Here is a 49,719-nt window from a genome sequence, read left to right as displayed (position 1 = left end):
TCAGGAACTTGTTCGCACCTTCCTTAGCTTGCGATGTAAGCAATACTTATTTTGCGGCGTAATCCACGGCACATAAAAACAAAAAAAGAAGAAACAACTGCCCTTTCATTAAGCGAAGATTAGTCATGTTATGACTTGCATTAACACATATAGAAATAGGTATTGCATTGGTGAATGTATTTTTTCATTTTATTCACATTGTTTATTTGTGCTGAGTGTATGTAATGAAATGTTTTAGAACTCGTCTAAATAAAGGCTAAGTGATACATTAATTCCGTACAGTAAATATTAGATAAGAAAGTTTATCATTCCCTACTCTGTCTCAGGCATTCGAACCATGGCGAGAAAAACGAAAGCTGATGCCCTCAAAACGCGCCAGCACCTGATTGAAACGGCGATTGTACAGTTTGCGGCACGGGGTGTCGGCAATACAACGCTTAATGACATAGCGGATGCCGCTAACGTGACGCGAGGTGCAATCTATTGGCATTTCGACAATAAGAGTCAACTGTTTAATGAGCTTTGGCTGCAGCAACCTCCCTTGCGCGATCTTATTCAGGACCAACTCATCGGACGTTGGGGTGACAATCCGCTACAGAGGCTACGGGAGAAATTAGTCGTGGGTTTGCAATATATTGCAAAAATCCCCCGCCAGCAGGCATTAATGCAAATTTTATATCATAAATGTGAATTCCATAACGATATGATATCGGAACAGGATATTCGCGATAAAATAGGCCTTTGCCATCAAAGAATACGTGATTCATTACAGAAATGTATGGATGAAAATCTTATCGCCACCAGTCTGGATTTAGACGTTATCCTGATTATTTTACACGGAAGCTTTAGTGGGATAATAAAAAACTGGTTAATGAATCCAGTCAGTTATGATCTTTATGAACAGGCGCCAGTATTAGTCGATAACGTATTAAAAATGCTAAGTCCCGATGGCTGTGTGATGCAATTTGTTGAGCGTGAAAATCAGGTAGGGTAGATTCGGCTGATCGCAGTCAGCCGCCATGGCATGACGGCTGGAAACGCGCGTTAGCGGATGGGTTATTCAAGGTCGATGCAGTTGACCAGCTTGAGGGGATTCACCGAGTTCATATTCCGGCACTTATCATGCTCTGTTGTCATTAACTCAATCCACTGTATGAGTAGGGCATCAAAAAGAAAAACAAAGACAGCAAAAACAACCAGCCACCAATACTTGCGAATCATTACCAAATCCTGTGTATTCATACCCAAGCGTGCAGGGAATATACACGAAATCTCTATGCTGAAAAGCAGACTTACAATGCTTTTACTTTGTTGAAATTAGTTGTTCTTTTCAGCTAATCGGCTCTTTTTAGACAGGTTTTTTGTCTTTCGCTTTTTGACCTTTGCAAGGTCATTTTCTGAAAAGTGGGAGCTAATGCTCAGTCTTCTAATCCCCATTTTTACGTATTCATCATTGACTTCGATACCGATAAATCTGCGATTCAACGCCACTGCCGTCGCGCCCGTGGTGAAGCTTCCTGCGAACGGATCTAACACAATCTCACCCGGGTTGGAGGACGCGAGAATAATGCGTTCTAACAGCGCCTGAGGTTTTTGGGTCGGGTGGTTTTCGTACTCATCCATCAGATAGCGTACGCGGGGAAAATCCCAGACGTTACCGGGCACCTTTTGATGATTGTACGGCTGAGGTGGGTTCTTTCGGTAATCGATTAGCGCGCGCTTGGCGCCCGTTTTAGCCTCAACCAGAACGTCATCACGATTAAAGGTATAGCTTTTCGAGTCTTTGACCATCATCAAGATAGGCTCATACATTGAGCCAAAGAAGTTTTTGGCCTGGACTCCCGAGCTATCATAGGACCACACGATGCGGCTTTTGATGGTGAAAAGCTGGCGACATTTGAGGTCGATATACGGCATGTTCTCCGTACTGTTCATGATGTACATGGTACCCTGCGGCGTGAGTATTCGATGGCATTCATCAATACACTCAAACAACCATGCCAGAAAGGTCTCTTCGTCCCAGGATTCTACGAGCCCGTCAAAATCTTTGCCGATGTTATAAGGTGGGTCAGCAAAAATGAGGTCGACGCTTGTAGACGGCAGTTTTTTCAGTTCGGTCAGCGCATCACCGTGGATTATCTTTTTCGATTCATCGCCAAAATAGACGGGTTCACATCCTGCGTTCATCGTCAAAGCCTCCTTATGATGCTTATAAAAAAGGCGCTTCCCCATGCCGAGTAGCGCCTTTTAAAACAAACATTTAACTGATTAGTATCAGTTCATGCCGTATTTTTTCAGTTTTTTACGCAGCGTACCACGGTTGATGCCCATCATCAGGGCAGCACGGGTCTGGTTACCGCGGGTGTATTGCATCACCATGTCCAACAGGGGCTGTTCTACTTCAGCCAGTACCAGCTCATAGAGATCATTAACATCCTGACCATTCAGTTGAGCAAAATAGTTCTTCAGTGCCTGTTTAACCGAGTCACGCAGGGGTTTTTGAGTTACCTGATCCTGAGAGTTAACGGTAGAAACGGTCAGTACGTCAGAATTTACGCGTTGTTCGAACATAGTTCTGTCAGCTCTTTATTTCTGTTTACGCAAAATTTTCGAAGTATGCCTCCAACGCCGCCAGCTGTTCGCTGGAATCTTCAATGGCGTTGAATGTGCGCCGAAACTGGTCATTTGGAGCGTGTTCCTGGAGATACCAGGATACGTGTTTACGCGCAATTCGGTACCCTTTTGCCTGACCATAAAAGTCGTGCAGTTCCCGAACGTGCGCACAAAGCAAGCGCTTCACCTCTGCCAGAGGCAGGGGGGGTAGCAGCTCCCCAGTGTCCAGATAATGCTGGATTTCCCGAAAGATCCAGGGTCTTCCCTGAGCTGCACGGCCTATCATCAGGGCATCAGCCCCCGTATAGTCGAACACAGCTCTGGCTTTATGCGGGTCAGTAATGTCGCCATTCGCGATAATCGGAATGGAAACTTTCTGCTTAACTGCCCGAATACTGTCGTACTCAGCATCTCCATTGAACAAACAGGCGCGGGTGCGTCCATGAATGGTCAGAGCCTGAATGCCACAGTCTTCAGCCAGTTGGGCAATCTCTACGCAGTTACGGTGTTCCGGAGCCCAGCCGGTGCGAATCTTGAGAGTGACAGGAACGTCCACTGCATTGACGACCTCGGTTAGTATCGATTTCACTAAATCCGGGTACTGCAAGAGGGCTGAACCTGCAAGCTTGCGATTCACTTTTTTAGCCGGACACCCCATATTGATGTCAATAATTTGGGCGCCGCTTTCCACGTTAATACGTGCGGCATCGGCCATTTCAACAGGGTCGCTACCGGCAATTTGCACCGTGCGAATTCCTGGTTCATCAACGTGCACCATCCGTAAACGAGACTTATCACTTTCCCAAACCTGCGGGTTAGAAGACATCATCTCGGATACCGTCAATCCTGCTCCCATCTCATAGCACAGCGTCCTGAATGGTCTGTCAGTGATGCCAGCCATAGGTGCTGCGATCAGGCGATTTCTGAGCTGATATTGTCCGATACGCATGAGTTAAGAAATGACCATACTGTGACTGCAAGGCGGCGTATATTACGCATTTTTTGCACGAGATGAAAGGCCAAACTTTGACCAATCCACTGAGGTGGATCAATGAATTGCCGTAAATGTGAACGGATGAAAATAATTAATTATATAAATCATTGGATTATAAAAATGTGTCTGTTTTATATACGCATATAATTTTGCGTAACTTCTCATTTTTTCTTCATCGCCTGGAGATACTGGCAAGATAATCTGCTGAATTAATCAGCAAATTATCGGGACATTGTGTGATCGTCACCTCATTTTAGTACAGGATCTCGGTGTTGCCTGATTGGCTGTCCTCAACCTCGCGACCATTCAGTGGTTGCAGTGGACGGTTGTTCATATGTCCTACGATGTACCTGAAATTTTCAAGCTGTTCGGTTGAGAGGGATATTGGCGTTTTCAGGACAATCCAGGTAACGTTTTCACTACATGGCGGAATCGTCAATGAGCCGCTGTAGCGCCAGTAGACTTTATTGTCGGGCAAAAGTTGGTTGATGTTGACCGGTGAGAAGATGGGCATGTTGCTACCTTCCATGGTTGGAAAGGATTCCCACAAGTTTTGAATGGCTTGATTCGGCTCGTCAACATCAAACATGACAGCCACAATAACGGTGTCACCTTGCTGATTTTTGTGGAGCAGCTGGAGCTCCATCGCGTAGTTTTTCCCCTCGATGGTGTGTTCACTCGGTGCGTGAAAATCCAATTGCTTTAAATAGTAAAGCTGATTGTCAATGTTGAGGGTATCAGGGGTATAGCTGTTCATCGTCGCCTGAAGCGTATGATTGATGCTCTGGAACCTTACTGGGCTATCGGTGTACTGCATGGTGAGTATAGGGAGCCCAAGTTTGCTGGTATCGCTGGGCTGAATATTGATAGGGGATTGATTTACCCCGGTCTGGCAACTTTTATACTCGTTGTTGATTTCCCCCCAATGTTCAGGGGAGGTATCTCCGATGCTATATCCCCATGACGATGCCTGCACTGAAAAGGACATGAGGCATGCCAACAGCAGCGTTGTTCTAACACGGATTAGATACATATATTCACCCAGTAAATGCCTGTGTTTAAAAATAAATAAAATCAAATGACTATGTTGAGTATTTTAGCGTTGGGGTGGGGGATTACTGGCTGGTGTATTGTCTGAAAATGGCGCAGCCAGAGAACCACGCCGTAAAGATTTTTTTGACCGGTAATGCGGCACCACTCTTCTTTTTCGAGCACCAGATCGAGTGTAAAGAGATCGGCGTAGTCTTCGCAGACGCCTTCTGAGCTGGTTCTGAAGATTACTCCACGATCACGCGGCCATTGAGCGGTTGTTCTGGCCGGTTGTTGTTGTGATGCATAGTCTGAGTGAATTTTTTAAGCTGTACTTCTGAAAGCGTCATCGGGTGTTTCAGGATAATCCAGGTTACGCCTTCGGTGCAGGGAGGGGTTGTCAGAGAACCGCTAAAGCGCCAGTAAGTCTTATCGATGGGCAGCAGTGCATTAAGATCCATCTGCGTGGTTACTCTGACGTCCTGCTCAGCTTGTTCGGGCATTGTTGCCCACAGTTTATTTAGCTCTGCGTTTTCTGTCCCGATATCAAACATGACTGCGACGACGGCAACATCACCTTTTGCATCTTTGTGCACCAGATGTGCCTCCATGGCGTAATGTTTGCCATGAACGGTATTTTCGCTGGGGGCGTGAAAATGGAACTGTTGGAGGATGAATGGTATTCCATCAATGGTAACGCTATCTTTGGTCGAGGCCTTTAGACCCGCCTGAATGGTATGGCCATTGTTGATGAGCGTGGCCGGTCCATCGGTATAGTGAATGGTAAGCGGTGGGAGATGAGCTGTAAGCGTTGTGTCAATGTTGATGGGGGATTGGTTCATTCCGGCCTGGCAAGTTTTGTACTCCTCGCTGAGCGCGCCCCAGTGTTCAGGAGAGCCTTCTCCTTCATAGCTCCAGTGAGATGCAAAAACCGTTGCGGGCATGATGCTTAGCGCCAACAGCGCCGCCTTACCAAAAGTTGTTTTCATACAATTCGTCCAGTGAATGGTTAGTATTTATTTGTTTTTAACTTCAATGAGTTAAGCAAATATTCTAGCGCAGGGACGTTGTGCGGGATGTACAAAAAACCGAAGAGGCCACGAGGGGAGTTTATTTTTTCCTGCCAGTAATGCGGCACCACTCTTCTTTCTCGATCACCGGATCGAGCGTAAAGAGATTGGCGTAGGCTTCGCAGACGCTGTCCGCCTGGCTGGCAAGAATACCGGAAAGGCCCAGTAAGCCGCCCTCAACCGGCAACACGCTGATTAACGGTGCCAGTTTACGCAATGGGCCAGCAAGGATGTTGGCAACCACCACGTCGGCTTTCATGGCTTCTGGCTGATCCTGTGGCAGGTACAGTTCCAGGCGGTCAGAAACGCCATTACGCTGCGCATTATCGCGACTTGCCTGAATGGCTTGCGGATCGATGTCTACACCAATGGCTTTTGCTGCACCCAATTTGAGCGCTGCAATAGCCAGAATGCCGGAACCGCAACCAAAGTCGATCACCGTCTTTCCGTTCAGGTCGAGGCCATCCAGCCATTGCAGACACAAAGAGGTGGTTGGGTGGGTGCCGGTACCAAACGCCAGACCTGGATCCAGCATCACGTTGACGGCGTTCTCATCCGGCACATCGCGCCAGCTTGGGCAAATCCACAGACGTTCGCCAAAGCGCATTGGGTGGAAGTTATCCATCCATTCGCGCTCCCAGTCTTTATCTTCCAGTTGTTCAATTTTATGCACAAACCCCGCACCGAGCAGCGGATGCTGTTCCAGAAGGGCAACCACTTCTTTCATGTCGGTTTCTGCATCGAACAGACCCGTTACATCGGTGTCACCCCAAAGACGGGTTTCGCCCGGCAGTGGTTCAAACACCGGCGTATCATGCGTGTCCTGGAAGGTGATAGAAACGGCACCCGCTTCCATCAGCGCATCGCTCAACTCTTCTGCATTAGCACCGGTGGTGTTCAGTTTCAGTTGGATCCATGGCATGGCAAAACTCTTTATTTATCAGTAGTCAATATGGCGGCTTGCGGGGCGGCAGAACCAAAACGGTTTCCGACCAGGAAAGCCAGCAAACTTAGCAGCAACGAGGGCACAATTGGATGGAAGCCCAGGTACTGAATGTTAAAGGTAGCGAGTATGGCATACAGCACACCGCCGACAATCATGGCGCTCAGTGCGCCCGCTGCGTTCGCTCGCTCCCAGTACAGGCCCAGCACTAGCGGCCACAGGAATACCGCTTCCAGCCCGCCAAACGCCAGCAGGTTGAGCCAGATGATCATCTCTGGTGGTTTCCACGCGGCCAGCAACAACAACGCCCCCAATAACAGGGTGATCACCGCCGACATGCGCTTCAGGCGGGTTTCATTTTTCAGCTGTTCCGGGCGCAGATTCAGGTAGAGATCTTTAATGATCGTAGCGGAACTTTGCAGCAATTGGGCGTTGATCGTCGACATGATCGCCGCCATCGGTGCGGCAAGGAAGATCCCCGCAGCAATCGGTGGTAGGACTTTTACCATCAAGGTGGGGATAACCAGATCAGGTACTGTCAGGTCAGGGAGCACCGCGCGTCCTAATGCACCCGCCAGGTGCATACCAAACATCAGGATTGCCACCACAATCGTGCCGATAATCATCCCACGATGGACCGCTTTACTGTCCTTATAAGAGATACAGCGCACGGCGGTATGCGGCAGGCCAATCACGCCAAAGCACACCAGAACCCAGAACGAAGTCATAAAGGTTGGGGACAGAATGTCATCAGCGCCTTGTGGGGTCACCAGTTTCGGATCGATCGTTTGCAGCGTCTCCACCGCGTTGCTGAGGCCGCCCGCTGCGTGGACCACACCCACAAGCAGGACAATGGTCCCAACTAGCATCACCATGCCCTGCATGGTGTCATTGAGCACGCTGGCACGAAATCCGCCGAATGCGGTGTATAACGCAATACTGATACCAAAGATCAGCAGACCTGTTTCGTATGGAATACCCGCCGCGGTTTCCAGCAAACGTGCGCCGCCGATGAATTGCACTGTCATCGCGCCAACGAAAGCTACCAACAGGCTGAGGCTCGCCAGCCAGACCAGCAAACGGCTCTGATAGCGGGCAAACAGCATATCGTTAAGGGTGACGGCGTTGTAGCGTCGCGCCAGAATCGCAAATTTCTTGCCAAGAATACCCAGCGACAACCAGACGGCCGGCAGTTGGATCATCGCCAACAGCACCCATCCCAGCCCGTATTTATACGCGGCCCCCGGGCCACCAATAAACGAGCTTGCGCTGATGTATGTTGCGGTCAGCGTCATGGCTAAAACGACCCCGCCCATTGAGCGGCTGCCGAGGAAATACTCATTCAGGAACGTGCCGGTTGTTCTCTTTCTCATCGCGTACACAGAGAGACCAAACACCACTACCAGATAGGCGACAAGCGGCAAAATCACTTCAAGCTGCATCGTCATCCTCCAGAGGAATATCGCGATAGATAAATTTCACCATCGCCCAGCACAGAACAATGAAAACCAGCGGGGTTAGCAAGCAGGCCATTTCGAACCAGTGTGGTAAGCCAGTAAAGCCCAGCGTGGAGTCTGGTAAGTAAGCGGCTACTAACCATGTAGCAAGATAGAAAAGGGTCAGCCACAGCGCCCAGCGCGCCTCTTTATGGGCCTGAACAAAACGAGCGTCCATTTTTTGTCCCTTGTGGATAAAGAAAGCGGGGATTGTACCTTATGGGACGTGCCGGAGGGGAGAAAAACAAAAGGCCGGAGGATCCGGCCTTTGCAGTTAATGCGTACTTACTTTTCCTGAAGTCCGAGTTTCTTCTCCAGGTAGTGGATATTGGAACCACCACGCTGGAAGTGCTCGTCATTCATGATGCGGATCTGCAGATCGACGTTGGTTTTGATCCCGTCGATGATCAGTTCCTGCAAGGCGTTTTTCATGCGGGCAATCGCCACATCACGGTTTTCGCCGTAGCAGATAAGCTTACCGATCATTGAGTCATAGTACGGAGGCACGGTGTAACCTGCGTAGATATGAGACTCCCAACGTACGCCAAAACCGCCCGGCGCGTGGAAACGCGTGATTTTACCCGGGCTTGGCAGGAAGGTGTTCGGGTCTTCGGCGTTGATACGGCATTCTACCGCATGGCCTTTAACCACAACTTCATCCTGCGTAATGGACAGCGGCTGACCCGCAGCGATACGCAGCTGCTCTTTGATCAGATCAACGCCGGTGATCATTTCGGTAACTGGATGCTCTACCTGGATACGGGTGTTCATTTCAATGAAATAGAACTCGCCGTTTTCGAACAGGAACTCGAAAGTACCCGCTCCACGGTAGCCGATATCCACACAGGCTTTGGAGCAACGTTCGCCGATGTAACGACGCAGTTCCGGGGTAATGCCCGGTGCTGGTGCTTCTTCGACCACTTTCTGGTGACGGCGCTGCATGGAGCAGTCACGTTCTGCCAGATAGATTGCGTTACCCTGACCGTCAGCCAACACCTGAATTTCGATGTGGCGTGGGTTCTCCAGGTATTTTTCCATGTAAACCATGTCATTGTTGAAAGCGGCTTTCGCTTCAGCTTTGGTCATGGAAATGGATTGAGCCAGTTCAGCGTCGCCGCGTACAACACGCATACCGCGACCGCCGCCACCGCCGGAGGCTTTGATGATGACCGGATAGCCGATGCGCTTGGCATGGGCGCGGTTTGCGTCCATATCGTCGCCCAGTGGGCCGTCAGAACCTGGAACGGTCGGTACACCTGCTTTCTTCATGGCAGTAATTGCAGACACTTTGTCGCCCATCAGGCGGATGGTGTCGGCTTTCGGGCCGATGAAGATAAAGCCAGAGCGTTCTACCTGCTCAGCAAAGTTGGCGTTTTCAGACAGGAAGCCGTAACCCGGGTGAATAGCGACCGCGCCAGTGATTTCAGCGGCGCTGATGATTGCCGGGATATTCAGATAGCTTTTAACAGACGGAGCCGGGCCAATACAGACCGTTTCATCTGCCAGTAATACGTGTTTTAGATCGCGATCCGCGCTTGAGTGTACAGCGACGGTCTTGATGCCCAGTTCTTTACAGGCACGAAGAATACGCAGGGCAATCTCGCCACGGTTGGCGATAACGATTTTATCCAACATGTTCGCCTCGTTACTCGATGACGACCAGCGGCTCGTCAAATTCTACCGGTTGACCACTTTCTACCAGAATCGCTTTTACCACGCCGGATTTATCGGCTTCGATCTGGTTCATCATTTTCATGGCTTCAACGATGCAAAGGGTATCGCCCGCATTCACTTTCTGGCCCACTTCGATAAACGGTTTAGCGTCAGGGCCCGGGGTGCGGTAGAAAGTACCAACCATCGGGGAACGTACGATGTGACCACTGATTTCCGCTGCAGCAGGGGCTTCCATGCTTGGCGCTGCAGTTTGCGCGACAGCGTTATACGGAGCAGGTTGTTGCATCATTGGTGCAGCATAAGCCTGTTGCATCATCGGGAAACCTGCATTTGGCGCTGCGCGGCTGATGCGTACAGACTCTTCGCCTTCAGAAATTTCCAGTTCGGAGATGCCTGATTCTTCAACCAGCTCGATCAGTTTTTTAATCTTACGAATATCCATGAGTGGGTTCCGTACTCTTTGTTTAGTGAAATTGTGACAGGCGTTTTATCGCCGTCTGTATAGCATTTGAATAACTGTTGGTGACAAGATGTCACCCCTCTCTGGCGTTGCACTGCGTGCTGCAGCCATTAAACGAGATATCAAAACTTACCAGTCATTGTGTGGCTATCTTCTGCCATTTTCGGGTAAAAGACAAAATATACCTTCAATACCCGATTGTCACCCTTTCCGCGCTGTAAAAACGCCTCCAGGGAAAGCAAGGTCGCACATTATAACCATTTCGTAGCAATTGGCAGCTAAATACTGGTCTTATCAGGGAAGATAATCAACCGCCTGCATGTAAAGAACGTGGGTTCGTCTGTGTTTTGCAACGCACTGCACATATCCCGAAACTACCGCCACCACTGGCGGAACTTCTTATAACGGCAGGCTAAAAGCACGACGGCGAGCGCGGTGTAAATGATTGGTTGCGGGGATAAAATCTTCACCGACCACAGGTAATGCACGGGGGCCAGGATCGCCACAAGATAGACGAAGTTGTGTAAAAGTTGCCAGCGTTTTCCCAGTTTCCGCTGCGCAGCCTGGGTGGAGGTGAGTGTGAGGGCAAATAACAGAGTCCAACTGATAATTCCCAGCATCAGATAAGGCCGTGTCGTTAGCTCTCGACCCAACAGACTCAGGTTGTTAATGCCCAGCTCCAGCAGCGCATAACTGGTTAAATGCAAGGTGGCCCAGGCAAAACACCAGAGTCCTAACAGGCGGCGAGTGCGTATTAAGAGTGGCTGCTTAGCGTAGCGCGCCAGCGGCGAGATCAGCAAGGTTGCCAACAAGAATTTCAGAGCCGTCCTACCGGTAAAGTGTTGAATATCCTTGACCGGATCGGCGCTTAATTCGCCATTATTAATGGCCCAAAAGAGCCAGACAAAAGGTAAAAAGCCGGCAAGATGCAGGCAAACTTTCAGCCAGGTGATGTGTTTTGCCGTCAGACGCACTTAAAAATTCTCCCTCAAGTTAAGGCCGTGATACAGCGAAGCGACCTCATCGGCATAGCCGTTAAACAGCAGCGTAGGTTGACGCTGTACGTCGAGGATACCGCCTGCGCCAATAAAACGTTCTGTGGCTTGTGACCAGCGGGGGTGATCGACGCCGGGGTTAACATTGGCATAAAACCCATATTCATTAGGCGCCGCCATATTCCAGGTGGTGGGCGGGCGATCGCGCGTCAGCTTAATGCTGACTATCGACTTAATTCCTTTAAAACCGTATTTCCACGGTACGGTTAATCGAATAGGGGCGCCATTCTGCGGGGGAAGCGCTTTGCCATAAACGCCCACGGTGAGCAGCGTGAGCGGGTGCATGGCTTCATCAAGGCGTAAACCTTCAACGTAGGGGTATTTCAGCCCTCCGCCAATAAAGCGATCTTTCTGTCCCGGCATATCATCCGGTGCGTAGAGCGTTTCGAACGCCACATATTTCGCATTGCTGGTGGGTTCAACCAGTGCCAGCAGCTTGTGTAAAGGAAAGCCAATCCACGGCACGACCATGGACCAGGCTTCTACACAGCGCATGCGATAAATGCGTTCCTCCAGCGGGAAGCGGGTGGTCAACGCATCGTGATCGAGGGTTAATGGCTTTGCCACTTCGCCACTAATTTTCAGCGTCCACGGATCGGTTTTTAAACTGCCCGCGTTGGCCGCCGGGTCTGCTTTATCGAGACCGAACTCATAGAAGTTGTTGTAGCCGGTGACTTTATCTTCCGGCGTTAACGGTAATGTATTTTGCCAGGCGGCAGGTTTCGTGAAATCAAGCGGTTTTCCGGCGGGTGCGGGCGGTCGGTCATTGCCTTTAAACCAACTTAGCAGATCGGCCTGGGCGTTGGGAGAGAGGGAAAGGGCTGTCGCACTGATGCCCAGCGCTTTCAATACCTGGCGACGTTGCAGCATAAAAACAGATTCTGCCGTTACGTCGGTTTCCGTCAGTTTTTTGGATTTCATATCATCCTCCGTCATGCGTTTTGCTAAGCATGACGGAGGCAAAGGCTTATCGCGAATTTATCACGAAAAATTGCAGATTAGGCGATTTTCACCAGCGTGCGGCCCTGCACCTGATTATTAATGATGGCGTCAGCAAGCTTCGGCGCGTCGGCGAGCGTAATTTCAGTTGCGGCCTGAGCGTAGAAAGATTCCGGCAGGTCAGTGACCAGACGTTGCCAGGCCTGAGCACGACGCGCTGCTGGCGTCATAACGGAATCAACACCTTGTAGGCGCACATTACGCAAAATGAATGGCATCACCGTGGTGGGCAGTGCAAAACCACCTGCCAGACCACAGGCAGCAACGCAGCCACCATAGTTCATCTGCGCGAGGACTTTTGCCAGTACTTTGTCGCCAACGGTATCAATGGCGCCAGCCCACAGCTGTTTTTCCAGCGGGCGAGTTTCAGCAAATTCATCACGACCGAGGATTCGGTTGGCACCCAGACTACGCAGATAGTCGTGCGTGCTTTCGCGACCCGATACCGCTGCAACCTGATACCCCAGCTTGTGCAGTAACGCAACGGCAGTGCTACCCACGCCGCCGCTGGCACCGGTGACAACAATCTCACCGTCTTGCGGGCGAATACCGGCATCTTCAAGCGCCATCACACACAGCATGGCGGTAAAACCGGCAGTGCCGATGATCATCGCGTTGCGGCTACTCAGTCCATTTGGTAGCGCAACCAGCCAGTCACCTTTTACACGAGCCCGTTCGGACAGTCCGCCCCAATGGTTTTCGCCCACGCCCCAACCGGTCAGCAACACCTCCTGACCAGCGTGAAAACGGGGATCTTCACTGTGGCGAACGGTACCGGCGAAATCGATACCAGGAATCATCGGAAAATTACGGATAATTTTTCCCTTGCCGGTGATGGCCAGGGCATCTTTATAGTTCAGGCTCGACCAGTGAACATCCACCGTCACATCGCCTTCAGGTAGCTGATTTTCGTCGAGGGGTTGAACGGATGCGAGGGTTTTACCGTCCTGCTGTTCTAAGATCAAAGCCTGCATAACCTGTCCTCAATTCATATAGTGGATTGGAAAATGAATGATGAAGACTATACTCGTTAATCAAAACATGATGCCGATTCTGCGCAATAAATTGCCAGATATACCTGATTTGGTAGTATGCCCACACTATTTATGTAAATTGACGGATTTCGCGTTCATTTTTGCATTTTCGTGTCGCTTTTCCATTTTCATGCCTAATTCATAACTGTCGGAGTTAACACAAGGATGCGATTAACGACGAAATTTTCAGCTTTTGTGACTTTGCTCACAGGGTTAACGATCTTCGTGACGCTGATCGGCTGCTCGCTGAGTTTCTACAATGCGATCCAATATAAGTTCACTAGTCGTGTCCATGCCGTCGCGACGGCGATCGACACGCACCTGGTCTCTAAAGATTTTGTCACCTTAACGCCGCAAATAGACGAGCTGATGGTGTCGGTTGATATCGTTCGCGTTGAGCTGCTGCAGGGGGAAAGCAAGGTTTATAGCCATTCCCGCACCAGCAGTTATCGCCCGGCGGGAACAAACAATCTGTACCGTGAGATCACCGTCCCTTTGCTCAAGCATCCGGGGATGTCGCTGCGCCTGGTGTATCAGGATCCGATGGGCAATTATTTCCATTCGCTGATGACCACCGCACCGCTCACGCTATCGATTGGTTTTATTATCCTGATGTTATTTTTGTCGGTGCGCTGGCTACAGCGCCAGCTTTCCGGGCAGGAACTGTTGGAGATTCGTTCCACGCGGATCCTTAACGGTGAACGTGGGCCGAACGTGCGGGGAACCGTGTATGAATGGCCAGCGCGCACCAGCAGTGCGCTCGATATGCTGCTCACCGAAATTCAAAGCGCTCGCGAGCAGCGCAGTAGGCTGGATACGCTTATCCGATCGTATGTGGCGCAGGATACAAAAACCGGGCTCAGCAATCGTCTGTTTTTTGACAATCAACTGGCGACGCTGCTGGAAGATCAGGAGAAAGTGGGCGCCCACGGCGTGGTAATGATGGTGCGTTTGCCGGACTTTACGCTTTTGCGCGACAGTTGGGGGGGGGATCTTGCGGAAGAACAAATCTCGGCGCTGGTCAATTTATTATCGACCTTTATTGCGCGTTATCCTGGGGCGCTGTTGGCGCGCTACCACCGTAGCGATTTTGCCATCCTGCTGCCGCACCGCACCTTGAAAGAGGCGGAAAGCATCGCAGGGCAGTTGTTAAAAGCGGTCGATGCCCTTCCGACTAATAAAAAAATTGATCGTGCCGATATGATTCATATTGGCATTTGCGTCTGTCGCAGCGGCCAGTCCGCTGAACAGGTGATGGAGCACGCTGAAGCGGCAACCCGGAACTCGGTATTACAGGGTGGGAACAGTTGGTCAGTTTATGATGACTCGCTGCCGGAAAAAGGTCGGGGTAATGTACGCTGGCGCACGCTCATTGAGCAGATGCTCAGTCGGGGCGGTCCAAGGCTCTATCAGAAACCCGCGGTCACCCATGAAGGACGAGTACACCATCGGGAATTAATGTGCCGCATTTTTGATGGCAGTGAAGAGGTTATCTCGGCGGAATATATGCCGATGGTGCTGCAATTTGGCCTGGCGGAAGAATATGACCGTTTGCAGATTAGCCGTCTGATCTTGTTATTGGGATATTGGCCGCAGGAAAGTTTGGCGATCCAGACGACGGTTGAGTCACTTATTCGACCGCGTTTTCAGCGTTGGCTGCGTGATACCTTGATGCAGTGCGAAAAATCGCTGCGAAAACGCATAATTATTGAACTTGCTGAGGCAGATGTTTGTCAACACATCTGCCGGTTACAGCCCGTTATTCGTTTGATGGATGCGCTGGGTGTTCGCATTGCCGTGACGCAGGCGGGGTTGACGCTGGTGAGTACCAGTTGGATTAAAGAACTCAATGTCGAGCTCTTGAAGCTTCATCCAAGTCTGGTGAGAAACATTGATAAACGTACGGAGAACCAGCTGTTGGTTCAGAGCCTGGTGGAGGCCTGCTCAGGCACGCCAACGCAGGTGTATGCCACTGGCGTTCGTTCGCGTAGTGAGTGGCGTACGCTGACAGAACGTGGAGTCGCGGGTGGGCAAGGGGATTTTTTTGCCGCATCACAGCCACTTGACACAAACGTGAAAAAATATTCGCAAAGATACTCGGTTTAACCTGCCGTTTAATTTGTTTTCACGTAGAATAACGCGCGTTGTGCCTTCTGGGGGTGTGCTTGTCTGCTCGCCAGAATGTAACAGCAAACATGCAGGTGAATGACCTTTGACAGGTTGCAAACAAAAGCGAGGAGTGCTGCTGATTTTTTCAGCCCTGATGGACTCAGGCCGGTTTTGTAACAAAGGAAACGAACTGCACTAATTTTCACCGTAGCAGATGATTTTTCCGCCTTGTCGCTGCTGCGTGTGGTTGGTAAAGTAAGCGGATTTTGTTTTCCGCCCCAGCTTTCAGGATTATCCCTTAGTATGTTGAAAAAATTTCGTGGCATGTTTTCCAATGACCTGTCCATTGACCTGGGTACCGCGAATACCCTTATTTATGTAAAAGGACAAGGCATCGTATTGAATGAGCCTTCTGTTGTGGCCATTCGACAGGATCGTGCCGGTTCGCCGAAAAGCGTGGCAGCAGTAGGTCATGATGCGAAGCAGATGCTGGGTCGTACGCCGGGCAACATTGCTGCAATTCGCCCAATGAAAGACGGCGTTATCGCTGACTTCTTCGTGACTGAAAAAATGCTTCAGCACTTTATCAAACAAGTGCACAGCAATAGCTTTATGCGCCCAAGCCCGCGCGTGCTGGTGTGTGTTCCGGTTGGCGCAACTCAGGTTGAACGTCGTGCTATTCGTGAGTCTGCTCAGGGTGCCGGTGCGCGTGAAGTATTCCTGATTGAAGAGCCGATGGCGGCAGCGATCGGTGCAGGTCTGCCTGTTTCCGAAGCAACCGGTTCTATGGTTGTGGATATCGGTGGTGGTACCACTGAAGTTGCTGTTATCTCCCTGAACGGCGTCGTTTACTCCTCCTCCGTACGTATTGGTGGTGACCGTTTCGATGAAGCCATCATTAATTATGTGCGTCGTAACTATGGTTCCCTGATCGGCGAAGCGACCGCTGAACGTATCAAACACGAAATCGGATCGGCTTACCCGGGCGACGAAGTGCTTGAGATCGAAGTGCGCGGCCGTAACCTGGCTGAAGGCGTTCCACGTGGCTTTACCCTGAACTCTAACGAGATTCTGGAAGCGCTGCAGGAACCGCTGACCGGTATCGTCAGCGCGGTCATGGTTGCCCTGGAACAATGTCCGCCAGAACTGGCGTCTGACATCTCCGAGCGCGGTATGGTGTTAACCGGCGGTGGTGCACTGCTGCGTAACCTTGACCGTCTGTTAATGGAAGAGACCGGTATTCCAGTCGTTGTTGCTGAAGATCCGCTGACCTGTGTGGCGCGCGGCGGCGGCAAGGCGCTGGAAATGATCGATATGCACGGCGGCGACCTGTTCAGCGAAGAGTAATCGGATACCGGCAGGGTTAACATCCGATTGCCCTGCCGAATCTGATACGAGAATACGCAAACTTATGAAGCCAATTTTTAGCCGTGGCCCGTCGCTACAGATTCGCCTTATTCTGGCGGTGCTGGTGGCGCTCGGCGTTATTATTGCCGACAGCCGCTTGGGTATGTTTAGTCAAATCCGAACATACATGGATACCGCCGTCAGTCCTTTCTACTTTATTTCTAATGGTCCCCGTGAATTACTCGATGGCGTGTCGCAAACGCTGGCCTCGCGTGACCAACTTGAACTTGAAAACCGGGCGCTGCGTCAGGAACTGCTGCTGAAAAACAGTGAACTGCTGATGCTGGGGCAATATAAACAGGAGAACGCGCGCTTGCGCGAGCTGCTGGGATCGCCGCTGCGCCAGGATGAACAAAAGATGGTGACTCAGGTCATCTCAACGGTTAATGACCCTTACAGCGATCAGGTAGTTATCGACAAGGGTAGCGTGAACGGTGTCTATGAAGGGCAGCCGGTCATCAGCGACAAAGGCGTTGTGGGCCAGGTTGTTGCCGTGGCGAAACTGACCAGTCGCGTGCTGCTGATTTGTGATGCCACCCATGCGCTGCCAATCCAGGTATTGCGTAACGATATCCGCGTGATTGCTGCCGGTAACGGTTGTACGGACGATCTGCAGCTCGAGCATCTGCCGGCTAATACCGACATTCGCGTTGGCGACGTGCTGGTAACCTCCGGTCTGGGCGGCCGCTTCCCTGAAGGCTATCCGGTTGCCGTGGTCTCTTCCGTTAAACTGGACACTCAGCGTGCTTACACCGTGATTCAGGCGCGTCCGACGGCAGGGTTACAGCGTCTGCGTTACCTGCTGCTGTTGTGGGGGGCGGATCGTAATGGCGCCAATCCGATGACGCCGGAAGAAGTGCATCGCGTAGCCAATGAGCGTCTGATGCAAATGATGCCGCAGGTTCTGCCTGCACCGGACGCGATGGGCCCGCCTGCGCCTGTTCCTGCACCAGCGACTGGCGTGACGCCGACGCCAGCAACGACAACGCCGCCAGCACCTTCTCCGCGTAAGCCGGGAGGGCAGTAAGTGGCAAGCTATCGTAGTCAGGGGCGTTGGGTTATTTGGCTCTCGTTCCTTATCGCACTTTTACTGCAAGTCATGCCCTGGCCGGACGACATTCTTGTTTACCGGCCAAACTGGGTGCTGCTCATCTTGTTGTATTGGATCCTGGCACTGCCGCATCGCGTAAATGTGGGCACAGGATTTGTGGTGGGTGCCATACTGGATCTCATTAGCGGCTCCACACTTGGCGTGCGGGCTTTGTCGATGAGTATCATTGCCTACCTGGTTGCGCTGAAATTCCAGCTATTCCGTAACCTGGCGCTCTGGCAACAGGCGCTGGTGGTTATGTTGTTATCACTGGTCGTGGACATTATTGTTTTCTGGGCCGAGTTTTTAGTGATCAACGTCTCTTTCAGACCTGAAGTGTTCTGGAGTAGTGTAGTAAATGGTGTGCTTTGGCCATGGCTATTTTTACTGATGCGTAAAGTCCGCCAGCAGTTTGCGGTGCAATAAGGTTGATATGAATACTCTGTATCTGGCTTCAGGTTCCCCACGCCGTCAGGAATTATTGACCCAACTTGGCGTCACCTTTGAACGGCTGGTTCCAGGGATTGAGGAACAGCGTCATCCGCAAGAGAGCGCGCAGCAGTATGTTGTTCGCCTGGCGCGTGAGAAGGCTCAGGCTGGTGTTGCGCTGGCTGCGCGAGATTTACCGGTGCTGGGGGCTGATACCATTGTCATCCTGAATGGCGAAGTGCTGGAAAAACCGCACGACGCCGCGCATGCGGCCGCAATGCTGCATAAGCTGTCAGGCAAAACACATCAGGTGATGACGGCGGTGGCATTAGCCGATCGTCAGCACAGTCTGGATTGCCTGGTGGTTACGGACGTCACGTTCAGAGCACTAACAGATGAGGACATCGCGGGCTATGTTGCCAGCGGTGAACCGATGGATAAAGCAGGTGCATACGGTATTCAAGGGTTGGGTGGTTGTTTTGTCAGGAAGATAAATGGCAGCTATCACGCCGTGGTCGGCTTACCGCTGGTAGAAACGTATGAGTTGCTGAGCAATTTTAACGCACTGCGTGAAAAAAGGGATAAACATGACGGCTGAATTGTTGGTAAACGTAACGCCCTCGGAAACACGCGTGGCGTACATTGATGGCGGTATTCTGCAGGAAATTCATATTGAACGTGAGGCGCGACGCGGAATCGTAGGCAATATCTACAAAGGTCGTGTAAGTCGTGTACTTCCGGGTATGCAGGCGGCTTTTGTAGATATTGGGCTGGATAAAGCCGCTTTTCTTCACGCTTCAGACATCATGCCGCACACCGAATGCGTGGCGGGTGAAGAACAGAAGCAGTTCACCGTGCGCGACATTTCCGAACTGGTTCGTCAGGGCCAGGACCTGATGGTACAGGTGGTCAAAGATCCGCTGGGCACCAAGGGCGCTCGCCTGACGACAGACATCACGCTGCCTTCCCGTTACCTGGTCTTTATGCCTGGTGCTTCGCACGTTGGGGTTTCCCAGCGTATCGAAAGCGAAACCGAGCGTGAACGCCTGAAAAAAGTGGTGGCGGATTACTGCGATGAGCAGGGTGGATTTATTATTCGCACGGCTGCAGAAGGCGTGTGCGAGGACGATCTGGCCTCAGATGCGGCGTATCTCAAGCGTGTCTGGACCAAAGTCATGGAGCGCAAAAAGCGCCCGCAAACCCGTTACCAGATGTACGGCGAGCTGGCGCTGGCGCAGCGCGTGTTGCGTGATTTTGCTGATGCTCAGCTCGACAGGATCCGCGTGGACTCCCGTCTGACCTACGAAGCGTTACTGGAGTTTACAGCAGAATACATCCCTGAGATGACCAGCAAGCTGGAACATTACAGTGGACGACAGCCCATTTTCGACCTCTTTGATGTGGAAAATGAAATTCAGCGTGCGCTGGAACGCAAGGTTGAGCTGAAATCCGGTGGCTATTTGATTATCGATCAAACCGAAGCCATGACCACCGTGGATATCAATACCGGTGCGTTCGTTGGGCATCGTAATCTCGATGACACCATCTTTAATACCAATATTGAAGCTACGCAGGCGATTGCGCGTCAGCTGCGTCTGCGTAACCTGGGCGGCATTATCATTATCGATTTTATCGACATGAGTAATGAAGATCACCGCCGCCGGGTGCTGCACTCTCTGGAGCAGGCGCTGAGTAAAGATCGCGTTAAAACCAGCATTAACGGCTTTTCACAGCTGGGGCTGGTGGAGATGACGCGTAAGCGCACGCGTGAAAGCGTGGAGCATGTGCTGTGCAACGAATGCCCGACCTGCCACGGACGCGGTACGGTCAAAACGGTCGAAACCGTATGCTATGAAATTATGCGGGAGATCGTGCGTGTCCATCATGCTTACGACTCCGATCGTTTCCTGGTCTATGCTTCTCCGGCCGTGGCGGAAGCCCTGAAAGGTGAAGAGTCACACGCGCTGGCGGAAGTGGAAATTTTTGTCGGTAAGCAGGTTAAAGTACAAATCGAACCGCTCTATAACCAGGAGCAGTTCGACGTCGTTATGATGTAGTTAACCACCTGATGGCGATACCTTGTAGGCCGGATAAGGCGTTCACGCCGCCATCCGGCAAAACGATTTTGTGAGTCACATTTTTTGGCAGACAAGGAGAGATGCGTGAGGCGATTGCCGGGGATTTTACTGCTCACTGGAGCCGCGCTCGTCGTCATCGCAGCGCTACTGGTCAGTGGCCTGCGCCTTGCGTTGCCGCATCTCGATAGCTGGCGGCCTGCGATCCTCAGTAAAATTGAGTCGGCCACCGGTATGACCGTTTCTGCCAGCCAGCTCTCCGCCAACTGGCAGAATTTTGGCCCCACCCTTGAAGCCCGCGATATCCACACTCAGCTTAGCGACGGCGGCGAATTCTCGGTCAAACGCGTCACGCTGGCGCTGGATGTCTGGCAAAGCTTGCTGCACATGCGCTGGCAGTTTCGCGATCTCACCTTCTGGCAACTGCATTTACGCACTAATACGCCTATCCAGCGCAGCAACAATGACGATGGAGTCGAACCCGGCCGCGTTAGCGATCTGTTTTTACGCCAGTTCGATCACTTCGATCTCCGCGACAGCCAAATCAGTTTCTTGACCCTCTCTGGTCAGCGTGCAGAACTGGCGATCCCGCAGCTTACCTGGCTGAACGGAAAAAACAGACACCGCGCCGAAGGCCAGGTCAGCCTCTCCAGCCTGACCGGGCAGCACGGTATCATGCAGGTACGGATGGATCTGCGTGATGACGAAGGGCTGCTGAACAATGGCCGGGTCTGGCTACAGGCCGATGACATCGACGTCAAACCGTGGCTGGGGAAATGGATGCAGGATAACGTCGCGCTGCAAACGGCACGCTTTAGCCTGGAAGGGTGGATGACGCTCAGCAAAGGCGAAATTTCCAGTGGCGATGTCTGGCTGAAGAAAGGCGGGGCAAGCTGGAAAGGTGACAACAACACGCACACGCTGTCCGTTGATAACCTGACCGCGCATATTAGCCGCGAGCAGCCCGGCTGGGTGTTCGCGATCCCGGATACGCGCATTACGATGGATAACAAGCCCTGGCCGAGTGGCGCGCTCACCCTGGCCTGGATCCCCGAGCAAGAAGTGGGGGGCGAGAATAACAAACGCAGCGATGAGCTGCGCATTCGAGCCAGTAACCTCGAGCTGGCGGGCCTGGATGGACTGCGCCCCATGGCGGCAAAGCTCTCTCCGGCGTTAGGTGACATCTGGCGCGCCACGCAGCCGAGCGGCAAGATAGATACGCTGGCGCTGGATATCCCGTTACAGGCGACAGAAAAAACGCGCTTCCAGTCCTCGTGGACCGATCTGGCCTGGAAGCAGTGGAAGCTGTTACCGGGCGCCGAGCATTTCTCCGGTACGCTTGCCGGTAGCGTAGAAAATGGTGCGCTCACCGTTTCGATGAAGCAGGCGAAAATGCCGTATGAAACCGTCTTCCGCGCGCCGCTGGAAATCGAAGACGGGGTGGCGACGCTAAGTTGGCTGAAGAATGACAAAGGTTTTCAGCTGGATGGGCGAAATATTGATGTTAAAGCGAAAGCCGTCCATGCGCGCGGCGGCTTTCGCTATCTGCAGCCGACAGGTGATGAGCCGTGGCTGGGCATTCTGGCGGGTATCAGCACCGACGATGGTTCTCAGGCCTGGCGTTATTTCCCGGAAAACCTGATGGGTAAAGACCTGGTCGACTACCTGAGCGGTGCGATTCAGGGCGGTGAGGCGGATAACGCCACGTTGGTGTACGGCGGTAACCCGCGCCTGTTCCCGTATCCACATAACGAAGGTCAGTTCCAGGTACTGGTGCCGCTGCGCAATGCTAAGTTTGCTTTCCAGCCTGACTGGCCAGCGCTTACCAATCTCAACATTGAGCTGAACTTCATGAATAACGGTCTGTGGATGAAGACCGACGGCGTCAATTTAGGTGGGGTGAGAGCCAGCAACCTGACAGCTGATATTCCCGACTACGCGAAAGAAAAGCTGCTAATTGATGCCGACATTAATGGTCCGGGCAAGGCAGTTGGACCGTATTTTGATGAGACGCCGTTGAAGGATTCACTGGGCGCCACGCTGGAGCAGCTCCAGATTGACGGCGATGTGAATGCTCGCTTACATCTGGATATCCCCTTTGATGGCTCGCTGGTGACGGCCAAAGGTGATGTTAACCTGCGTAATAACAGCCTGTTTATTAAGCCACTCGACAGTACATTAAAGAACCTGAACGGCAAATTTAGCTTTATCAACGGCTCACTTCAAAGCGAGCCGATGACGGCCAACTGGTTTAATCAGCCGCTGAACGTCGACTTTTCCACCACCGAGGGTGCTAAAGCCTATCAGGTTGCGGTAAACCTGAACGGGGACTGGCAGCCAACCCGCATGGGTATCCTGCCAACGCAGGTGAACGAGGCCTTAGGCGGCAGCGTAGCGTGGAATGGCAAAGTGGGTATCGATCTTCCGTACCATGCCGGGGCGACCTACAGCATTGAGCTTAAAGGCGACCTGAAGAATGTAAGCAGTCACTTACCTGCGCCGCTGAATAAAGCGGCCGGCGAGTCTCTGCCATTAAACGTGAAGGCCGACGGCAACCTGCGCAGCTTCGATTTAACGGGCAACGCGGGGCCTAAAAATCACTTTAACAGCCACTGGCTGTTGAATCAGAAACTGACCCTTGATCGTGCTATCTGGGCTTCTGAAAGCCGCACTGTGCCTGACCTGCCCGAGCAGCAAGGTATTGAGCTCAATTTGCCGCCAATGGATGGTGCGCAATGGTTGGCACTGTTTAACAAAGGCGCGGCGGACAGCGTGGGCACCAATGCGGACTTCCCGCAGCGTATAACGGTGCGCACGCCGTCGCTATCGTTGGGCGGTCAGCAGTGGAATAATCTCAGTATTGTATCTGAGCCTTCACTGAACGGCAGTAAAGTGCAGGCGCAGGGGCGTGAGATCAACGCGACGTTGGCGATGCGCAATAACGCACCGTGGCTGGCAAACGTGAAGTATCTCTATTACAACCCGAGCGCCGCAAAACCCGCACCGAACGCCACTCCGGCCTCACCGTTTTCCGCGATCAATAACGTCAGCTTCCGTGGCTGGCCGGACGTTCAACTGCGCTGCGAAGAGTGCTGGATGTGGGGGCAGAAATACGGGCGCATTGATGCTGACGTCGCGATTAAGGGTGATACGTTGACCCTGGATAACGGACTGCTGGATACGGGCTTTGCCAGACTGACCCTCGACGGTGAATGGGTTAACGCGCCGGGTAATGTGCGTACGTCGCTTAAAGGAAAACTGAACGGTAATAAAATTGATTCAGCGGCCGGTTTCTTTGGTGTATCGACCCCGATCCGCAACTCCTCATTCAACGTCGAGTACGATTTGCACTGGCGTAACCCGCCCTGGGATCCGGATGAAGCGTCGCTGAATGGTATTTTGCGGACCCGTCTGGGCAAAGGTGAGATTACTGAACTCAGCACCGGGCATGCGGGGCAGTTGCTGCGCCTACTGAGCTTTGATGCGTTGCTGCGTAAACTGCGTTTCGATTTTAGCGATACGTTTAACGAAGGCTTTTATTTTGACTCTATTCGCAGTACGGCGTGGATAAAAGATGGCGTGATGCATACCGACGATACGCTGGTGGATGGTCTGGAAGCCGATATCGCCATGAAAGGCTCGGTCAATCTGGTGCGCCGTGAGCTGAATATGGAAGCCGTGGTCGCGCCGGAAATTTCTGCCACCGTGGGGGTTGCCGCCGCATTTGCCGTTAATCCGATTGTCGGCGCGGCGGTGTTTGCCGCCAGTAAAGTCTTGGGGCCGCTGTGGAGCAAAGTCTCGATTCTGCGCTATCGCATCACTGGTCCGGTCGATAAACCGCAGATTAACGAAGTTCTGCGCCAGCCGCGTAAAGAAAGCCAGCAATGATTTGACGGGGGCGAGTAATTGCCCCAATCTCAGTAAATATGATCTTCTTACCGCTGTTTTACGGCGGCAACTAATGAGTAGCAAAACGATGAGTCTGAACCTGGTAAGTGAACAATTGCTAGCGGCGAATGGCCTGAAACATCAGGACCTGTTTGCCATTCTGGGCCAACTGGCCGAACGCCGTCTTGATTACGGCGATCTCTATTTTCAGTCGAGCTATCACGAATCCTGGGTTTTAGAAGACCGCATCATTAAAGATGGTTCTTACAATATCGATCAGGGCGTTGGTGTGCGTGCCATCAGCGGCGAAAAAACCGGGTTTGCCTATGCGGACCAGATAAGTCTGCTGGCGCTGGAGCAAAGTGCTCTTGCTGCCCGTACTATTGTGCGCGACAACGGTGATGGCAAAGTGAAAACGCTGGGTGCAGTAGAGCATCAGGCGCTTTATACCTCACTTGATCCGTTGCAGAGCATGAGCCGTGAAGAGAAGCTGGATATTCTGCGTCGCGTTGATAAGGTCGCGCGTGCCGCCGACAAACGTGTGCAGGAAGTGACCGCTAGCTTGACCGGCGTTTATGAGCTGATTCTGGTTGCGGCGACTGACGGTACGTTGGCGGCTGATGTTCGTCCTCTGGTGCGCCTGTCCGTTAGCGTGCAGGTTGAAGATGACGGTAAGCGTGAACGTGGCGCTAGCGGCGGTGGTGGTCGTTTTGGCTATGACTATTTCCTCGCCCCCCTTGACGGCGAAGTCCGTGCCGATGCATGGGCGAAAGAAGCCGTGCGCATGGCGCTGGTGAATCTCTCCGCGGTAGCCGCGCCAGCAGGCGCACTGCCGGTCGTGCTGGGTGCAGGCTGGCCGGGCGTGCTGCTGCACGAAGCGGTCGGTCATGGCCTTGAAGGTGACTTCAATCGTCGTGGGACATCAGTCTTTAGCGGCCACATGGGTGAGCTGGTGGCATCTGAGCTGTGCACCATCGTGGATGACGGCACGATGGCGGATCGCCGTGGTTCAGTGGCTATTGATGATGAAGGTACGCCTGGCCAGTACAATGTCCTGATTGAAAACGGTATTCTGAAAGGCTATATGCAGGACAAGCTGAACGCGCGTCTGATGGGTGTAGCGCCGACCGGTAACGGACGTCGTGAATCTTACGCACATTTGCCAATGCCGCGCATGACCAATACCTATATGCTGCCGGGTAAATCTACGCCGCAGGAAATTATTGAGTCCGTTGAATACGGTATTTATGCTCCGAACTTCGGCGGCGGTCAGGTGGACATCACGTCCGGGAAGTTTGTGTTCTCAACGTCTGAAGCGTATCTGATTGAAAACGGTAAAGTGACCAAGCCGGTGAAAGGTGCGACGCTGATCGGCTCCGGCATTGAAGCGATGCAGCAGGTTTCGATGGTGGGTAATGACCTGAAACTGGATAACGGCGTCGGCGTTTGCGGTAAAGAAGGGCAGAGTCTGCCAGTGGGCGTGGGTCAGCCGACGTTGAAGGTAGATAGCCTTACCGTAGGCGGTACCGCGTAACTGTACATGCCGGATGGCAACGCTTCGCGTTTTATCCGGCCTACATATCTGCACCGACCGTAGGCCCGGTAAGCGAAGCGCCACCGGGCATTTTTATTTATCTTTACCCCTGCCGTACATCCCCTGAAACAACTGCGCCACATCGACAAAATAATCTGTGAGAGAGTTAATCACGACCTGCACCTTGAGCGGCAGCTTGTCTTTTTCCGTATATAGCGCGTAAACCGGACGCGGATCTGACTGGTAGCGGGGCAGCAGGATCTCCAATTCACCACGATTGATCTCATTGATCACCCACATCAGTGGGACATAGGCAATCCCCGCGCCTGCGGCCAGCCAACGCACCAGCGTCATGGGATCGTTGGTTACGAAGCGTCCCTGCGGGATCAGTCGGGTTGAAATCCCTTCCGGGGCAATAAGCTCAAATTCATTATCTGGACGCACGCTGTATTCCAGCCATGAATGGTTGCTGAGATCGGCGGGCTTTTCCGGGATGCCAAACTGGGCGAGATAGCTTTTAGCGGCACAGACCACCATTGGCATCGTCCCCAGACGACGTGAAAAAAGACTGGAGTCCTGGAGAGCGCCCACACGGATAACCACGTCCAGACCGTCAGCAATTAAGTCCGGGGCCGGGATGCCGGTGACCAGATTGACCGCCAGTCCGGGGTACTCTTTCAGCATTTTCGCGGTCAGTCCGGCGAGGACATTTTGTGCCATGGTTGAAGAACAGCCGATCCGCAGTGTACCGATCGGCGTGTTGTTAAACGCATAGAGCTGCTCATGAACGTCCTGCACTTCGTGCAGCATGCGACGGCAGCCCTGATAATAAATTTTTCCGGCCTCGGTCAACCCAATGCTGCGTGTACTGCGGTTTAGCAGCTTAACCTGCAGTTCATCTTCCAGTTTTGATACCGTCTGGCTTATCGATGAAACGCTCATTTGCAGTTGTCTGGCAGCGGCGGTGAAGGAGCCAAACTCGACGACTTTGGCGAACACCGACATACGTTTTAATCGTTCCATTGTTCACTCTGGCTTAAAAGTGATTTAGATCACATAATATAGATAACAGCATAACAGTTACGTTAATATATTATTATTCAAATAACAGCTATGTCGCTCTCGCCTGGCTCATCCTTGCCCTTCTCTGCGGTGACATACGCTCAATAAACGATCGCCTGCACTCTCTTAAGCAACCAAGGTCAACATGAGTCTGTTTCCCGTTATCGTGGTGTTTGGTCTTTCCTTCCCACCGATTTTTTTCGAGTTACTTTTGTCACTGGCGATTTTCTGGCTGGTGCGCCGGGTGCTGGTTCCAACTGGCATCTATGATTTTGTCTGGCATCCGGCCCTGTTTAACACCGCGCTGTATTGCTGTCTGTTCTATCTAATAACGCGCCTGTTCGTTTGAGGTTGAAGTGAAAACACTAACAAGAAAACTCTCCCGTACGGCCATGACTCTCGTACTGGTCATTCTGGCTTTTATCGCTATTTTCCGCGCATGGGTCTATTACACCGAGTCGCCGTGGACGCGTGATGCGCGTTTTAGTGCCGAGGTTGTTGCTATCGCCCCGGACGTCGCGGGCCTGATTACTCACGTTAACGTGTATGATAACCAGCTGGTGAAAAAGGATCAGGTCCTGTTCACCATCGACCAACCGCGCTATAAAAAAGCCCTCGAACAAGCCGAAGCGGACGTCGCCTATTATCAAGTCCTGGCGCAGGAAAAACGCCAGGAAGCGGGGCGTCGTAACCGTCTTGGCGTTCAGGCCATGTCCCGCGAAGAGATTGACCAGTCGAATAACGTGCTGCAAACCGTATTACATCAGCTGGCGAAGGCGCAGGCGACCCGCGATCTGGCAAAACTCGATCTTGAACGTACGGTTATCCGTGCGCCAGCCGACGGCTGGGTGACGAACCTTAACGTCTATTCCGGTGAGTTTATTACCCGTGGTTCGACGGCGGTGGCGCTGGTCAAACAGCACTCTTTCTACGTGCTGGCGTATATGGAAGAGACCAAGCTGGAAGGTGTGCGTCCGGGTTACCGCGCTGAAATTACGCCGCTTGGCAGCAACAAGGTTTTGAAAGGTACCGTTGATAGCGTTGCGGCGGGCGTGACGAATGCCAGCAGTACGCAGGATGCGAAAGGCATGGCGACCATTGACTCCAACCTTGAATGGGTGCGACTGGCTCAGCGTGTGCCAGTGCGCGTCCGTCTTGATGACCAGCAGGGAACGCTGTGGCCAGCCGGGACCACGGCGACTGTGGTCATTACCGGGAAGCAGGATCGCGATGCCAGCCAGGAGTCCTTCTTCCGTAAAATGGCGCACCGTCTGCGCGAGTTTGGTTAATTGCGATGGGCATTTTATCCATTGCCAATCAGCATATCCGCTTTGCGTTAAAACTGGCATGCGCCATTGTGCTGGCGCTGTTCGTTGGCTTTCATTTTCAGCTTGAGACCCCGCGCTGGGCGGTGTTGACCGCAGCGATTGTGGCAGCAGGCCCCGCTTTTTCGGCGGGCGGAGAACCTTATTCGGGTGCGATCCGCTATCGTGGGATGCTGCGTATTATCGGGACGTTTATCGGCTGTATTGCGGCACTGGTGATTATCATCAGCATGATCCGTGCGCCGCTGCTGATGATCCTCGTGTGCTGTGTCTGGGCCGGTTTTTGTACCTGGATCTCTTCGCTGGTGAAGATTGAGAACTCCTATGCCTGGGGGCTTTCGGGTTATACGGCGCTGATTATCGTCATTACTATCCAGGCTGAGCCTCTGCTGACACCGCAATTTGCCCTCGAGCGCTGCAGCGAGATTGTGATCGGTATTGTCTGCGCAATTGTTGCTGATCTGCTCTTTTCTCCCCGCTCGGTGAAACAAGAAATTGACGTTGAACTGGACAGCCTTCTGGTGGCGCAGTATCGACTTATGCAACTGTGTATTAAGCATGGTGACAGCGAAGAAGTGGACAAAGCCTGGGGCGATTTAGTTCGTCGGACTGCGGCGCTGGAAGGCATGCGCAGTAACCTGAATATGGAGTCCTCACGCTGGGGGCGCGCCAACCGCAGGCTCAAAGCGCTGAACACGCTGTCACTGACGTTGATTACCCAATCCTGTGAAACCTATCTTATCCAGAACACGCGGCCGGAACTGATTACGGATACCTTCCGTGAACTGTTCGATACGCCGGTAGAAACCGTGCAGGATGTGCATAAACAACTGAAGCGCATGCGCCGGGTGATGGTCTGGACCGGCGAGCGCGAAACGCCGGTGACCCTTTATAGTTGGGCCAGTGCGGCAACCCGTTACTTGCTGCTGAAACGTGGGGTGGTTAGCAACACGAAAATCAGCGCTACGGAAGAAGAGATCCTGCAGGGCGAGCCGGTGGTGAAAGTGGAATCCGCCGAACGCCACCATGCGATGGTCAACTTCTGGCGCACCACGCTGTCCTGCGTGCTGGGCACCTTGTTCTGGCTGTGGACTGGCTGGACGTCAGGTAGCGGCGCAATGGTGATGATTGCGGTGGTGACCTCACTGGCGATGCGTTTACCCAACCCGCGGATGGTGGCAATCGACTTTATTTACGGCACGCTGGCGGCGTTACCGCTGGGTGCGCTCTACTTTCTGGTTATCATCCCCAATACGCAGCAAAGTATGTTGTTACTGTGCCTGAGCCTGGCAGTGCTGGGGTTCTTTCTGGGCATCGAGGTTCAGAAGCGACGTCTGGGCTCAATGGGCGCGCTGGCCAGTACCATTAACATCATCGTGCTGGATAACCCGATGACCTTCCACTTTAGTCAGTTCCTCGACAGTGCGCTTGGGCAGATTGTCGGATGCGTGTTGGCGTTTCTGGTGATCTTACTGGTGCGTGATAACTCGCGTGACAGAACCGGTCGCGTGCTGCTTAATCAGTTCGTGTCGGCGGCGGTTTCAGCGATGACCACCAATGTGGTTCGCCGCAAAGAAAACCATCTCCCGGCGCTTTACCAGCAGCTCTTTTTGCTGATGAACAAATTCCCCGGTGACCTGGCGAAGTTTCGTCTGGCGCTGACGATGATCATCGCACACCAGCGTCTGCGCGATGCACCAGTACCGGTAAACGAGGATTTATCCGCCTTTCACCGTCAACTGCGACGTACTGCCGATCACATCATATCCGCAGGGAACGACGACAAACGCCGACGCTACTTTAGCCAATTGCTGGAGGAGCTTGATGTCTATCAGGAGAAGTTAACCCTCTGGCAAGCGCCGCCTCAGGTGACGGAGCCGGTGAAGCGACTCACCGGCATGCTCCACAAGTATCAGCATGCCTTGACCAGCAGTTGAAAGTGAGAAACCGGCGCTAAAAACGTCGGTTTTTTTATGGCTATACTTACCTGATGTGTGGGAATCCCTGCATAGAGAGAGCCTGTAGAGCGACTGGCGTTGGGATGGTAGCTATAGATGAACATCTATACATTTGATTTTGACGAGATTGAAGAACAGGGTGATTTCTACCGCGAGTTTACGCGGGCATTCGGCCTTGCTCGGGAAAAGGTAAGCGATCTCGATTCGCTGTGGGAGGTGGTGATGGGCGACGTTCTACCTCTGCCGCTGGAGATTGAGTTTGTCCATTTACCGGACAAACAACGCCGACGCTACGGAGCGCTGATTTTGCTGTTTGATGAAGCAGAAGAAGAGCTGGAAGGGCAATTACGCTTTAACGTCCGTCATTCAATGTAAGGCATAAAAAAGCCCCCGACAGGCGGGGGCAAGTCGTCTCGGACCAGACGACGAGGGTTTATTTGTACAGTTCAGCGGTTGCGTGCCAATGCGCGCCTTCACGCAGTTCGGTCACGCGGTAGCTGCTGGCGCCTGCTTTTTCAGCTTTGGCGACGATTTCCTGACGCATATCCATCGGTGAGCTGCCAATCTGAGAAACAGAGATGGTACCCATGGATTGCAAATTCTGTGCTTCTTGTGTGTTCACCTGATTAACCGCCGCACTGGCGCCAAAAGAGAGAACGGAAAGAAGGCTTAAGGTTGCAACAGTCGTTTTGATTTTCATGATATTTACCTCGTCGAATTCTTTTATTGGGGTCTTCGTTTCGTGACCCTTATCACAAAATCAAGTATACACTAATCACTCGATAAATTAATACCACGCTAATGGTTTCTGCTGTAATTAAGTGTTAAGAAATGTGGTTTTAATAACTTATTGGAATTAAAAACGCATAATTGAACCCATTATTTTAAAAAAATACAGTAAATTCATGGTGATAGTTAATTTCGCAATTTGTGCGTTTATAATTCGAGGTATTCACTGTGTGAATGTTTTTGGATAGTGAAACGCACTATTTGTTAAATGGCAGGCAGAGGAAAAGAGTGGTCAGGAGTCAGAAAGAAAGGTTTTTCCCCGCCACGCGATGCGACGGGGAGGGGATCACAGCTCTTGTTCGAACAGTTCCAGAATAGCTTCGTACAGATCTTTTACCGAGAACCCCATCGCCGGAGTGGTGAAGATAGTATCGTCGCCCGCAATAGTGCCGAGGATACCTTCTGCTTTACCCAGTGAATCCAGCATACGTGCGATCAACTGTGCGGCGCCTGGGCTGGTATGAATGACCACCACGGCATCGTTGTAATCAATGTCCAGCACCAGATTTTTCAGTGGGCTGGAGGTTGTCGGTACCCCCAACTCTGCCGGAAGGCAGTACACCATTTCCATTTTGGCATTGCGGGTACGCACGGCGCCAAACTTGGTCAGCATGCGTGAAACCTTGGACTGGTTGATATTATCAAAGCCCTGATCCTGCAATGCGAGGACGATTTCGCCCTGAGAGCTGAATTTCTCTTCCTTGAGAAGCGCTTTAAACGCCTTTACTAATTCTTCTTGTTTTGCCGAGCTTCGCATAAGTCACCCGTAATATGGCGGTAGAAACAACATTATTGTGCATACAGATGAATTTTTATGCAAACGGTCTGCCTCATTCAAGGCTGAAATAATGTTATGAAAGAGCGGAATTTTATCAAATTTCGTTATCAAGAAACATGCCTATGTCACGGCATGCAAATAAGCTTAAAAGTAAATCAATTGTTATCAAATTGATGTTGTTTTGGGAGGGCAGTTAGGTATATTGTCAGCACCTGTTGGAAAGTTGCTCTACTGTGCGAGTCGTATTGAATTACGTAACTTAGCTTTTAATTTACGTAAGTTAAATGCATAAAAGCCAAATTTGCGTAACTACGCATTCTTGACGCGTGGTTGTTGTGTTCATCGGATTTGTGAATTATGGTCGCCGCCGCGGAGCAACAGACACTTTGCTTATCAATATAATAAGGAGTTTAGGATGAAAGTTGCAGTCCTCGGCGCTGCTGGTGGAATCGGTCAGGCGCTAGCATTACTGTTAAAAACCCAACTGCCTTCAGGTTCAGAACTCTCCCTGTACGACATCGCTCCAGTAACGCCTGGTGTGGCCGTTGATTTGAGCCATATCCCTACTGCTGTGAAAATCAAAGGTTTCAGCGGCGAAGATGCGACCCCGGCACTGGAAGGTGCTGACGTGGTACTGATCTCAGCAGGCGTCGCGCGTAAACCGGGTATGGACCGTTCCGACCTGTTTAACGTCAACGCAGGTATCGTGAAGAATCTGGTTCAGCAGGTTGCGACCACCTGCCCGAAAGCATGCATCGGTATCATCACTAACCCGGTGAACACCACCGTTGCAATCGCTGCAGAAGTGCTGAAAAAAGCAGGCGTTTACGACAAGAACAAACTGTTTGGCGTGACCACGCTGGACATCATCCGCTCCAACACCTTTGTGGCGGAACTGAAAGGCAAGCAGCCGACCGACGTTGAAGTTCCGGTTATCGGCGGACACTCTGGCGTGACTATTCTGCCACTGCTGTCACAGATCCCTGGCGTAAGCTTCACCGAGCAAGAAGCTGCTGAGCTGACCAAACGTATCCAGAATGCGGGTACTGAAGTCGTCGAGGCTAAAGCCGGTGGCGGTTCCGCAACCCTGTCTATGGGCCAGGCCGCAGCACGTTTCGGTCTGTCGCTGGTTCGCGCACTGAACGGCGAAAAAGGCGTGGTGGAATGTGCATACGTTGAAGGTGACGGCCAGTACGCTCGCTTCTTCTCTCAGCCGCTGCTGCTGGGCAAAAACGGCGTAGAAGAGCGTCAGTCTATCGGCAAGCTGAGCGCGTTTGAACAGAGCTCGCTGGAAGGCATGCTGGACACGCTGAAGAAAGATATCACCCTGGGCGAAGAGTTCGTTAAGTAACGCGACAAGAGGCCGGATGCCGGACGGCGGTGTAAATACCTTATCCGGCCTACGGTCAGCGTGTATTTGTAGGCCTGATAAGCGTAGCGCCATCAGGCATTACGTGCTAAGTCCCTACGATATCGCCTAATAAAAACCGGAGCTAATTCAAATTGCTCCGGTTTTTTATGGTAAGTGGGGGGAGGCGTGATGTTAATTGGTGGCCGGGTATTCCTGAATGGTGACCTGCAACGTTAACTGTTTATCATCACGCATCACGACGACGGAGATCACTGAGCCTGGGCGAATTTCCGCTACCTGATCCATGGTCTCCAGCGCAGAGACGGCCGGTTTATTATTGACCGAGATAATCAGATCGTTAACCTGAATGCCTGCTTGTGCCGCCGGGCCATCCGGGGAGACTTCGTTAACCACAATCCCCTGAATTTGATCCATTCCGCCGCCCTGCGCGTGCAGTGGCGCAATCTCGCGACCGCTAATCCCGATATACCCGCGAATGACGCGACCATCACGAATCAGCTTATCCATAATCTTGGTTGCTAACTGGAACGGAATAGCAAAGCCGATCCCTTCCGGCGTTTCGCCATCGTTGCTCTTATCAAACGACAGGGTGTTAATGCCCATCAGCTCACCCAGCGAGTTAACCAGCGCCCCGCCGGAGTTGCCGTGGTTGATAGAGGCGTCCGTTTGCAGAAAGTTTTGCCGTCCCGTGGGGTTCAGGCCAATACGACCAGTGGCGCTGATGATCCCCTGAGTAATGGTTTGCCCGAGGTTGTACGGGTTCCCGATAGCAAGAACGACGTCGCCAATGTGCGGTATCCGTTTGTTGTTGATAGGGATTGTGGGCAGCCCACCAGAGGCGTTGATTTTCAGCACCGCCAGGTCCGTCAGGGTATCTGAGCCGACCAGCAGCGCTTCAAACACGCGTCCATCCTGCAGAGCGACGATGATTTGGTCGGCATCATTAATCACGTGTTTGTTGGTGATGATATAGCCGCGCTGATCCATGATAACGCCGGAGCCGAGTGTGCGGATCTCGAGCTGGTTGTGCGTCGTGCTGTTCATACTGCGGTTATACACGTTAACAACGGCGGGGGCGGCACGGCGAACCGCCGGGTTATAGCTGGCAGGCGTTTCATCAGCACTGTCAAACTGGGGTGCTGTAAGCGTATTAATTTTGCGCAGAGAGGGCATCGCGGCCAGCAGAATGGCGCCGACGATTAAACCAATCGCGACCGAACGTAAAAGCTTCACAAACATGATAGCGGCGTCATTAAAAAGGGGAACGGCAGCAGCATATCACGAGTTTACCGGACATCACACGGTGGGCTGATGTCCGGTCTACCAGCTTAACGCAGGAGCAGATAGATATTCTCGTTACCGCGTACCACCTGCAACGCGATGATCGACGGTTTCGCTTCCAGCACCTTGCGCATTTCGGCAATGGAGTTCACGCGATCGCGGTTTACACCGATGATAACGTCATCTTTGTGCAGACCGGCTTGCGCGGCTGGGCTGCTTTTTTCGACGTTATCAATCTTGATGCCTTTAGTGCCGTCTTTTAACTGACCGTCGCTAAGCGTTGCACCTTGTAATGCCGGGGCGATCATTTCCGCACTGGCGGACGACGACGTGCTGGTATCCAGCGTGACCTCCACCTCCAGCGGCTTACCGTTACGTAGCAGACCCAGTTTAACCTTGGTGCCCGGTTCAGTGGTGGCAATACGCGAACGTAACTCGGCAAAACTGTTCAGCGGCTTGCCGTTGAGGCTGGTAATGACGTCACCGGATTTCACGCCCGCCTTCGCGGAGCCAGAGTTCGGCAGCACTTCGCTAACAAACGCGCCGCGCTGTACATCCAGCTTGAACGCTTTGGCGATGTCGGCGGTCATTTCCGTCCCTTTAATACCCAACAGGCCGCGTTTGATTTCGCCAAACTGCATTAACTGCTGCGCCAGCGTGCGCGCCATGTTGCTGGGAATGGCAAAGCCAATGCCGATACTGCCGCCGCCCGGTGCCAGAATGGCGGTGTTAATACCGATCAATTCACCATTCAGATTAAGCAGCGCGCCACCGGAGTTACCCCGGTTAATGGACGCATCGGTCTGAATAAAGTTTTCCAGACCTTCCAGATTCAGGCCGCTGCGACCCAATGCCGAGACGATGCCGGAGGTTGCCGTTTGCCCCAGCCCGAACGGGTTACCGACGGCGACGGCAAAATCACCCACGCGGAGTTTGTCGGAGTCGGCGATGGCAATTTGTGTCAGGTTGCTAGGGTGCTGGATTTGCAGCAGGGCGATATCGCTCTGATCGTCGCTACCAATCAGCTTGGCGTCAAACTCGCGACCGTCGTTGAGCTGGATACTGATCTTCTGTGCCTGATTAATAACGTGGTTATTGGTTAGCACGTAGCCTTTGGCGGCGTCGATGATGACTCCTGAACCCAGGCCTTCGAACGGTTGTGACGGCTGATCGGGTAGGTCATCGCCAAAAAATTTTTTGAATTCTTCCGGGACTTTCTGCCCCTGTGCGGCGGTACCTTCGACCCTCACGCTCACGACCGCAGGTAACACTTTCTCCAGCATTGGTGCGAGGCTGGGGAGTGCGGCTTGACCGGGAACCTGGCCGGGTATCGACGCAATGGCCTGAAACGGCGCCGAGAGAGTTAACCCGACACTTAACGCTAATGCACTCAACAGCTGGGTTTGTTTTTTCATTGATCCTGCTCTCGTACCTTGAGTAAACGGAAGATGATTCAAAACAGTTTGATGTTATTGAATTTTCGGTTTGGTCACAATGCGGCTAACGACTAAATAATAGCTGGGACGGGAAGAGAAGCGGAGGGCGCAATTGCTGCGCCCAATAAATTTCTTAACGATGTGCAGTTAGTCGCGCTTTGCGCCACTACGCAGCAGGCCGGAGGCCCCTTCGGAATAGTCGCGTGGCATCTGAACCGGTGCCTGATCGTTGCCTGCTTCAGACTCTGCCAGACGGTTACGGAACGGGTTGGATTCTGGCGACATACCCGGCAGCAGGTTGCTGGAACTTTTTGCCATATGTTGGTAGATCTGACGATAGTCGTCGGCCATGTTATCCAGTAGCTCAGCGCTGCGGGCAAAGTGGCTTACCAGCTCTTCACGATACTCTTCCAGCTCAGCTTTGTTTTTTTCCAGTTCGTACTGCAATGCCTGCTGTTGGCGTAATTTACGATTACCAAAACGCATGGCTACGGCACCAATAATGATACCGACGACTAACCCAATTAGCGCATATTCCCAGGTCATGAACATCTCCCGTTGTCTTGTGTTTCCGTAGGGTGTTGGCTTTAGGCTCCATGCCTGCGCCTGATTATGCCACTATAACCGCTAATCCCGTAGAAGTGGAATCCCGACTTTATATCGCGTAGTGTAGAACGGCCTTTTTTTCGTCAACCGTGAGCGACGGCACATCGATTCTCAAGGAATAACAATAACATCATGCAAAGCTTTTCCCCGACATCGCGTTACCTGCAGGCCCTCAACGACGGCAGTCATCAACCCGACAACGTACAGCAAGAGGCAGTGAATCGACTGGATATTATTTTCCAGGAACTGACTGCCCCCGCCCGTCCTGTGTTGCAGGAAAGTGGGCTGATTGCTCGCTTTAGCAAATTTTTGGGTAAACGTGAACCGACGGAGAGCACGCCGGTGCGTGGTCTGTATATGTGGGGGGGCGTGGGGCGCGGGAAAACCTGGCTGATGGACCTTTTCTACCATAGCCTGCCGGGCACGCGTAAACAGCGTTTGCACTTTCACCGCTTTATGCTGCGCGTACATGAAGAGTTGACCGCCCTGCAAGGGCAAAGCGACCCGCTGGAAGTGATTGCCGACCGCTTTAAGGCAGAAACCGACGTGCTGTGCTTTGATGAGTTTTTTGTCTCAGATATCACCGATGCGATGCTGCTCGGTGGATTAATGAAAGCGCTGTTCGCCCGCGGCATCACGCTCGTGGCGACATCCAATATTCCGCCTGATGACCTGTACCGCAATGGTCTGCAACGTGCCCGCTTTCTTCCGGCGATTGAGGCTATTAAACAGTACTGCGACATCATGAATGTGGATGCCGGAGTTGATTACCGTCTGCGTACGTTAACCCAGGCGCATTTATGGTTATCGCCGCTGAATGATGAAACCCAACGGCAGATGGATAAGCTGTGGCTGGCGTTAGCGGGAAGCAAAAGTGAACATGCGCCGACGCTTGAGATAAATCATCGCCCGATGCAGACACTGGCCGTCGAAAACCAAACGCTGGCCGTCTCGTTTACTACCCTGTGCGTCGATGCCCGCAGCCAGCACGACTATATTGCGCTATCGCGCCTGTTTCACACCGTGTTGCTCTCTGACGTCCCAGTGATGACGTCGTTGATGGAGAGCGAAGCACGGCGCTTTATCGCGCTGGTAGATGAGTTCTACGAACGCTACGTCAAGCTGGTGGTGAGTGCGGCAGTTCCTTTATATGAGATCTACCGGGGAGAGCGCCTAAAGTTTGAATTCCAGCGCTGTTTGTCGCGTTTGCAGGAGATGCAAAGCGAAGAGTATCTGAAGCGCGAACATTTAGCCGGTTAAACCCACCGCAAATCACATAAAGGGGTCGATCTTTGACCCTGACTTCTCTATAATCTTGCGACCCCACGTTACGAGAGAGTTTTTTTCCCAAAACTTTCTATGTGCCGGCATAGGCTATTCGAAGGGGTAGGTTTGCTGGACAATGTCGTGTGAACCTCAACTGACAAAACGTTTGGGTGTTCACCAACGTGTAACTAATTTATTTGGGTAAGCTTTTAATGAAAACTTTTACAGCTAAACCAGAAACCGTAAAACGCGACTGGTATGTTGTTGACGCGACCGGTAAAACTCTGGGCCGTCTGGCTTCCGAACTGGCTCTGCGCCTGCGCGGTAAGCACAAAGCGGAATACACTCCGCACGTAGATACCGGTGATTACATCATCGTTCTGAACGCTGACAAAGTTGCGGTAACTGGCAACAAGCGTACTGACAAAATGTACTACCGTCACAGTGGCTACGTCGGTGGTCTTAAAGAAGCGACCTTTGAAGAGATGATTGCTCGCCATCCTGAGCGTGTGATTGAAATCGCGGTTAAAGGCATGCTGCCAAAAGGCCCGCTGGGTCGTGCAATGTACCGTAAACTGAAAGTTTACGCGGGCAATGAGCACAACCACGCGGCACAGCAACCGCAAGTTCTTGACATCTAATCGGGATTATAGGCAATGGCTGAAAATCAATACTACGGCACTGGTCGCCGCAAAAGTTCTGCAGCTCGCGTTTTCATCAAACCGGGCAGTGGTAAAATCGTTATCAATCAACGTTCTCTGGAACAGTACTTCGGTCGTGAAACTGCCCGCATGGTAGTTCGTCAGCCGCTGGAACTGGTCGACATGATTGGTAAACTGGACCTGTACATCACCGTTAAAGGTGGTGGTATTTCTGGTCAAGCTGGTGCGATCCGTCACGGTATCACCCGCGCACTGATGGAATATGACGAGTCACTGCGTGGCGAACTGCGTAAAGCAGGCTTCGTTACTCGTGATGCTCGTGAAGTTGAACGTAAGAAAGTCGGCCTGCGTAAAGCACGTCGTCGTCCTCAGTTCTCCAAGCGTTAATTGGTTTCTGCTTCGGCAGATTGCAATTTGAAAAAACCCCGCCTCGGCGGGTTTTTTTATGGATTTTTACCCGCGAATAAGCACGGTAATCTGCTGATTGCCACCTCTTTTTTCCCATTTCCAGAATCGACTCACCACAAAGGTCACAAAATCTGGTAAACTATCATCCAATTTTCTGCCCAAATGTGCGGTATTGTTCATTTTTTGTTTGTGTTTTGAACAGCAATGGCTTTCCGAATCTGGGTGACATCACTTCTGGCTGGCCACCTGGTGGCTGGTAGCAGTAAAATTCTTAATATACCTGGAGGTTTTCATGGCTGTCGCTGCCAACAAACGTTCGGTAATGACGCTGTTTTCTGGTCCTACTGACATCTATAGCCATCAGGTCCGCATTGTACTGGCGGAGAAAGGTGTTAGTTTCGAGATTGAGCATGTGGAGAAAGACAATCCACCTCAGGATCTGATCGACCTCAACCCGAATCAGAGCGTACCGACACTGGTGGATCGTGAGCTGACCCTATGGGAATCTCGCATCATTATGGAATACCTGGATGAGCGTTTCCCGCATCCGCCGCTGATGCCGGTTTACCCGGTTGCGCGTGGTGAAAGCCGCCTGTACATGCAGCGTATTGAAAAAGACTGGTATACGCTGATGAACGTCATCGTAAACGGTTCTGCTTCTGAAGCGGACGTCGCGCGTAAGCGACTGCGCGAAGAGCTGCTGGCAATTGCGCCAGTGTTTAGTCAGAAACCGTATTTCCTGAGCGATGAGTTCAGCCTGGTAGACTGCTACCTGGCGCCGCTGCTGTGGCGTTTACCGCAGCTGGGTATTGAATTCAGCGGTGCTGGTTCGAAAGAGCTGAAAGGGTATATGACCCGCGTATTTGAACGTGACTCTTTCCTGGCTTCTCTGACTGAGCCTGAACGTGAAATGCGTCTGGGCCGGGGTTAATCTGTATGGATTTGCCACAGCTATCACCGCGCCGTCCGTATCTGCTGCGCGCATTCTATGAGTGGTTGTTAGACAACCAGCTCACGCCGCACCTGGTGGTGGATGTGACGCTTCCGGATGTGCAGGTTCCTATGGAATATGCGCGTGACGGGCAAATTGTTCTGAATATTGCTCCACGTGCAGTGGGCAACCTGGAACTGGCAAACGACGAAGTGCGTTTTAACGCGCGCTTTGGCGGTATACCACGTCAGGTTTCCGTGCCGCTGGCTGCTGTTCTGGCTATCTATGCCCGTGAAAACGGTGCAGGTACCATGTTCGAGCCAGAAGCGGCCTACGACGAAGATGTCGCCAGCTTAAATGATGACGACAACGACACGTCCGGCTTTGAAAGCGAAACGGTCATGTCCGTCATTGATGGCGATAAGCCCGATCACGGTGATGACAACGACCCGGATGATACGCCGCCACCTCCGCGTGGTGGGCGTCCGGCGCTACGCGTAGTGAAGTAAAATCAAACAGGCCCTTGCGGGCCTGTTTTGCTTTCTGTGCCAGCCATCAATAAAACAGCACAATCGTGGCTATCATATTCACCACAAATCCTACCGCCATTGGGATCGCCGTGCGTTTAACCACCTCAAAAGGCGATACACCCGCAATACCGGAAGTTACTACAATGACCGCAGTAATGGGTGAAACCGCGCGGGCCAGGGTAGTGGCAAAGTGCATTGGCATAATCATTACCACCGCCGGAATATGCAGCCCTGCGGCGATGTCCGGGATCAGGCTGGCGAATGACATAAACGGTGCGTTACCGGAGCCCATGACAATGGCGCAGGCGGCGATGACCACCGCCATGATGATCATCACGCCGATACCGCCAAGCCCGGAATGTTCCGCCCCCCTAATCACCGCGTCGACAGTGCCGATGGTGGTTAAGCCTTTGGCAAAGATCTCACCGGCGACGACCAGCGTCACGACGTTGGCAAACTGGGTGCCCATGCCATCAAAAAACGCCTGCACATCATCCATGGTTTCGCGCAGATTATGGGTGCGAAAGAATTCGACAAGCATGGTGACTGTCATGCTCATCAGCATCACCACCACCAGATTCAGCTCTGTTTTCATGAGTCCACTATGTGCAAGGAACAGCGAGCCTAGCATCAGGATCAGTGGCATCACCGGTAAAATGGCGTAATAGAGCGGCGGAACATCTTCCAGCACCTTTTGTTCGGTAAAGCCGATGTTTTCTGGTGCCGCTTTTTTATCAAACTGGCGCTGTACAAAAAAGTGCGCAATAGCAACAGCGATAATCACGCACGTGGCCACGGGTAACTGGTAGTGGAAGAAGTAGGTGGCGATTTTCATTCCCGCTACCTGAGCGGCAAAAATCGAGTTTGTTTCCAGAATACCCCATTCAATCGACATTGACGTGGCGATGACCGCCACTGCCGACAAACGGCTTACGCCAAGGCTGACCAGCGTCGGGAAGAGGGTGACCATCAGCAACATCCCTAACCCGGAGGCGCTGGTAATGAACTGCGCCATGATCTGACCGATCACATAGGTGGCGGCAAGCACGATATACGGTGAGCGGATAAGCTTTAGCGGACGGCTCAGCAGACTCACCATCGCCCGACTGGCTCCCATCCTGTCCATATAGCGGGCATAGCCACCGACGGCCATAATCGACAGCCCCAAACCTGCGGCGCGACTGGAGAGCATGCGCAGAATTTCGTTATAAATATCAACCAGCAGGTAGCCGCTGCTTTTTTCGGGTGCAACCAGCGCACCGTACCCCAGCCAGACGCCGCAGATCATTAGGAAGATCCCAGCCGCCGCAAGGACCACCTGGGGTTTGTAGTTTTTGAGGATCAGGTAACCCATCGTTAATAAAACGATGACAGAAAGTATGATGCCGAACATTTTTTCACTCCATGCAGGAAAGAAGATAAATCCGGTAATAGCGCTGTTATAAAAGCGGATGTTATATTTTTTTTACCGTTTTTTATGGAGTGAATATCGTATTTTTAAAATCAAGATTAAATTATTTTTCGTTTTAAAATAGTGGTTTATGATAATTTCTCACGATCATATTCGCAGATTTCATAAATTCGATGTCATACTCAGAAATTAAAATTCATCATATCGTTTTTGAGTGAAAATATATTTGTATTTCATATGTTATCAATAAGTGGGCTAACCCGATTGACCTCCATTTCACCCCGCTTTCGATCCTGTGTTACGATGAACCCGCTGTTGTTTTTCACCAATGACTTAGCTGAATGGACCCTATGAACGCATTTGATTCGCAAGCTGAAGACTCTCCATCCACCATTGGCCGTAGTTTACGTAACCGCCCGCTGGCGCGTAAAAAGCTGTCTGAAATGGTTGAAGAAGAACTGGAACAGATGATTCGTCGTCGGGAGTTTGGCGAGGGTGAACAGTTGCCGTCCGAGCGGGAGCTGATGGCCTTCTTTAACGTCGGTCGTCCCTCGGTACGAGAAGCCCTGGCGGCGTTAAAACGTAAAGGCCTGGTGCAAATCAACAACGGCGAACGTGCCCGCGTTTCGCGTCCATCTGCGGACACCATCATTGGTGAACTGTCGGGGATGGCGAAAGATTTTCTCTCGCATCCCGGCGGCATCGCGCACTTTGAACAGTTGCGACTGTTCTTTGAGTCAAGCCTGGTGCGTTACGCCGCAGAGCATGCAACCGACGAGCAAATTGACAGACTGGCGAAAGCGCTGGAGATTAACAGCCAGTCGCTGGATGACAACGCGCTGTTCATTCGTTCGGACGTGGATTTTCACCGTGTGCTGGCGGAGATCCCTGGTAATCCTATCTTTATGGCGATCCATGTCGCGCTGCTGGACTGGCTGATCGCCGCACGTCCGACCGTCGCTGACCGCGAATTATACGAGCACAATAGCGTAAGTTATCAACAGCATATTGCTATTGTCGACGCCATTCGTCAGCACGATCCTGATGAAGCAGACCGCGCATTACAAGACCATCTCAACAGCGTTTCCGCTACTTGGCACGCCTTCGGTAAAAATAAAAAATTGAGGAAGTGATCGCGATCCTGATGATCGTTTAGTGAGGCAGATCGCAATATAAGCGTTCTGTATTGTATTGCTGCTTATTTGATCTGGTATAACAGGTATAAAGGTATGTAGTTAGACAACACTAATCATCGACAGAGGTAGTTATGGCAAGAGATTTAAGAGGCGTAATGCCAGCGTTGTTAACCCCATTCGACAACCAACAGCGACTGGACATTGAGAGCCTACGTCGTCTGGTACGTTTCAACATTGGGCAGGGTGTTGATGGCCTGTACGTCGGTGGCTCAACGGGTGAAGCGTTTGTCCAGAACCGGGCTGAAAGAGAGCAGGTACTGGAGATCGTGGCGGAAGAAGCGAAGGGTAAAGTCACGCTTATCGCACATGTGGGCACGGTGAGCACCGAAGAGAGCCAGCAGTTGGCGAGCGCAGCCCATCGCTACGGCTTTGATGCTGTCTCTGCCGTCACACCGTTTTACTATCCGTTCAGTTTTGAAGAGCACTGTGATCACTACCGTGCAATTATTGATTCCTCTGATGGCTTGCCAATGGTGGTCTATAACATCCCGGCGCTGAGCGGCGTAAAACTGACGCTGGATCAGATCAACACGCTGGTCACGTTGCCGGGTGTTGGTGCGTTGAAGCAGACCTCTGGCGATCTCTATCAAATGGAGCAGATCCGTCGCGCCCATCCGGATCTGGTGCTGTATAACGGCTATGACGAAATTTTCGCGTCAGGCCTGCTGGCTGGGGCAGACGGTGGTATCGGCAGTACCTACAACATTATGGGCTGGCGCTATCAGGGAATAGTGAAAGCACTCAAAGAAGGCGACATCCAGACGGCACAAAAGCTGCAAACCGAGTGCAATAAGGTTATCGATTTACTGATTAAAGTCGGCGTGTTCCGTGGACTGAAAACGGTTCTGCACTATATGGACGTGGTTTCCGTCCCACTGTGCCGTAAGCCGTTTGCCTCTGTTGACGAAAAGTACCTGCCAGAACTGAAAGCGCTGGCTGACCAACTGCTGGCAGAAAAGGCGTAACAGCGGATTGCCGGGGGCTCTTTGCTTGCCCGGCCTACACAGGCAGACCGTAGGCCGGATGAGGCACAGTCGCCCACCAGTACAACAATGAAAATCGTCGGGAGAGTCACATGAGTACTTCTACCCAGAGCATTCCGTGGTACCGCCATCTCAACCGGGCACAATGGCGTGCGTTCTCTGCCGCCTGGCTGGGATATTTGCTGGATGGTTTTGATTTTGTCTTAATTGCCCTTGTGCTGACGGAAGTACAAGGTGAATTCGGGTTGACGACGGTGCAGGCTGCCAGCCTGATCTCGGCCGCCTTTATTTCTCGCTGGTTTGGCGGGCTGATGCTGGGGGCGATGGGCGATCGCTACGGGCGTCGCCTGGCGATGGTCACCAGCATTATTCTGTTCTCGCTAGGGACGCTGGCCTGCGGTTTTGCACCGGGCTACACCACCATGTTTATCGCCCGCCTGGTCATCGGCATGGGGATGGCAGGTGAGTACGGTTCAAGTGCGACCTATGTGATTGAAAGCTGGCCTAAACAGTTGCGCAATAAAGCCAGTGGTTTCCTGATTTCTGGCTTCTCCGTGGGGGCCGTGATCGCCGCTCAGGTCTACAGTCTGGTGGTACCGGTGTGGGGGTGGCGCGCGCTGTTTTTCATCGGCATTGTACCGATTATCTTCGCCCTCTGGCTGCGTAAAAATATTCCGGAAGCCGAAGACTGGAAGGAAAAACACGAAGGCAAAGCGCCGGTGCGCACGATGGTGGATACCCTCTATCGGGGTGAACATCGGGTCATTAATATTCTGATGACGCTCGCCGCCGCAACCGCGCTGTGGTTCTGTTTTGCCGGTAACCTGCAAAATGCGGCTATCGTGGCGATCCTCGGTCTGGTCTGCGCGTTTATCTTCATTAGCTTTATGGTGCAAAGCAGCGGTAAACGCTGGCCGACGAGCGTAATGCTGATGGTAGTGGTGCTGTTCGCCTTCCTCTACTCGTGGCCAATTCAGGCGCTGCTGCCGACCTACCTGAAAACTGAATTGATGTATGACCCGTCGACGGTCGCCAGGGTGCTGTTCTTCAGCGGCTTTGGGGCGGCGGTAGGCTGTTGTGTCGGTGGTTTTCTGGGTGATTGGCTGGGTACGCGCAAAGCCTATGTCTACAGCCTGCTGGCCTCACAGTTGCTGATTATTCCCGTGTTTGCGATTGGCGGTGCCAACGTCTGGGTACTGGGTCTGCTGCTGTTTTTCCAGCAAATGCTCGGGCAGGGGATCTCCGGGATCTTACCCAAACTGATCGGCGGTTATTTCGATACTGACCAACGTGCGGCGGGTCTGGGCTTTACCTACAACGTGGGTGCGCTGGGCGGGGCACTGGCGCCGATCATCGGTGCGCTGATTGCACAGCGTCTGGATCTGGGTACGGCGCTGGGATCGCTGTCGTTTAGCCTGACTTTCGTGGTGATCCTGCTGATTGGCCTTGATATGCCGTCCCGCGTGCAGCGCTGGCTGCGCCCGGAAGCGATGCGTACCCATGATGCCATTGATGGTAAACCGTTTAGCGGAGCCGTGCCGTTTGGCAGCGATAAAAGCGCGCTGGTGAAATCAAAAAGTTAATCCGATTGCCCGGTCCTGCACCGGGCTATTTTGGTAAGGGAATAAGTATGTCGTTACTTGAGCAACTGACGCTGAAAAAGGTCGTGCTATGACAACGCTGGCGATTGATATTGGCGGCACCAAACTGGCCGCTGCACGGGTAGACCGCGATTTACAGATCCGCGAACGCCGTGAACTGCCGACACCTGCCAGCAAAACGCCGGATGCCCTGCGGGCCGCGTTACAGACACTCATTGAGCCGCTGCAGGCGCAAGCAGAGCGCGTTGCCATTGCCTCCACCGGTATTATCCGCGAGGGCACACTACTGGCGATTAATCCGCTCAATCTTGGCGGGCTGATGCACTTCCCGCTGGTACAAACCTTAAGAGAGTTGACCGGCTTGCCGACCATGGCGGTCAATGATGCGCAGGCGGCGTCCTGGGCGGAATACCACGTAATGGCTGACGAGATAAGCGACATGGTATTTATCACCGTGTCGACCGGTGTGGGCGGCGGCGTGGTCAGCAACGGCAAGTTACTCACCGGGGCTGGTGGTCTGGCGGGGCATTTAGGGCATACGTTGGCAGACCCTAATGGACCAGTCTGTGGCTGCGGTCGTACCGGCTGCGCGGAGGCTATTGCATCTGGTCGCGGAATTGCCGCTGCCGCACAGGGCGACCTTGCCGGTTGCGATGCCAGAACGGTGTTTACGCGTGCGGTGCAAGGGCATGAACAGGCCGCGCGGTTGATTGCACATTCTGCACAGGTGCTGGCGCGACTGATTGCCGACGTCAAAGCGTCTACCGACTGCCAGTGCGTAGTTGTGGGTGGCAGCGTTGGGCTGGCTGAAGGATATCTGACGCAGGTCCGAACGCTGCTGGCGCAGGAACCCTCGGTGTATCACGTCCCACTGCGCACCGCACATTACCGACATGACGCCGGGTTGCTGGGCGCAGCATTGTTAGCACAAGGAGAGTTATCATGATATTAGGCGAGTTACAGTCGCTATCCGCCGCGGGATTACCCCCTGTTCTGCTTGATGCGCTGACCGTTGCTCTGGCGGCAGACGTGCAGAATAACGCGCCGGGACACTATGTACTGAAAGGCGACGATCTGTTTATGAACGTGATGCAGTTCGCCACGCAACCGCCACAAGAAAAAAAGGCGGAGCTGCATGAATGCTATATTGATATCCAATTGCTGCTGGCAGGTGAAGAGCGTGTTTTTTTCGGTTTGGCAGGTTCCGCACGTCAGTGCGAAGACGTGCATGTTGAAGAGGATTATCAACTGTGCAGCGAGATTACCGATGAACAGGTTGTTACCCTGAAACCGGGGATGTTCGCGGTGTTTATGCCTGGCGAGCCACATAAACCGGGCTGCGTGGTGAGTGCACCTGGAGAAATTAAGAAGGTGGTGGTGAAGGTCCGAGCCAGCTTGCTACACGCCTGATAGAAATGCGCCAACATGGTAATTGCCGCAGCTGCGTGTCTGCGGCAATTATCCAAAAGACAACCTACCGCTTAAATGTCACTGTTTCCGGCTGTGACAAATGCAGCGTTGTTTGGCTCGGAACGGTCTCGGCGATGACCCGCCCGTGGCGAATGGAATAACGGGCAGGTGTTTGGCGACGAACCGCGTCAAACCCATTTTCTGCCGGTAAAATTACCAGGTTAGCGGAATTTCCAACGCTCAGGCCGTAGTCTTGCAAGTGCAGGGTTTTTGCGCTGTGAGTGGTTATCAGGTTCAGCCCATCATTAATCTGCCCGTATCCCATCAGTTGGCACACGTGTAATCCCATATGCAGCACCTGCAGCATATTCGCGGTGCCCAGCGGATACCACGGATCAAAGACATCATCATGGCCAAAGCAGACGTTGATCTCTGCCTCCAGCATCTCTTTGACGCGGGTGACACCGCGACGCTTGGGATAGGTGTCAAAACGTCCCTGCAGGTGAATGTTCACCAGAGGATTCGCAACAAAGTTAATACCTGACATTTTCAGCAGACGGAAAAGACGGGAAGCATACGCGCCGTTGTAGGAATGCATCGCTGTGGTATGGCTGGCAGTAACGCGCCCGCCCATTCCGTCGCGATGCGCCAGTGCTGCAACGGTTTCAACAAAGCGTGATTGTTCATCATCAATTTCGTCACAGTGCACATCGATAAGGCGGTCGTACTTCTGGGCCAGGGCGAAAATTTTATGCAGCGACTCCACGCCATATTCACGCGTAAACTCAAAGTGGGGAATTGCACCAATCACGTCGGCGCCCAGGCGCACCGCTTCTTCTAACAGCGCCTCACCGTTGGGGTAAGATAGAATCCCCTCTTGTGGGAATGCCACAATTTGCAGCTCCACCCACGGTGCGACCTCTTGCTTCACTTCCAGCATCGCTTTCAGTGCCGTTAGCGTGGGATCGGAAACGTCAACGTGCGTACGAACATACTGGATGCCGTTGGCCATCTGCCATTTCAGGGTTTGCATGGCACGCGTCTTCACGTCTTCGTGAGTCAGCATCGCTTTACGTTCAGCCCAGCGCTCAATACCTTCAAACAGCGTACCCGACTGATTCCAGTTTGGCTCGCCTGCCGTTTGCGTGGTGTCCAGATGGATATGCGGCTCGACGAATGGCGGGATGGCGAGTCCACCTTCAGCGTCCAGTACCTCACCTTGCGGTAAAGATGCGGCTTCCTGGGGTTCAATACGGCTAAAACGCCCGTTTTCAATTGTAAGTTGCCATAACCCGTCGCGTCCCTGTAAACGTGCCTGACGAATGGTGAGGGTATTAGTCTGCATGGCTGACCTCCGTGGACTGAGCAAGACTGCGATTAAAAAGTGGATTCAGCAGGATATAGCTGACTACACCGCCGAGTACGGCGTTGACGGGCACAATACCGGGAATATAGTGGCCGGCAGCGATGCCCAGTGCAACGGACAGAATGGCTATCCAATTCACCGGCGTAAATTGTGCGTTGTTGAAATCGGCGTATCGGCGGTGGTTTAACAGATAGTCGGCAATAATCACCCCGCCAATCGGAGGGATCGCGGCCGACAGAAATGTCAGCCAGCCGACAAAGTTATTGTACAGCCACAGCGCGCACAGCGTGCCAATAATACCGTTAACCACCGACAATGTACGGCTGGAAAAACCGGTAATATTGGCAAAGCCCAGACCCGACGCATACAGCGCGTTGTCGTTGGTTGTCCAGATATTCAGGCCGAGAACGACAATCGCTGGTAGCAGGAGCCCCTGGGCAATCATCACGTCGGAGATGTCCGCCTGTCCTACAGCGGCAGCGCCAGCAGCACCGAAGATAAACATCAAGGAGTTGCCGAGGAAAAAAGCCACCATGGCAATCAGCACCGCAGCTTTGGCATTACGGCCAAAGCGAACGAAGTCGGCCGTCAAGGTACCTGCGCTGACAAACGATCCCACGACCAGCGCCAGCGCGGTTGAAAAATCCAGCGGCGTCTGTGGCACAATCGTTTTTAAATGATCTAAGCCGCCCACGTCGGATACTGCCAGCCAGACGGAGTAACTACCAAGAATAACGATAGCGGGTACGGCGATAATCGATAAAACCGTCAGCGCCGAAATGCCAAAAAAGATGGTCATGGTCATCAACAGGCCAGACACAGCAATCAGGATATTAACGTCGATTCCCGTCGCTTTGCTGACTGGGATAGCAAACATCGCCACGCCAACACCAAACCAGCCCACCTGCGTGCCGCCTAACAGCATTGAGGGAAGCCATGAACCTTTTACGCCAAATGAGTAACGCGCCAGGAGATGGGTAGAGAGTCCGGTTTTTGCGCCGATGAAACCCAGAAAGGCAGTGTAAATACCGAGGAGAAGATTACCGAAGAGAACTGCCAGGAAGAAATCATTATAGGAAAGACCGGTACCGAGTGTGCCCCCGGTCCACATACTGGCGGAAAAAAACGTTAATCCCAACATTACAAATGTCAGTGGAACTACACCTTTCCGCGCGGCCAGAGGGACGGGGCCCTGGCTATAATTGTTATCTTGCGACACAACACCTCCATGAATTTTGCCCAAAAAATCCGCCGCATAATATACACTTTTCAGAAGAATGCAAACGTTTACGTACTGGATTTTTAAGCTGGTTGGTCGCGAATTTATGCTATGTAGCAACTACGTATTTTTAGAAGAGAAGACGGATATCCGGCATCTCATCCATATGTGCGGACGAGATGCCAGAAAAGATGTGTTTATACTTCCAGGTAATTCAGGATCCCGTCAGC

General features: G+C 52.4%; 48 protein-coding genes and 1 pseudogene. 24 read left to right on the top strand and 25 right to left on the bottom strand.

Going from position 1 to position 49,719, the window contains the following annotated elements:
- The first annotated feature begins 337 nt into the window (after nt 1–337).
- On the top strand, nt 338–994 hold the full coding sequence (gene envR / locus FDW88_RS05575) for an acrEF/envCD operon transcriptional regulator (protein WP_096755455.1): 657 nt from the start codon (nt 338–340) through the stop codon (nt 992–994).
- Nucleotides 995–1,056: 62 nt separating this feature from the next.
- Here the strand turns inward: envR and FDW88_RS05570 are convergent, their stop codons facing one another.
- The 15 genes and pseudogenes from FDW88_RS05570 to FDW88_RS05500 all read right to left on the bottom strand — a co-directional run bounded on the left by FDW88_RS05570 (nt 1,057) and on the right by FDW88_RS05500 (nt 13,307).
- Complete coding sequence (locus FDW88_RS05570) at nt 1,057–1,221, bottom strand: DUF2556 family protein (protein WP_048213464.1); 165 nt, start codon at nt 1,219–1,221, stop codon at nt 1,057–1,059.
- Nucleotides 1,222–1,317: 96 nt separating this feature from the next.
- Nucleotides 1,318–2,187: an adenine-specific DNA-methyltransferase gene (gene yhdJ / locus FDW88_RS05565; protein ID WP_137362180.1), complete on the bottom strand. Its 870-nt coding sequence runs from the start codon at nt 2,185–2,187 to the stop codon at nt 1,318–1,320.
- An 87-nt stretch (nt 2,188–2,274) separates the two neighbouring features.
- A complete protein-coding gene (fis, locus tag FDW88_RS05560; protein ID WP_000462905.1) occupies nt 2,275–2,571 on the bottom strand; it encodes a DNA-binding transcriptional regulator Fis in 297 nt (98 codons plus the stop codon).
- Between the two features lie 25 nt (nt 2,572–2,596).
- Nucleotides 2,597–3,562 (bottom strand): tRNA dihydrouridine synthase DusB, encoded by a 966-nt coding sequence (gene dusB / locus FDW88_RS05555; RefSeq protein WP_096755457.1) that lies wholly within the window; start codon nt 3,560–3,562, stop codon nt 2,597–2,599.
- A gap of 298 nt (nt 3,563–3,860) precedes the next feature.
- A complete protein-coding gene (locus FDW88_RS05550; RefSeq protein WP_137362178.1) occupies nt 3,861–4,640 on the bottom strand; it encodes a carbonic anhydrase in 780 nt (259 codons plus the stop codon).
- Nucleotides 4,641–4,777: 137 nt separating this feature from the next.
- A pseudogene (prmA, locus tag FDW88_RS22660) lies at nt 4,778–4,867 on the bottom strand (50S ribosomal protein L11 methyltransferase); the annotation flags it as partial.
- A 17-nt stretch (nt 4,868–4,884) separates the two neighbouring features.
- On the bottom strand, nt 4,885–5,625 hold the full coding sequence (locus FDW88_RS05540) for a carbonic anhydrase (protein ID WP_137362177.1): 741 nt from the start codon (nt 5,623–5,625) through the stop codon (nt 4,885–4,887).
- A gap of 121 nt (nt 5,626–5,746) precedes the next feature.
- On the bottom strand, nt 5,747–6,628 hold the full coding sequence (prmA, locus tag FDW88_RS05535; RefSeq protein ID WP_137362176.1) for a 50S ribosomal protein L11 methyltransferase: 882 nt from the start codon (nt 6,626–6,628) through the stop codon (nt 5,747–5,749).
- Nucleotides 6,629–6,639: 11 nt separating this feature from the next.
- On the bottom strand, nt 6,640–8,091 hold the full coding sequence (panF, locus tag FDW88_RS05530) for a sodium/pantothenate symporter (protein WP_115257352.1): 1,452 nt from the start codon (nt 8,089–8,091) through the stop codon (nt 6,640–6,642).
- A complete protein-coding gene (locus FDW88_RS05525; protein WP_096755460.1) occupies nt 8,081–8,323 on the bottom strand; it encodes a YhdT family protein in 243 nt (80 codons plus the stop codon). Before FDW88_RS05525 ends, panF begins: the two co-directional genes overlap by 11 nt.
- A gap of 107 nt (nt 8,324–8,430) precedes the next feature.
- Nucleotides 8,431–9,780 carry an acetyl-CoA carboxylase biotin carboxylase subunit gene (gene accC / locus FDW88_RS05520; RefSeq protein WP_096755461.1) on the bottom strand — a complete coding sequence of 450 codons (1,350 nt, stop codon included), beginning with the start codon at nt 9,778–9,780 and terminating at the stop codon, nt 8,431–8,433.
- A 10-nt stretch (nt 9,781–9,790) separates the two neighbouring features.
- Entirely contained in the window at nt 9,791–10,261 is a 471-nt protein-coding gene (gene accB / locus FDW88_RS05515) for an acetyl-CoA carboxylase biotin carboxyl carrier protein (RefSeq protein ID WP_096755462.1), read from the bottom strand.
- A gap of 392 nt (nt 10,262–10,653) precedes the next feature.
- A complete protein-coding gene (msrQ, locus tag FDW88_RS05510; RefSeq protein WP_137362175.1) occupies nt 10,654–11,253 on the bottom strand; it encodes a protein-methionine-sulfoxide reductase heme-binding subunit MsrQ in 600 nt (199 codons plus the stop codon).
- A complete protein-coding gene (msrP, locus tag FDW88_RS05505) occupies nt 11,254–12,255 on the bottom strand; it encodes a protein-methionine-sulfoxide reductase catalytic subunit MsrP (protein WP_117342755.1) in 1,002 nt (333 codons plus the stop codon).
- 77 nt (nt 12,256–12,332) lie between these two features.
- Nucleotides 12,333–13,307, bottom strand: coding sequence for an MDR family oxidoreductase (locus FDW88_RS05500; protein WP_117342754.1), 975 nt, complete (start codon nt 13,305–13,307; stop codon nt 12,333–12,335).
- A gap of 225 nt (nt 13,308–13,532) precedes the next feature.
- Here FDW88_RS05500 and csrD point away from each other — a divergent pair, with 225 nt between their 5' ends.
- Entirely contained in the window at nt 13,533–15,473 is a 1,941-nt protein-coding gene (gene csrD, locus FDW88_RS05495; protein ID WP_137362174.1) for an RNase E specificity factor CsrD, read from the top strand.
- A gap of 8 nt (nt 15,474–15,481) precedes the next feature.
- Here the strand turns inward: csrD and FDW88_RS22420 are convergent, their stop codons facing one another.
- Nucleotides 15,482–15,802 carry a hypothetical protein gene (locus FDW88_RS22420; RefSeq protein WP_153880057.1) on the bottom strand — a complete coding sequence of 107 codons (321 nt, stop codon included), beginning with the start codon at nt 15,800–15,802 and terminating at the stop codon, nt 15,482–15,484.
- On the opposite strand from FDW88_RS22420, the gene mreB reads away from it, so the two are divergent.
- From mreB to tldD, 7 genes are all read left to right on the top strand, one after another.
- The gene (gene mreB, locus FDW88_RS05490) at nt 15,780–16,823 is read left to right on the top strand and encodes a rod shape-determining protein MreB (protein ID WP_034498906.1); all 1,044 of its coding nucleotides are present in this window, start codon (nt 15,780–15,782) and stop codon (nt 16,821–16,823) included. The two genes, FDW88_RS22420 and mreB, sit on opposite strands and share 23 nt — an antisense overlap.
- A gap of 64 nt (nt 16,824–16,887) precedes the next feature.
- On the top strand, nt 16,888–17,910 hold the full coding sequence (mreC, locus tag FDW88_RS05485) for a rod shape-determining protein MreC (RefSeq protein ID WP_096755467.1): 1,023 nt from the start codon (nt 16,888–16,890) through the stop codon (nt 17,908–17,910).
- Nucleotides 17,911–18,399: a rod shape-determining protein MreD gene (gene mreD / locus FDW88_RS05480; protein ID WP_103928680.1), complete on the top strand. Its 489-nt coding sequence runs from the start codon at nt 17,911–17,913 to the stop codon at nt 18,397–18,399.
- 7 nt (nt 18,400–18,406) lie between these two features.
- Nucleotides 18,407–19,000 carry a nucleoside triphosphate pyrophosphatase gene (locus tag FDW88_RS05475; protein WP_115257357.1) on the top strand — a complete coding sequence of 198 codons (594 nt, stop codon included), beginning with the start codon at nt 18,407–18,409 and terminating at the stop codon, nt 18,998–19,000.
- On the top strand, nt 18,990–20,459 hold the full coding sequence (gene rng / locus FDW88_RS05470) for a ribonuclease G (protein WP_096755470.1): 1,470 nt from the start codon (nt 18,990–18,992) through the stop codon (nt 20,457–20,459). Before FDW88_RS05475 ends, rng begins: the two co-directional genes overlap by 11 nt.
- Before the next feature lie 105 nt (nt 20,460–20,564).
- Nucleotides 20,565–24,365, top strand: coding sequence for an AsmA2 domain-containing protein YhdP (yhdP, locus tag FDW88_RS05465; protein ID WP_137362173.1), 3,801 nt, complete (start codon nt 20,565–20,567; stop codon nt 24,363–24,365).
- 88 nt (nt 24,366–24,453) lie between these two features.
- A complete protein-coding gene (gene tldD / locus FDW88_RS05460; protein ID WP_137362179.1) occupies nt 24,454–25,899 on the top strand; it encodes a metalloprotease TldD in 1,446 nt (481 codons plus the stop codon).
- Between the two features lie 93 nt (nt 25,900–25,992).
- Here tldD and aaeR read toward each other — a convergent pair whose 3' ends face one another.
- Nucleotides 25,993–26,922 carry an HTH-type transcriptional activator AaeR gene (aaeR, locus tag FDW88_RS05455; RefSeq protein ID WP_117342751.1) on the bottom strand — a complete coding sequence of 310 codons (930 nt, stop codon included), beginning with the start codon at nt 26,920–26,922 and terminating at the stop codon, nt 25,993–25,995.
- A 184-nt stretch (nt 26,923–27,106) separates the two neighbouring features.
- On the opposite strand from aaeR, the gene aaeX reads away from it, so the two are divergent.
- The 4 genes from aaeX to FDW88_RS05435 all read left to right on the top strand — a co-directional run bounded on the left by aaeX (nt 27,107) and on the right by FDW88_RS05435 (nt 30,619).
- Entirely contained in the window at nt 27,107–27,310 is a 204-nt protein-coding gene (gene aaeX / locus FDW88_RS05450) for a p-hydroxybenzoic acid efflux pump operon protein AaeX (RefSeq protein ID WP_003025177.1), read from the top strand.
- A gap of 7 nt (nt 27,311–27,317) precedes the next feature.
- Nucleotides 27,318–28,250 (top strand): p-hydroxybenzoic acid efflux pump subunit AaeA, encoded by a 933-nt coding sequence (gene aaeA / locus FDW88_RS05445; RefSeq protein ID WP_137362172.1) that lies wholly within the window; start codon nt 27,318–27,320, stop codon nt 28,248–28,250.
- Nucleotides 28,251–28,255: 5 nt separating this feature from the next.
- Nucleotides 28,256–30,223, top strand: a complete 1,968-nt coding sequence (aaeB, locus tag FDW88_RS05440; protein ID WP_137362171.1) for a p-hydroxybenzoic acid efflux pump subunit AaeB — start codon at nt 28,256–28,258, stop codon at nt 30,221–30,223.
- A 117-nt stretch (nt 30,224–30,340) separates the two neighbouring features.
- Entirely contained in the window at nt 30,341–30,619 is a 279-nt protein-coding gene (locus tag FDW88_RS05435) for a hypothetical protein (RefSeq protein ID WP_096755475.1), read from the top strand.
- 58 nt (nt 30,620–30,677) lie between these two features.
- Here FDW88_RS05435 and yhcN-B read toward each other — a convergent pair whose 3' ends face one another.
- Both yhcN-B and argR read right to left on the bottom strand, forming a co-directional pair.
- Nucleotides 30,678–30,944, bottom strand: a complete 267-nt coding sequence (gene yhcN-B, locus FDW88_RS05430) for a DUF1471 family stress response protein YhcN-B (RefSeq protein WP_096755476.1) — start codon at nt 30,942–30,944, stop codon at nt 30,678–30,680.
- Between the two features lie 375 nt (nt 30,945–31,319).
- The gene (gene argR / locus FDW88_RS05425) at nt 31,320–31,790 is read right to left on the bottom strand and encodes a transcriptional regulator ArgR (protein WP_115257360.1); all 471 of its coding nucleotides are present in this window, start codon (nt 31,788–31,790) and stop codon (nt 31,320–31,322) included.
- A 436-nt stretch (nt 31,791–32,226) separates the two neighbouring features.
- Here argR and mdh point away from each other — a divergent pair, with 436 nt between their 5' ends.
- Nucleotides 32,227–33,162, top strand: coding sequence for a malate dehydrogenase (gene mdh, locus FDW88_RS05415; protein WP_115257361.1), 936 nt, complete (start codon nt 32,227–32,229; stop codon nt 33,160–33,162).
- Nucleotides 33,163–33,354: 192 nt separating this feature from the next.
- Here mdh and degS read toward each other — a convergent pair whose 3' ends face one another.
- The 3 genes from degS to zapG all read right to left on the bottom strand — a co-directional run bounded on the left by degS (nt 33,355) and on the right by zapG (nt 36,446).
- Nucleotides 33,355–34,422 carry an outer membrane-stress sensor serine endopeptidase DegS gene (gene degS / locus FDW88_RS05405; RefSeq protein WP_115257362.1) on the bottom strand — a complete coding sequence of 356 codons (1,068 nt, stop codon included), beginning with the start codon at nt 34,420–34,422 and terminating at the stop codon, nt 33,355–33,357.
- A gap of 89 nt (nt 34,423–34,511) precedes the next feature.
- Nucleotides 34,512–35,879, bottom strand: a complete 1,368-nt coding sequence (degQ, locus tag FDW88_RS05400) for a serine endoprotease DegQ (protein WP_096755480.1) — start codon at nt 35,877–35,879, stop codon at nt 34,512–34,514.
- 168 nt (nt 35,880–36,047) lie between these two features.
- Nucleotides 36,048–36,446, bottom strand: coding sequence for a Z-ring associated protein ZapG (zapG, locus tag FDW88_RS05395; RefSeq protein WP_045448139.1), 399 nt, complete (start codon nt 36,444–36,446; stop codon nt 36,048–36,050).
- A 192-nt stretch (nt 36,447–36,638) separates the two neighbouring features.
- On the opposite strand from zapG, the gene zapE reads away from it, so the two are divergent.
- The 5 genes from zapE (at nt 36,639) to sspB (ending at nt 40,282) form a co-directional block, all read left to right on the top strand.
- A complete protein-coding gene (zapE, locus tag FDW88_RS05390; RefSeq protein ID WP_137362170.1) occupies nt 36,639–37,766 on the top strand; it encodes a cell division protein ZapE in 1,128 nt (375 codons plus the stop codon).
- 218 nt (nt 37,767–37,984) lie between these two features.
- A complete protein-coding gene (rplM, locus tag FDW88_RS05385) occupies nt 37,985–38,413 on the top strand; it encodes a 50S ribosomal protein L13 (protein WP_096755482.1) in 429 nt (142 codons plus the stop codon).
- Between the two features lie 15 nt (nt 38,414–38,428).
- Nucleotides 38,429–38,821: a 30S ribosomal protein S9 gene (rpsI, locus tag FDW88_RS05380; RefSeq protein ID WP_062774136.1), complete on the top strand. Its 393-nt coding sequence runs from the start codon at nt 38,429–38,431 to the stop codon at nt 38,819–38,821.
- 313 nt (nt 38,822–39,134) lie between these two features.
- Nucleotides 39,135–39,773, top strand: coding sequence for a stringent starvation protein SspA (sspA, locus tag FDW88_RS05375; protein WP_096755483.1), 639 nt, complete (start codon nt 39,135–39,137; stop codon nt 39,771–39,773).
- Nucleotides 39,774–39,778: 5 nt separating this feature from the next.
- On the top strand, nt 39,779–40,282 hold the full coding sequence (gene sspB, locus FDW88_RS05370; protein ID WP_096755484.1) for a ClpXP protease specificity-enhancing factor: 504 nt from the start codon (nt 39,779–39,781) through the stop codon (nt 40,280–40,282).
- Nucleotides 40,283–40,328: 46 nt separating this feature from the next.
- Here sspB and dcuC read toward each other — a convergent pair whose 3' ends face one another.
- Entirely contained in the window at nt 40,329–41,696 is a 1,368-nt protein-coding gene (dcuC, locus tag FDW88_RS05365) for an anaerobic C4-dicarboxylate transporter DcuC (protein WP_137362169.1), read from the bottom strand.
- A gap of 359 nt (nt 41,697–42,055) precedes the next feature.
- On the opposite strand from dcuC, the gene nanR reads away from it, so the two are divergent.
- The 5 genes from nanR (at nt 42,056) to nanQ (ending at nt 46,904) form a co-directional block, all read left to right on the top strand.
- The gene (gene nanR / locus FDW88_RS05360; protein ID WP_115257365.1) at nt 42,056–42,847 is read left to right on the top strand and encodes a transcriptional regulator NanR; all 792 of its coding nucleotides are present in this window, start codon (nt 42,056–42,058) and stop codon (nt 42,845–42,847) included.
- 134 nt (nt 42,848–42,981) lie between these two features.
- Nucleotides 42,982–43,875, top strand: coding sequence for an N-acetylneuraminate lyase (gene nanA / locus FDW88_RS05355; protein ID WP_137362168.1), 894 nt, complete (start codon nt 42,982–42,984; stop codon nt 43,873–43,875).
- Between the two features lie 110 nt (nt 43,876–43,985).
- Nucleotides 43,986–45,476: an MFS transporter gene (locus FDW88_RS05350; protein ID WP_137362167.1), complete on the top strand. Its 1,491-nt coding sequence runs from the start codon at nt 43,986–43,988 to the stop codon at nt 45,474–45,476.
- A gap of 88 nt (nt 45,477–45,564) precedes the next feature.
- On the top strand, nt 45,565–46,440 hold the full coding sequence (locus FDW88_RS05345) for an N-acetylmannosamine kinase (RefSeq protein ID WP_137362166.1): 876 nt from the start codon (nt 45,565–45,567) through the stop codon (nt 46,438–46,440).
- Nucleotides 46,437–46,904, top strand: a complete 468-nt coding sequence (gene nanQ / locus FDW88_RS05340) for an N-acetylneuraminate anomerase (RefSeq protein WP_137362165.1) — start codon at nt 46,437–46,439, stop codon at nt 46,902–46,904. Before FDW88_RS05345 ends, nanQ begins: the two co-directional genes overlap by 4 nt.
- Nucleotides 46,905–46,968: 64 nt before the next feature.
- Here nanQ and FDW88_RS05335 read toward each other — a convergent pair whose 3' ends face one another.
- Nucleotides 46,969–48,249 (bottom strand): cytosine deaminase, encoded by a 1,281-nt coding sequence (locus FDW88_RS05335; protein WP_137362164.1) that lies wholly within the window; start codon nt 48,247–48,249, stop codon nt 46,969–46,971.
- Nucleotides 48,239–49,489, bottom strand: a complete 1,251-nt coding sequence (gene codB / locus FDW88_RS05330) for a cytosine permease (RefSeq protein ID WP_115257370.1) — start codon at nt 49,487–49,489, stop codon at nt 48,239–48,241. Before codB ends, FDW88_RS05335 begins: the two co-directional genes overlap by 11 nt.
- Nucleotides 49,490–49,719: the final 230 nt, after the last annotated feature.

Origin of the sequence: Citrobacter sp. wls829 (assembly GCF_005280825.1) — a bacterium.
In the GTDB taxonomy this organism is placed as follows: Bacteria; Pseudomonadota; Gammaproteobacteria; order Enterobacterales; family Enterobacteriaceae; genus Citrobacter; species Citrobacter gillenii.
Note: the sequence above shows the minus strand (reverse complement) of the source record. Positions and strands in the feature narration are given on the sequence as shown.

Excerpts from the sequence above, each read along its gene's own strand:
- accB (WP_096755462.1), bottom strand. The coding sequence starts at position 10,261 with ATGGATATTCGTAAGATTAAAAAACTGATCGAGCTGGTTGAAGAATCA.
- tldD (WP_137362179.1), top strand. The coding sequence starts at position 24,454 with ATGAGTCTGAACCTGGTAAGTGAACAATTGCTAGCGGCGAATGGCCTG.
- FDW88_RS22420 (WP_153880057.1), bottom strand. The coding sequence starts at position 15,802 with ATGCCACGAAATTTTTTCAACATACTAAGGGATAATCCTGAAAGCTGG.
- sspB (WP_096755484.1), top strand. The coding sequence starts at position 39,779 with ATGGATTTGCCACAGCTATCACCGCGCCGTCCGTATCTGCTGCGCGCA.
- aaeX (WP_003025177.1), top strand. The coding sequence starts at position 27,107 with ATGAGTCTGTTTCCCGTTATCGTGGTGTTTGGTCTTTCCTTCCCACCG.
- FDW88_RS05475 (WP_115257357.1), top strand. The coding sequence starts at position 18,407 with ATGAATACTCTGTATCTGGCTTCAGGTTCCCCACGCCGTCAGGAATTA.
- zapE (WP_137362170.1), top strand. The coding sequence starts at position 36,639 with ATGCAAAGCTTTTCCCCGACATCGCGTTACCTGCAGGCCCTCAACGAC.
- aaeB (WP_137362171.1), top strand. The coding sequence starts at position 28,256 with ATGGGCATTTTATCCATTGCCAATCAGCATATCCGCTTTGCGTTAAAA.
- accC (WP_096755461.1), bottom strand. The coding sequence starts at position 9,780 with ATGTTGGATAAAATCGTTATCGCCAACCGTGGCGAGATTGCCCTGCGT.
- rpsI (WP_062774136.1), top strand. The coding sequence starts at position 38,429 with ATGGCTGAAAATCAATACTACGGCACTGGTCGCCGCAAAAGTTCTGCA.
- rng (WP_096755470.1), top strand. The coding sequence starts at position 18,990 with ATGACGGCTGAATTGTTGGTAAACGTAACGCCCTCGGAAACACGCGTG.
- yhcN-B (WP_096755476.1), bottom strand. The coding sequence starts at position 30,944 with ATGAAAATCAAAACGACTGTTGCAACCTTAAGCCTTCTTTCCGTTCTC.
- FDW88_RS05335 (WP_137362164.1), bottom strand. The coding sequence starts at position 48,249 with ATGCAGACTAATACCCTCACCATTCGTCAGGCACGTTTACAGGGACGC.
- argR (WP_115257360.1), bottom strand. The coding sequence starts at position 31,790 with ATGCGAAGCTCGGCAAAACAAGAAGAATTAGTAAAGGCGTTTAAAGCG.
- FDW88_RS05550 (WP_137362178.1), bottom strand. The coding sequence starts at position 4,640 with ATGTATCTAATCCGTGTTAGAACAACGCTGCTGTTGGCATGCCTCATG.
- nanA (WP_137362168.1), top strand. The coding sequence starts at position 42,982 with ATGGCAAGAGATTTAAGAGGCGTAATGCCAGCGTTGTTAACCCCATTC.
- aaeR (WP_117342751.1), bottom strand. The coding sequence starts at position 26,922 with ATGGAACGATTAAAACGTATGTCGGTGTTCGCCAAAGTCGTCGAGTTT.
- mreC (WP_096755467.1), top strand. The coding sequence starts at position 16,888 with ATGAAGCCAATTTTTAGCCGTGGCCCGTCGCTACAGATTCGCCTTATT.
- mdh (WP_115257361.1), top strand. The coding sequence starts at position 32,227 with ATGAAAGTTGCAGTCCTCGGCGCTGCTGGTGGAATCGGTCAGGCGCTA.
- panF (WP_115257352.1), bottom strand. The coding sequence starts at position 8,091 with ATGCAGCTTGAAGTGATTTTGCCGCTTGTCGCCTATCTGGTAGTGGTG.
- degQ (WP_096755480.1), bottom strand. The coding sequence starts at position 35,879 with ATGAAAAAACAAACCCAGCTGTTGAGTGCATTAGCGTTAAGTGTCGGG.
- zapG (WP_045448139.1), bottom strand. The coding sequence starts at position 36,446 with ATGACCTGGGAATATGCGCTAATTGGGTTAGTCGTCGGTATCATTATT.
- FDW88_RS05570 (WP_048213464.1), bottom strand. The coding sequence starts at position 1,221 with ATGATTCGCAAGTATTGGTGGCTGGTTGTTTTTGCTGTCTTTGTTTTT.
- envR (WP_096755455.1), top strand. The coding sequence starts at position 338 with ATGGCGAGAAAAACGAAAGCTGATGCCCTCAAAACGCGCCAGCACCTG.
- fis (WP_000462905.1), bottom strand. The coding sequence starts at position 2,571 with ATGTTCGAACAACGCGTAAATTCTGACGTACTGACCGTTTCTACCGTT.
- rplM (WP_096755482.1), top strand. The coding sequence starts at position 37,985 with ATGAAAACTTTTACAGCTAAACCAGAAACCGTAAAACGCGACTGGTAT.
- FDW88_RS05540 (WP_137362177.1), bottom strand. The coding sequence starts at position 5,625 with ATGAAAACAACTTTTGGTAAGGCGGCGCTGTTGGCGCTAAGCATCATG.
- yhdJ (WP_137362180.1), bottom strand. The coding sequence starts at position 2,187 with ATGAACGCAGGATGTGAACCCGTCTATTTTGGCGATGAATCGAAAAAG.
- msrP (WP_117342755.1), bottom strand. The coding sequence starts at position 12,255 with ATGAAATCCAAAAAACTGACGGAAACCGACGTAACGGCAGAATCTGTT.
- dcuC (WP_137362169.1), bottom strand. The coding sequence starts at position 41,696 with ATGTTCGGCATCATACTTTCTGTCATCGTTTTATTAACGATGGGTTAC.
- FDW88_RS05435 (WP_096755475.1), top strand. The coding sequence starts at position 30,341 with ATGAACATCTATACATTTGATTTTGACGAGATTGAAGAACAGGGTGAT.
- degS (WP_115257362.1), bottom strand. The coding sequence starts at position 34,422 with ATGTTTGTGAAGCTTTTACGTTCGGTCGCGATTGGTTTAATCGTCGGC.
- csrD (WP_137362174.1), top strand. The coding sequence starts at position 13,533 with ATGCGATTAACGACGAAATTTTCAGCTTTTGTGACTTTGCTCACAGGG.
- dusB (WP_096755457.1), bottom strand. The coding sequence starts at position 3,562 with ATGCGTATCGGACAATATCAGCTCAGAAATCGCCTGATCGCAGCACCT.
- sspA (WP_096755483.1), top strand. The coding sequence starts at position 39,135 with ATGGCTGTCGCTGCCAACAAACGTTCGGTAATGACGCTGTTTTCTGGT.
- FDW88_RS05525 (WP_096755460.1), bottom strand. The coding sequence starts at position 8,323 with ATGGACGCTCGTTTTGTTCAGGCCCATAAAGAGGCGCGCTGGGCGCTG.
- nanR (WP_115257365.1), top strand. The coding sequence starts at position 42,056 with ATGGACCCTATGAACGCATTTGATTCGCAAGCTGAAGACTCTCCATCC.
- nanQ (WP_137362165.1), top strand. The coding sequence starts at position 46,437 with ATGATATTAGGCGAGTTACAGTCGCTATCCGCCGCGGGATTACCCCCT.
- FDW88_RS05500 (WP_117342754.1), bottom strand. The coding sequence starts at position 13,307 with ATGCAGGCTTTGATCTTAGAACAGCAGGACGGTAAAACCCTCGCATCC.
- FDW88_RS05345 (WP_137362166.1), top strand. The coding sequence starts at position 45,565 with ATGACAACGCTGGCGATTGATATTGGCGGCACCAAACTGGCCGCTGCA.
- prmA (WP_137362176.1), bottom strand. The coding sequence starts at position 6,628 with ATGCCATGGATCCAACTGAAACTGAACACCACCGGTGCTAATGCAGAA.
- mreB (WP_034498906.1), top strand. The coding sequence starts at position 15,780 with ATGTTGAAAAAATTTCGTGGCATGTTTTCCAATGACCTGTCCATTGAC.
- FDW88_RS05350 (WP_137362167.1), top strand. The coding sequence starts at position 43,986 with ATGAGTACTTCTACCCAGAGCATTCCGTGGTACCGCCATCTCAACCGG.